We start from the raw sequence: 57,671 nt of genomic DNA, 5'->3' as shown, positions 1-57,671 counted from the left end.
CAGCCACCCCGGCGAACCCAAGATCACCGAATCCGGCGTGAATTCGGCTGGCGGCATTCCCGCCGGGCGGAACGTCGCATCGGACAGGACCGCTTTGGCCTCGTCGTAGCCCGTCACCCACCAGCCTTCGTGGCCGGAGGGAAAGCGCACGCGGTGGATCGGCCCGCTGGCGTGTAGTGCCAACATCTCGGGCGACGGCTCGATGTGATCGACGCGCCACATCGGCAGCGTTGCCAATACGTCTTGAGGCATGACAGAACTCACTCTCTGGCAATGGAAGGGCGGAAGGTGACCGGCAGGCGCTGTGCGCAGCGGATAACGTAGGAAGGAAGGGAGGCGATATCCTCCGGGGCGTCGGCAACGCGTTCGCCGCTATCGCACGCGGCGATCAGGGCCGATGCCAGGTCGGCGCCGTTATCCAGTCTGCATATTCCGATCAGCGGGTGATCCTCTGGGATTGCGCCATCCTGCAGCGCTCGCCAATGCCGCCAGTCTCTGCTGAAGCGCCGGCCGGCAAGGATCCATTTGAGCGTCTGCCGGCGGGCTGCGGCCCAGGTCACCACATTGCCGGGCAGCGCCACCTCGATCATTCCATCTCTTTGCAGAATCGAGGACGATGCATTATCCAATTGCGACTGAGCGATCGACATATCTATCACATCACAACGTCCGCTTTCCAAGCGCATACCAATAGATCCTTACAAAATAATTATTTTTATGCAAAGCTCTCGAAATATCGCAGCGCAACAGGATTACGTGCGCTAAATTCAATTCCTTCAGCCACGCCAGTACATTTTCTTTGTGCGAAAGCGCACAAAAAATATAAGCACACAAGCCTTTGTAGCTGCATAGCTTTTGCAACGGAAAGAACTCACCCCGGCAGCTTCAATTCAATGAAACGTTCGCTGACGGCACCATCATATCCAGCTGTTTCTTAGAAAAATTATCATTCGTTCAAAAAAACCAAGATACACAACCGATACAGAATAGACAAAAATATTGCGCTCCATCGCGCTTCAGCGACGCACGGCCATCGTTTAGCCAATAAAGGTTCTCCAAAATTTCGCAAAAATGCGATCTGGACTTAATCGGATTTTGTCCCTCGCCATCTCACGATGCGGCGAATGCCCAGCCCCGCTTGCGCAGGAACGGACGGCTGGGCCGACGCGCCTGCGCACAAAACGCCTCACTGCTCCGCGCGTTTCGGATCGGCGGACGCACGCCCGTGGCGCGGCGGCGATGGCGCGCGCCATGTTCGGCAGCGCACGGCCTTTGCCTGGGGGACTGACGCTGTTGGTTGCAGGCGCGCGCGGCTTCTGCCTCCTGCCTTCGCCAGGCGCCGCAGATCCCCGATCGCCGCCGCGCCCGCCGCGATGCGGGTGCGGCGATACTTACCTGCGTCTTACCCGCCGTACCAGACCAGCAGCAATGCCAGCAATGCCGGCATCCCCTGCACGAACAAGATGCGCCGGCTGACGCTCATCGCGCCGTAGATCCCGGCCACCACCACGCAGACGAGGAAGAAGGTCGCCACGTCGCGACGCTGTGCCAGCACTGCCCAGAACAGTCCCGCCGCCAGGAAACCGTTGTACAGGCCCTGGTTGGCCGCCAGCACCTTGGTCAGCTGCGCCTTGTCCGGCGCGTTGCGGAACACCTTCATGCCCAGCGGCCGCGTCCACAGGAACATCTCCAGCACCAGGATGTAGACGTGCAGCAAGGCCACCAGGCATACCAGAATCGAGGCCAGCAGGGTCATGCGCGCATCCATCGGCGAAAGAGGATGCACAGCATAACGGCTAGCGCAGCGGCCGGCACCGCGGCCGCGCGGCCTGCTGTGCGCAGACTCAACGCGTCGACGCCGTCTCCGCCGCTGCAGGCGCGGTGCTTTCGACCGCCCGCGCCAGGCGCCAGCCGATGACGCCGGAAAGCGTCGCCGCCAGCGCGGCCAACGCGGCGAAACCCGGCACGCCCATGCCCAGCCCGCGCAGGCCAATCATCGCCGAAGAGACGGCCACGTCGCCGGCACGCCACACCGCCGTGTCCACTGCGTTCTTGCCCTGGTAGCGCAGCTGCCGCGGCACCCGCGTGTACAGCGATTCGCGGGCGGGGCCGACCATGCCGTAGGTCAGCGAACGGGTGATCACCACCGGCAGCACCACCCAGGGCACGATCCACACCGCCAAGGCATAGGGATCGGGCGACAACGCGGTCGCGACCAGCGTGCCCACGCTGATCAGCGCCCATAGCGCGATCACCGCGCCGGCGCCCTTCTTCATCAGCAGCCAGCGGGTCACGGTGATCTGCACTACCACCTGCAACACGTTGGCCAGCATATCGATGTTGGCGGCGAACTGGGTACGCTCGACCGCGTCGTGGAAGGTGGCGCCGGAGTAATCGGTCATCAGCGCATAGCCGGCCGTGCCGATGCAATCGCCCAGCAGCATCAGCAACGCCATGCCGCGCATGAACGGATTGGCCAGGATCTGTTTGAGGCCGTCGAACATGCCGCCGCCGACCGCCGCCTCGTGGCCGACATCGTGGCGGCGCGCGCCATGCACCCGCGCCCAGCGCCCGAGCAGGATCACGCACGCCAGCGCCACGCCCAGCAGCGCCGCCGACACCACCAGCAGCGGCGCCACGCCGATCACCCCGACCAGCCCGCGGGTCAGCAGCGGCCCGGCCACCGCACCGGCGGTGCCGCCCAGGCCGATCAGCGGGAACAGCCGCCGCGCCTGTTCGTTGCTCCAGATATCGGCCATGAAGCTCCAGAACACCGACACCACGAACAGGTTGAACACGCTGACCCAGACGAAGAACACGATGCCCAGCGCGCGCGGACTGAGCCCGCCGTGGCCGCCGAACAGCGGCACGAAGCCGAGCAGGCACAGCGCGAAGAACACGTACACCGCCGGCACCACGATCCGCCGCGGCCAGCGCGCCGCCATCCACCCGAACAGCGGGGTCAGCAGCAAGGTGGCGACGAAGGTGGCCATGAAGAACCAGGGCAACTGGGTCGAGCCGACAGCCGCCGACAGTTGCTCGCGCACCGGCCGGATCACGTAGTACGCCGCCAGCACGCAGAAGAAATAGACGAAGGACAGCAGCACCGCGCGCAGCTCGCCGGTCTGGACGCGCTTGTTTTCCGCTTGCATCGGCCTGCCGTTCGCCGGGTGGTTGCCCGCACGGTAGCCGATGCACTGCAACATCGCCAGCGCCGCCGCCACGCGCAGAGTCACGCTCCTCGGCACGTCTGCATCCCGCGGCGCGGCCGAGCATATGCTCTATCCCCGGCGGCTAGCGTCGGCGCCACGAAACGGGGGAACCGCGGGTGTACGACTACATCATCATCGGCGCAGGCTCGGCAGGCTGCGTGCTGGCCAACCGGCTCAGCGAGGATCGCGCTTGCAAGGTGCTGCTGATCGAGGCAGGGCCGCGCGATCGCAATCCCTTCATCCACATGCCGGCGGGCCTGGCGCGGCTGACCAGCAACCGCCGCATCAACTGGAACTACCTCACCGCGCCGGAGCCGGCCTTGAACGATCGGCGCCTGTGGTGGCCGCGCGGCAAGGTGCTGGGCGGCTCCAGCTCGATCAACGCGATGTGCTACGTGCGCGGCGTGGCGGCCGACTACGACGACTGGGCCGCGCACGGCGCGGAGGGCTGGGACTGGCGCGGCGTGCTGCCGTATTTCCGCCGCAGCGAACGCAACAGCCGCGGCGGCGATGCGCTGCACGGCGGCGACGGGCCGCTGCACGTGTCCGATCTGCGCTACCACAACCCGCTGTCGGACGTGTTCATCGCTGCCGGCGAGCAGGCCGGTTTCGCCCACAACCGCGATTTCAACGGCCCGCAGCAGCAGGGCGTGGGCCTGTACCAGGTCACCCAGAAGGACGGCGCGCGCTGCTCGGCGGCGGTCGCCTACCTGGCGCCGGCGCAGGCGCGCGCCAACCTGCAGGTGATCACCGACGCGCTGGTGCTGCGCCTGCTGGTGGAGGGCGAACGCGTGGTCGGCGTGGCCTACGCGCAACGCGGCGCCGAAGTGCAGGCGCGGGCCGCACGCGAGGTGCTACTCAGCGCCGGCGCGGTGAACTCGCCGCAACTGCTGATGCTCTCGGGCATCGGCCCGGCCGACGAACTGCAGCGCCATGGCATCGACGTGCGCCTGGACCAGCCGCAGATCGGCGCCAACCTGCAGGACCATCTGGACGTGTGCACGCTGTACCGCACCCGCCCCGGCATCAGCTACGACCGCCGCAACCAGCTGAAGATCGCCTTCGACTATTTCCTGCGCGGCCACCGCGGCGCCGGCAGCAGCAACATCGCCGAGGCCGGCGGTTTCATCCGCTCGCCGCTGGCGCCGGACGCACGCGCCGACATCCAGCTGCATTTCGTGCCGGCGATGCTCGACGACCACGGCCGCAACCGGCTGCCCGGCGACGGCTTCACCCTGCACGCCTGCCACCTGCAGCCGCGCAGCCGCGGCCGCCTGTCGCTCAACGACGCCGACCCGCGCACGCCGGCGCGGATCCAGGCGAACTACCTCAGCGATCCGGACGGCTTCGACCTGCGCATGCTGGTGGAATGCGCGCGCCTGGCGCGGCGCATCCTACGGCAGCCGGCGTTCGATCCCTGGCGCGGCGCGCCGTTGCTGCCGGTACGCGACGACCTGGACGAAGCCGGCCTGATCGCCTACATCCGCGCCAAGGCCGAGACCATCTACCACCCGATCGGCACCTGCCGCATGGGCAACGACGCGCAGGCGGTGGTCGATCCGCAGCTGCGCCTGCGCGGGCTGGAAGGACTGCGCGTGGTCGATGCCTCGGTGATGCCACGCCTGGTCAGCGGCAACACCAACGGCCCGACGATGATGATCGCCGAGCGCGCCGCCGACCTGATCCGCGGCCACAGCGCGCTGCGCGACGGCTGAGGCGCGGCCGGCGCAGCCTACCCGCGCCTCACCGCGCGCGCCCCGCCAGCCACACGCCCAGCGCCGCCAGCGCGAAGCCGCACAGCTTCAGCGCGGTCAGGTGCTCGCCGAGCAGCACGTGGCCGAACACCGCGGTCACCGGCGGCATCAGGAAGAACAGGCTCGCCACCTGGGTGGCGGCGCCGCGCCGCAACAGCAGGAACAACAACGCGAAGCCGCCGATCGAATTGACCAGCACCAGCCACGCCATCGCCGCGACGACACCGCCGCTGGCCTGGAAGCGGAAGCCTTCCCACGCCGCCAGCGGCAGCAGCAGCAGCAGCGTCGCCGCCGCGTTCTGCACCGCCAGCCCGACGCGTAGGTCGAGCTGCGCGGCATGCCGCTTCTGGTACAGGGTGCCGGCGGCGATGCCGAACAGGCCGACCAGCGAGGCCAGCCAGCCGCCCCACGGGGTGGCGCCGTCGATGCGGTCGGCGGCGACCGTGGCGACGCCGGCGAAGCCCAGCGCCATGCCTAGCCACTGCGCCGCGCGCAGCCGCGCCCCGCCCCACCACGGGCTGGCCCAGGCCACCAGCAGCGGCATCGCCCCGATCACCAGCGCGGCCACGCCCGAGCCGGTGCCCAGCGCGAAGGCGGCGTAGACCCCGCCGAACTGCAGGGCCAACATCAGTACCCCGGCTACGGCGCTGCGCGCCAGTTGCGCGCGCGGCAACGCCCGCAGCCGCGCAGGACCGGCGGCGAACGCGAAGCACAGCGCGGTCAGGCCGAAGCGCCACAGCAGCGCGGTAAACGGCGCCGCGTGCGCCACCACCTGCTTGCCGGCGATGTAGCCGGTGCACCAGACCAGCACGAAGGCCAGCCCCAGCCAGGTCGCGGCGGCGGGCGCCGTGCGCGCGGGGGGGATCGGGGGCAGGGCGGGCTCGGGCATGCGCCATGATCCCGCAGCGGCGCGGCGGCGTCACCGCAGTGGCATCGCGGCAGGCCGGGGCGACGCCGCGCGCTGCGGCTTCGGCACACCGGTTGCATGGGAGTGCACAACTGCCGCGCCCTTGCGGCACGGCCATGCGGACAGCGCGTTGCCGGCCTTGCCGACCTGGCAAAATCACCAGCAGGATCAAGACGATGCCCATTCATCTTCTCCCGGTTTGTGCAATGGCGAACAGCGGCGCTAGAATCAGTTTGGGCAGCACCTCACAGGCCACACGCGCAATGAAACAGAACAGCAGGCACCGGCTCCTTCGACCGGTGGCAACCGGGTTGCTCGGGGCATTGCTGCCCTTTGCGATGTCCTCCACCGCGCAGACGCCGGCGCCCTCGCAACCGCTGCCGCCGCCGATCTACACCGAGGCCACGCGCTACACCTCGCCGACCCAGCCGCTGCCGTACCGCGCCTCGTTGCCGGACAGCAAGGTACTGCCGCTGGCCAAGGACTTCGATGTCGCCAGCCTGGAAGCGATGGCCGAGCAGCTCACCTACGGCGAGCGCGTGCCTGGCCTGGCGGTGGCGATCGTGCACAACGGCCAGGTGATCAGCGCGCGCGGCTATGGCGTCACCGACGTCAACCATCCCCAGCCGGTCAATGCGCACACCGTGTTCCGCCTGGCCTCGCTGTCCAAGGCCTTCGCCGGCACCATGGCCGGCCTGCTGGTCAACGACGGCACCCTGCGCTGGGACAGCAAGGTCACCGACTACGTGCCCGGCTTCCAGCTCAGCGACCCGGTCGCCACCCGCCAGTTGAACGTGGCCGACCTGCTCAGCCATCGCGTCGGCCTGACCTACAACGCCTACGACCGCGACGTCGAGTCCAACACCGACTACTACACGCTCAGCCACAAGCTCGCCTACGCCCCGCTCAAGTGCGCGCCCGGGGAGTGCTACGCCTACCAGAACGTGGCCTTCAGCCTGATCGGCGACGTGGTGTTCGCCGCCTCCGGCAGCTTCTACGAGCAGTCGGTGGAGCGCCGCATCTTCAAGCCGCTGGGCATGAACGACGCCAGCATGGGCCTGGCCGGGATCCAGGCCAGCCCGAGTTGGGCGCGCCCGCACGTGCGCAGCCGCAACGGCTGGGTGTCGCTGATGCCCAAGCCCACCTACTACCGGCTGGCCCCGGCGGCCGGCGTCAACGCCAGCATCAGCGACATGGCGCAGTGGCTGATCGCGCATACCGGGCACCGTCCGGACGTGCTGCCGGCGCCGCTGCTGGCGACCCTGCATGCGCCGCTGATCCTCACCCCCGGCGAGATGCGCTCGGGCTGGCGCCGCGAGCGGGTCAACTCGGCCAGCTACGCGCTGGGCTGGCGCATCTTCGATTATTCGGGACACCAGGTGGTGTTCCATGCCGGTGCGGTGCAGGGCTATCGCGGCCTGGTCGCGCTGGTGCCGGAACGCGACCTGGGCGTGGCGATCCTGTGGAACGGCGAGAGCGGCCTGCCCTCCGGCCTGCTGCCGACCATCCTGGACCGCGCGATCGGCCTGCCGGCGCAGCGCTGGCTGGACGTGGACACCGACTTCGGCAGCGACAACATGATGGCCGAGCGTCCGGATCCGAAGGACAAGAAAGGCGCCTCCGCGTCCAAGTCGGCGGCGTCGCCGCGCTGACGCAGGCGGTCTCCCGATGGATGCAGCGGAAGGCGGCGCAAGCCGCCTTTCTGCTGTCTGCTTGCTGGCTCGCGAGACCTGCGCTTCACCGCGACTAGATCTGGTGGGCTGCGCAAGACAGCAACTGCGCCTGATCCGAGGTTGGTGGAATCCAGGCGATAGGGTCGCGGCTGAAGCCGCTTGTGTCTGGAGATTGCTCTACAGTTTGAGTGGAGAGCGATGTGCGGCACGCCGACAGGCCGTAGTGTTCAAGCACGTGTAGGAGCCAGGGCGGCCGCACATCGACCTCGTTGCCTAGCCCGAACAGTTGAACGAGCGTTCGCTCGAACTTCACAAGCGTGGGCAGCGACGAGGTGGCTCTCTCCTGTCCCCCAGTCTACCTAACGCTTATGCCTCTTTGGATCGGTATCGATGTGGCCAAGGACACCTTGGCCGTCCACGTGCTTCCCCTGGACCAGTTGCTGTCCTTTCCCAATGCCGCCCAGGGCCACCAGCGCCTGTGCGACCACCTTGCCGGGCACTGCGTCGGCAACGCGCTGCTGGAGGCCACCGGCGGCTACGAACGGGCGGTGATGACGGCACTGGCCACGGCAGGGATCCCGGTGACCCGGATCAATCCGCGCCGGGCACGCGCTTTCGCCACGGCCTTGGGCACAACCGCCAAGACCGATCCGCTGGATGCGGCCTTGCTGGCGCGCATGGCTCACCTGGTGCAAGCGCCCGCGCCGGCTCCCGATCCCTTGCGTGAGCAACTGCGCATGCTGGTCCAGCGCCGCGAGCAACTGGTCCAGCAACGTGACGACGAGCGCCGTCGCTTGCATCAGGCGACCCTGGCCATGGTGCGCGCGTGCCTGATCGAGCAGATCGGCGACGTGCGCCGCCGTATCCAGCGGATGAACCAGGCGATCAAGCAGGTGCGGTGCCAGCTCGACGATGCGCTGGCGCACGCCCTGGGCACGGTCCCGGGCATCGGCGAGGTCACCACCGCCAGCCTGATGGCCTATCTGCCCGAACTGGGGACGCTGGATCGTCGCCAGATCGCGGCCCTGGTCGGCCTGGCTCCCTACAACGTGGACAGCGGGCAGCACTGCGGCAAACGCCGCATCCGCGGCGGGCGTGCCACGATCCGACGAGTGCTGTACATGGCCTGTTGGAGCGTTGTGCGCACTCAAGCCTCCTTCAAGGAGCGTTATCAACAGTTACGGGCACGCGGCAAGCCCGCCAAGGTCGCCATCACCGCATGCATGCGCGTGCTGCTTATCCGACTCAACGCCATGGCACGAGATCGCACACCATGGCGTGAGGTTATCGGATGAGAAGACAGTTGCTCCTACAGGGGAGCGACGTGCGGCTCGGCTACCCCGAAAAGCCCCTCTCCCATCAGCCTGATTAGCGCTGTGTCTCAGCTGGTGATGCTGCCTTGGTTTAGAAATGCAGGTTCTTCAGTGAGATACGGCGATGACGCTCAATCGGATCCAGTTCCAAAAGGGGCTTTCGATTCCGGCTTTTCTGAGCCGCTACGGCTCCGAGGCGCAATGTGTCGAGGCCTTGGTTCAGGCCAGGTGGCCCAATGGCTTCGTGTGTCCGCAGTGCGGACACACGCATGCCAGTGGCTTTGAGCGGGGACGCCAGCACCTGTGGCAGTGCGCGCGCTGCCGGGTACAGACCAGCTTGACCGCCGGCACGCCCATGGCAGACACCAAGCTTCCCTTGCGGGTGTGGTGGCTGGCCATCTATCTGGTGAGCCAAGCCAAGAACGGAATTGCTGCGCTGGAACTGGCTCGGCAACTGGGCGTGTGCTATCGCACTGCATGGCGGATCAAGCACAAAGTGATGTCGGCGATGGCCGATCGTGAGCAGTCACGCCGGCTCGACGGAGAGGTCCAGATCGATGATGCCTATCTGGGCGGCGAACGCGCCGGTGGTCCAGGCCAACCGCAGTGGCGCAATAAAGTGCCGTTTATTGCAGCGGTTTCCCTGCATCAAGGGCGCCCGCGCTATCTCCGCCTGGATGTGGTCTCCAGCTTCCGAAGAAGCGTCGTGCACACGTGGGCTCAGCAGGCACTGGCACCGGGCACCCATGTCGTCAGTGATGGGCTGACAGCGTTCACCGGTGTGGGCTGGGCAGGCCTGACCCACGATGCCATCGTGACCGGAAGCGGCCGCAAAGGCGTCCAGCAGCCTCGTCTGCGTTGGGTCAATACGATCCTGGGCAATCTCAAAACGGCGCTTAGCGGCACCCACCATGCGGTGGACTTCCCCAAATACGGCGCGCGCTACCTGCATGCGCATGCCTACCGCTTCAATCGCCGCTTCAACCTGGCCGCCATGGTGCCGCGCCTGGCCAGTGCCCTGGCCGGCGCGGGAAGGCTCACAGAGCAGCAACTGCGTACGACAGCTGAGACACAGCGCTAATCAGGTCCCATCAGGAGATGGGTTGGGGTGAGGGTCCGGGCGAAGCCGCGCGGCAATGAGGACGCATGGCGATGCACGTCACCTCGGCGCATAACGCTTCACTACGCACACACCCGCAACCAGCGCTACGCGCCACCTCCCTCGAAAAGGCTGCCATGGTCGCGGCGGGAGTACGCAGCCGAAGCCGAGCGGCGGCGAACACGTCGTCCGCAACAGCCAGGCAAGCGCTTGGCGAACTCGCGCGCCATCGTCGCCTGCAGCGCAGTCGGAATTCAGTGCAGATCGGGCACGCGCCAGGCGGCGATAGAGCACGATGGCAGCAACACCGCCGGCGCGGGGACTGGCCACGGCGCAGGCGACACGTCGCTGGCAGATGGGCGGCAGGTCAGCGGCAGGTCGACGCTGGCAAACAGCTCGCCGCGGCGACGGCGAGCGCACGCCCATAAAAAAGCTCCCTCCCCGCTGGGCACCGGGGAGAGAGCTCTAGGTACGGCTATCGGGATGGATCAGATCAGATCAGCGGCGCGGGCGTTGCCGGCAGCGCGACCGGAGCGGTCTTCTTCTTGCGGGCAACCGGCTTCTTCTTGGCGACGGCCTTCTTGGCGACAGCCTTCTTCGCGGTCGGCTTCTTGGCAGCCGACTTCTTCACGGCCTTCTTGGCGACGGCCTTCTTCGCGGTCTTCTTTACCGCCTTCTTCGCGGTGGCCTTCTTCGCGGTCTTCTTGGTGGCGGCCTTCTTGGCGGTCGCCTTCTTCGCCGTCTTCTTCACGGCCTTCTTCGCGGTGGTCTTCTTGGCGGTGGCCTTCTTGATGGCCTTCTTCACCTTGGCGACCTTCTTGGCGACTTTCTTGGCGACCTTCTTGACCGCCTTCTTTACCGAGACCTTCTTCGCTGCCGGCTTCTTGGCGGCAGTCTTCTTGACCGCTTTCTTAGCGGCCGGCTTCTTTTTCGCAGCTTTTTTCGTGGCCATGGGATGGCTCCTCGTCAGTGAACTATGGATTGAAAACGCCCAGTTAAAGCAAACCCGCGGCGATGGTCCGCCTGCAGGATCCGCCGGCGCGTAGTGCGGGCCGGGTCGGATACAGAAACACCCGTAGCGAAGCTCGATACGGGTGCCGTGCCAGGGGAGACGTTGCATTTCTCGGAGGGAAGCGACACCTGCTCCACCATCATCAGGTTCCTGGCGGATGTCCAAGTTGTGCTTCGCGTTTCGATGTCGATCCGATTCACTCGCTTGCGCAGCAACGTCTGCTGGGCGAAACCTAATCACGCTTTTTTTTACTGTCAACAGTTCTACGCAATTTTTTTTCAGGCGTCGCGTGCCGCGACCGCACCGATCGCCGCGATCGGCAGCCCCTGGAGCTCGACAACAGCCATTGCGAAATCCGCGGCGAAACTTCGACGCAAACAAAAACAGCGGTAATTCCCGCGCTTTTTTGCAACACACCGCCGCGACTGGCAGTTTCGCCCGCGGCCGCGCACGGCGCTGGCGGCATCCAGGCGCGTGCGTGCGAGCCTGTCCGCAAGCTGAAAAAAACTTTTCGCAGCATGCGCCGTTCCGGCATCGCACAAGAGCAAATGCGCAAAACTGCGCAAACTTTTCGCGCTGTTCGGCGCTTGCGAGCGTGCACGCGCGACGCCGCGCACTGCATCGCGGCGACGACGACGACGACGACGATGCCGTTGTAGCGTCCGCATGGCTGCGCATGGTCCTCACCGGCACATCACGCAATGCGAGCGGACGCGTCGCGTTTGCGCTCGCCGCCGCGTCCGCTGCCCAGCGCATGTTCGCCTCGATCGACCCCGCAGCACCGCGCATGCGCGCCGCGGCGAACACACCCGGCCGAACGCACCCGACGCCGCTGGCCGACGCTGACCGCAGCGCAGCGAAGGCTGCTGCGATCGGCAGACGCTTCGCCCGCGGCGCCCGACTGCGATGCACATCACCGTGACTGCCAAAAAACCGACGCGAGGTTCGCCGCGATCCGGTGCCGCTGCAGCGGCGTCGCCTTCCAGCATTTGGCGACCACGGCGTGCGCGTCGATGCGTGCGGTGCGACCGGCATCCGCCACCTGCGTGTCGCATCCGTCGCCCGCGTCGCACCCGCTCGCCGCTACGTCGGCCACTCAGAGACATGCCGAGCGCCCGAGCGCCTGATCTACAAACCTCCGCACTACCGAAAGCGCGCTCCGCTTCCCGCTGCCGCGTTCTTTTGTGCCGCGCAAACGAAAACCGGCCGCACAAGGCGGCCGGTTGGGCTGTCGCGACGAAGCGCTTCGGCTCAGTGGCCGTCTTCCTCGAGCAGCTCGGCGTAGTCGTCCGGGGTCAGCAGTTCGTTCAACTGCTCCGGGTCGGCGATCTCCAGCACGAAGATCCAGCCTTCGCCGTACGCGTCCTCGTTGATCGTCTCCGGCTTGTCGCTGAGCGCGGCATTGACCTCGACCACCTTGCCGGTGAGCGGGCTGTACACGTCCGAGGCGGCCTTCACCGACTCGACCACGGCCACGCCGTTGCCGGCCACGACGTCGTCGCCGACGTTGGGCAGCTCGACGTAGACCAGATCGCCGAGCAGGCCCTGGGCGTGCTCGGAGATGCCGACGGTGACGCGCCCGTTGCCTTCGACGCGCGCCCATTCATGGGACTTGAGGAATTTGAGGTCGCCAGGGATCTCGCTCATGGGGCTGCTCCGGAAAAGACGGTGTCGGGGATGGAGGGATAGTGTAGCGAACCGGATGCTCCGCAACGCAGCGGCCGCGCATCGCTTGCGCGAACGCCGCGGCGGCCGCCGCTCAACCAAGCACGCTCAGCCAAGCACGCCGGGCTGGACCTGGCCTTCGCGCACGAACGGGAACTTGACCACGCGCACCGGCACTTCCTTGCCGCGGATGTCCACCCGCACCGGCCCCGGTTCGCCGGCCGGCACGCGCGCGAACGCGATCGCCTTGCCCAGCGTCGGCGAGAAGGTGCCGGACAGGATCTCTCCGTCGCCCTGCGCAGTGAGCACCTTCTGCCCGTGGCGCAGCACGCCCTTGTCGTCCATCACCAGGCCGATCATCTGCCGCGGCGCGCCGTTGGCCTTCTGCGCCTCAAGCACGTCGCGGCCGATGAACGCGCGGCCCTCGTCCAGCGCCACGGTCCAGGCCAGCGCGGCTTCGTACGGCGACACGCTGTCGTCCATGTCCTGCCCGTACAGGTTCATGCCGGCCTCCAGGCGCAGCGTATCGCGCGCGCCCAGCCCGGCCGGCGCGACCCCTGCTTCCAGCAGCGCGTTCCAGAACGCCACCGCCTGCGCCTGCGGCAGCACGATCTCGAAACCGTCCTCGCCGGTGTAGCCGGTGCGCGCGACGAACAGCGCCACGCCGTCGGTCGAGGTGGCCTCGAACGCGGCGAAGCGGCCCAGCTTCTGCACCGCTGCGCGGTCGTCCTCGCGCAGCAGGCCGATCGCCTTGGCGCGCGCATTCGGGCCCTGCACCGCGATCATCGCGAAGTCCTCGCGCTCGCGCACCTCCACGCCGAACGCCTGCGCCTGCGCACCGATCCAGGCCAGGTCCTTGCTGCGCGTGGCGGCGTTGACCACCAGGCGGAAGAAGGTATCGGACATGTAATAGACGATCAGGTCGTCGATCACCCCGCCCTGCGGGTTGAGCATGCAGGTGTACAGCGCCTTGCCCGGCAGCTTCAGCTTGTCCACCGAGTTGGCCAGCAGATGGCGCAGGAACGCGCGCACCTGCGCGCCGTGCAGATCGACCACGGTCATGTGGCTGACGTCGAACATGCCGGCGTCGCGGCGCACCTGGTGATGCTCGTCGATCTGCGAACCGTAGTGGATCGGCATGTCCCAGCCGCCGAAGTCGACCATCTTGGCGCCGAGGGCGCGATGGCTGTCGTTGAGGATGGTCTTCTGGGTCATGGCGCGGGTCCGTGGCGAAAGTCGCCCATTATCGCCGCCGAGCGGCCGGATTGGAGATTCGGGATTGGGGGATTCGGGGCGGCCGCATACGATCCCGCCCGAAGGCACGCCGTTGTAGGAGCGGCTTCAGCCGCGACAGGCCTTACCGATAGATCCTGTCGCGGCTGAAGCCGCTTGTGTCTGGAGATTGCTCTACAGTTTGAGTGGAGAGCGATGTGCGGCACGCCGACAGGCCGTAGTGTTCAAGCACGTGTAGGAGCCAGGGCGGCCGCACATCGACCTCGTTGCCTAGCCCGAACAGTTGAACGAGCGTTCGCTCGAACTTCACAAGCGTGGGCAGCGACGAGGTGGCTCTCTCCTGTCCCCCAGTCTACCTAACGCTTATGCCTCTTTGGATCGGTATCGATGTGGCCAAGGACACCTTGGCCGTCCACGTGCTTCCCCTGGACCAGTTGCTGTCCTTTCCCAATACCGCCCAGGGCCACCAGCGCCTGTGCGACCACCTTGCCTGGCACTGCGTCGGCAACGCGCTGCTGGAGGCCACCGGCGGCTACGAACGGGCGGTGATGACGGCACTGGCCACGGCAGGGATCCCGGTGACCCGGATCAATCCGCGCCGGGCACGCGCTTTCGCCACGGCCTTGGGCACAACCGCCAAGACCGATCCGCTGGATGCGGCCTTGCTGGCGCGCATGGCTCACCTGGTGCAAGCGCCCGCGCCGGCTCCCGATCCCTTGCGTGAGCAACTGCGCATGCTGGTCCAGCGCCGCGAGCAACTGGTCCAGCAACGTGACGACGAGCGCCGTCGCTTGCATCAGGCGACCCTGGCCATGGTGCGCGCGTGCCTGATCGAGCAGATCGGCGACGTGCGCCGCCGTATCCAGCGGATGAACCAGGCGATCAAGCAGGTGCGGTGCCAGCTCGACGATGCGCTGGCGCACGCCCTGGGCACGGTCCCGGGCATCGGCGAGGTCACCACCGCCAGCCTGATGGCCTATCTGCCCGAACTGGGGACGCTGGATCGTCGCCAGATCGCGGCCCTGGTCGGCCTGGCTCCCTACAACGTGGACAGCGGGCAGCACTGCGGCAAACGCCGCATCCGCGGCGGGCGTGCCACGATCCGACGAGTGCTGTACATGGCCTGTTGGAGCGTTGTGCGCACTCAAGCCTCCTTCAAGGAGCGTTATCAACAGTTACGGGCACGCGGCAAGCCCGCCAAGGTCGCCATCACCGCATGCATGCGCGTGCTGCTTATCCGACTCAACGCCATGGCACGAGATCGCACACCATGGCGTGAGGTTATCGGATGAGAAGACAGTTGCTCCTACAACGGATGCATGCAGCATGCGGAGATGCCGCGCACGCACGGCAGCCTCCCAATCCCCAATCCCCAATCCCCAATCCCGGCCTCACTCCACCTGCACCAACAACGTCATCCCATCCACCCCGACGATGCGCACCGTGCTGCCGGCGGGCAGGTCGGGGCCGCCAACCACCCAGAACGCGTCGTCGACCTTGGCGCGGCCGCGGCCGGCCTGGATCGGCTGGTCCAGCATCACTACCCGGCCGATCAACTGCTCGGCGCGGCGGTTCAGCAGCGGCCGGTCGCTGACCCGGTCGCGGCCGCGGAACCAGGTGCGGTACACCTGGATCGAGACGAAGCTGAGCACCACGAACGCGCCGATCTGCAGTAGCAGCGAGATGCCCGGCAGCACCAGCACGGCGACGAACACCGCCGCGGCGGCGAAGCCCATCCACAGCATGAACGCGCCCGGCGCCAGCGCCTCGGCCGCGAACAGCAGCAAGGTCAGCGCGCCCCATGCCACCACCTCGGCGCGCATGCTTCAGACTCCGCTGCGCGGCGGCATGCCGCGCGGCACCGCCGGCGGCGCGGACTGCTGCTTGCTCAGCGCCTCGCGCGCCAGTTCGCCGATGCCGGCGATCGAGCCGATGATGCCGCTGGACTCCATCGGCATCAGCACGAACTTCTGGTTCGGCGCGGTGGCCAGTTCCTTGAACGCCTCCACATACTTCTGCGCGATGAAGTAGTTGATCGCCTGCACATCGCCCTCGGCGATCGCCTTGGACACCATGGTGGTGGCGCGCGCTTCGGCCTCGGCCAGGCGCTCGCGCGCTTCGGCGTCGCGGAACGCGGCTTCCTTGCGGCCTTCGGCCTCCAGCACCGCGGCCTGCTTCTCGCCCTCGGCGCGCAGGATCTCCGACTGCCGCGAGCCCTCCGCCTCCAGGATCTGCGCGCGCTTCTCACGTTCGGCCTTCATCTGCCGCGCCATCGAATCGATCAGGTCGCGCGGCGGCTGGATGTCGCGGATCTCGATGCGGGTGACCTTGATGCCCCACGGATTGGTCGCATGGTCGACCACGTTGAGCAGCTGCGCGTTGATCGTCTCGCGCTGGCTCAGCGATTCGTCCAGGTCCATCGAGCCGATCACGGTGCGGATGTTGGTCTGCACCAGCGCGATCGTGGCGATCTCCAGGTTCGACACTTCATAGGCGGCCTTGGCCGCGTCCAGCACCTGGAAGAACACGACTCCGTCCACCCGCACCACCGCGTTGTCCTTGGTGATCACGTCCTGGCTGGGCACGTCCAGCACCTGCTCCATCATGTTGACCTTGCGGCCCAGGCCGTAGACCACCGGAATCAGGAAGTGCAGGCCGGGCGACAGGGTATGGGTATAGCGGCCGAAGCGCTCCACCGTCCACTGGAACCCCTGCGGCACCACGCGCACGGTCTTGAACAGCACGATCACGCCCGCGACCAGGATCACCAGGGCGAGGAAATAAGTGGATGGCATCAGGTTGCTCCATTAACCAGGGGATGAATAAGCCGCGAGTATAGCGAGCGGCGGCAGGCCGCCCGCGCTACCCGCGGATGCGCCCGGGCAGCATGCGGCGCTCGCTCAGGTAGCACGGATAGAACGCACGGAACTTGACGAAGCAACGCATGCGATGGCCCTCCCAGGCAGCGCAGGCCTACAGCATACGCCGCTGCGCGGACGCCTACATTAAAAGGGACGGATGCGGCAACGCAGCGTCGGCGCGTGGGCCAGCTCTGCAAGGAACGAGCGCTTCTGCGCAGCGCCCGATCGCGCCGCTCAGGCCTGCCGTGGCGCGAACATGATCACCGCCATGCCCAGCAGGCACAGGCCGGCGCCGAGCAGGTCCCAGCGCGTGGGCCGGATCGACTGCACCGCCCACAGCCACAGCAACGCCACCGCGATGTACACACCGCCGTACGCGGCATAGACGCGGCCGCTGGCCTCCGGGTGCAGGCTCAGCAGCCATACGAACGCAGCCAGGCAGGCCGCCGCCGGCAGCAACAGCCACGCGCTGCCGCGCTCGCGCAGCCACAGGTACGGCAGGTAGCAGCCGACGATCTCGGCCAGCGCGGTCAGCACGAACAGCAGCAGCGTCTTCACGGCGCCGCGTCGCGTTCCTGGCGCTTGGCACGCTGCCAGTATGCTTCCTGCTGCTGCAGCGACAAGCCGTCCAGCGTGCCGCCGTCGTGCCGCGCCAGCTGCTCCATCGCGCGGAAACGGCGTTCGAATTTCTGGTTGGCATGGCGCAGCGCAGCGCCGACATCGACCTGGGCGTGGCGCGCGAGGTTGGCGCAGACGAACAACAGATCGCCGATCTCGTCCTGCAGCCGCGCCTGGTTGTCCTGCACCGCGCCGCGTGCGAATTCCGCGCGCACTTCCTCCAACTCTTCCTGCACCTTGTCCAGCACCGGCTCCGGCTGCGGCCAGTCGAAGCCGACCCGCGCCGCGCGCGCCTGCAGCTTCACCGCGCGCTGCCATTCCGGCAGGCCGCGCGCGATCCCGGCCAGCGCCGAATCGTCGGTCTTGCCGGCCGCGGCGCGCTCGCTGCGCTTGATCTGTTCCCAGTTCAGCGTCTGTTGCCCGGCGTCGGCGACCTGGCTGTCGCCGAACACGTGCGGATGCCGGCGCACCATCTTGTCGCAGATCGCGGTCACCACGTCGTCGAAGCCGAAGGCGCCCTGCTCGCGCGCCATCTGCGCATGGAACACCACCTGCAGCAGCAGGTCGCCGAGTTCGTCCTTCAGTTCGCCCAGGTCGTTGCGGTCGATCGCGTCGGCGACTTCGTACGCCTCTTCGATCGTGTACGCGGCGATGCTGGCGAAATCCTGTTCCAGGTCCCAGGGGCAGCCGTGCTCGCGATCGCGCAGGCGCGCCATGATCTCGAGCAGGGCGGGAAGGTCGTAGCGGGCTGCGGTCACGTGCGGGTTCCGATGCGACGGCAACGGCGCCGCCTGTCGGTTAGTTTGGCAGAGCGGCGCGCACGATGAGCGGTCGGCGGTGTGGCGAGCGGCGATACGGCGCATGCAAACGGCGATGCCGTCATCGCGCCTGGCGACCGAGTCGCGCGTTGCGGCGGCGTCAGCCGCGACGCCGCCTTGCAGGCCACCGCCGCTGCCGGCGGCAGCGTCCGCTCAGCCCAGCCAGGTCCGCCAAGGCAGCGTGGGATCGCCCAGCGCCAGGAAATCGCCGTTGAGCAGCGATGCGCGGCGGTTGTAGCGGAACGGCTTGCCGGTCGCGGCGGCGAGCAGCGTGCCGCCGGCGGCCTGCAGCACGCATTGGCCGGCGGCGGTGTCCCATTCGGAGGTCGGGCCGAAGCGCGGGTACACGTCCAGCTCGCCATCGGCGATGCGGCAGAACTTCAGCGACGAGCCCTGCGCGATCACTTCGGTCTCGCCCATGCGCAGCAGCAGCGCGTCGGTGCGCGGATCGCGGTGCGAGCGGCTGGCCGCCACCCGCAACGGCGCGCGGGCCGGCCGCCGCGTGTTCAGCGCGGTGTCGCGGAAACCGTCGCGGCGGTACGCCTGCTCGCCGCGCACCGCGTGCCAGACGCGGCCATCGACCGGCGCCTGGACCACGCCGAACACCGGCGCGCCCTGGTGGATCAGCGCGATGTTGACGCTGAACTCGCCATTGCGCTTGACGAACTCGCGGGTGCCGTCGAGCGGGTCCACCAGCCAGTAGCTGGTCCAGTGCTCGCGTACGTCCCACGGGATCTGCGCCGACTCCTCGGACAGCACCGGCAGGTCGGGGGTCAGCCGTTCCAGGCCTTCGACGATGATCCGGTGCGCGGCCAGGTCGGCCTGGGTCAGCGGACTGGCGTCGGCCTTGTGCTCGACGTCGAAGCTGGTGGCGTAGACCGCCATGATCGCCGCGGCGGCGTCGATGGCGATGGCGATGACGGTTTCGCGCAGGTCGGCGGTGATGCGGATCATCCGGCACGACCCAGCCACTCGCGGGCGATGAACAGCGCCGCCAGCGAACGCCCTTCGGAAAAATCCTCACGCAACATCAATCGATCCAGTTCAGCCAGTTTCCAGGGCACCACTTCTAGTTCCTCCGGCTCGTCGCCGGCCAGTTTTTCGGGATAGAGGTCTTGCGCGAGCACCAGCCAGGACTGGTGGCTCATATAGGTCGGTGCCAGGGTCATCGCGCGCAGCACCTGCAGCTGCCGCGCGCCGTAGCCGGCCTCTTCCTTGAGTTCGCGGTCGGCTGCCTGCAGCGGCGTCTCGCCCGCGTCGATGCGGCCCTTGACCAGGCCCAGCTCGTAGCGGTGCACGCCGGCGGCGTACTCGCGCACCAGCAGCACGGTCTGCGCGTCCAGCATCGGCACCACCACCACCGCGCCGTGGCCGGGGGATGTGAGCCGGTGGAATACGCGCCGTTCGCCGTTGCTGAACTCCAGGTCCAACTCCTCGACCTTGCGCTCGATCGCGGACTCGCCGCGCTCGCGCAAGGCATGGATGATCGGCAATGGACGGCTCACGCCGGCAGCCCGCGGCGCGTTGCAGCGTCGGCCGATAGAATGCACGGAGCGAAGAACCTGTTCATGAGCGCGAAATGCTAACAGACCTGACTGCATCACAGACTGCCGCTGCATGGCGGCAACGCGACCTGGCCGTGCTGTGGCACCCCTGCACGCAGATGCGCGAGCATCCGCACACCCTGCCGCTGCTGCCGATCGCCCGCGGCGAAGGCGCCTGGCTGATCGATCACGAAGGCAACCGCTACCTGGATGCGGTGAGCAGCTGGTGGACCAATCTGTTCGGCCACAGCGAGCCGCGCATCGCCGCGGCCATCGCCGCGCAGGCCACCCAGCTGGAACAGGTGATGCTGGCCGGCTTCAGCCACGCGCCGGCGGTGGAACTGGCCGAGCAATTGCTGGCGCTGGCGCCGCGCCAGGACGGGCGCGCGCCGCTGGCCAAGGTGTTCTACGCCGACAACGGTTCGGCCGGGGTCGAAGTGGCGCTGAAGATGGCCTTCCACTATTTCCACAACCGCGGCGAGACCCGCCGCACCCGCTTCGTCGCGCTGGAGAACGGCTACCACGGCGAAACCATCGGCGCGCTGGCGGTCGGCGACATTCCGCTGTACCGGCGGGTGTACGCGCCGCTGCTGTGCGAAGCGCTGTTCGCGCCCTCGCCCGACGCCTACCTGGCCGCGCCGGGACAGAGCGCGCGGCAGCGTGCCGATGCCGCCGCCGATGCGCTGGCCGACCTGTTCGACCGCCATCCCGGCGAGATCTGCGCGGTGATCCTGGAGCCGCGCCTGCAATGCGCCGGCGGCATGCGCATGCACGATCCAGCCTACCTGCGCCGCGCGCGCGAACTGTGCGACGCCAACGGCGCGTTCCTGATCGCCGACGAAATCGCCACCGGCTTCGGCCGCACCGGCACCCTGTTCGCCTGCGAGCAGGCCGGGGTGATGCCGGACCTGCTGTGCCTGTCCAAGGGCCTGACCGGCGGTTTCCTGCCGCTGTCGGCGGTACTGACCACGCAACACTTATATGACGCCTTCCTCGACGACAGCCGCGAGCGCGCCTTCCTGCATTCGCACAGCTACACCGGCAATCCGCTGGCCTGCGCTGCGGCGCTGGCCTGCCTGCGGATCTTCCAGCAGGACGACGTGATCGCGCGCAACCGCAGCACCGCCGAAACCCTGCGCGCGCTGTCGGCGCCGTTCAACGACCACCCGCACGTGGCCGACGTGCGCCAGGCCGGGATGGTGGTGGCGTTCGAGCTGACCCGCAATGGCGACAAGCGCACCCCGTTCGCGGCCGGCGCACGGGTCGGCCTGTGCGCGTACCGCGCCGCGCTGCAGCGTGGCGTGGTGCTGCGCCCGCTGGGCGACGTGCTGTACTGGATGCCGCCGTACTGCGTGGACGATGCGCAACTGGCGCTGCTCGCCGAGACCACCCTGGCCGCGATCGACGAAGCCGTGGCATGCGCCTGACCCGCTGCCATGTCGAGTTGCCGTTGCGCGAAGGCGAGGACCTGGTGTTGCCCGAGGACGTGGCCGGGCACCTGCTGCGCGTGCTGCGGCTGCGCGAGGGCGACCGCTGCGTGCTGTTCAACGGCGACGGCTGCGACTACGGCGCCGAACTGCTGCAGGTCGGCAAGCGCGGCGCCAGCGCGCGGATCGGCGCGGCGCAGCCGGTAGACAACGAATCGCCGCTGGCGATCACCCTGCTGCAGGGCGTGGCGCGCGGCGAGAAAATGGACCTGATCCTGCAGAAGGCGACCGAACTGGGCGTGGCCGCGATCGTGCCGGTCTGGGCCGAGCGCACCGAAGTGAAGCTGGATGCGGCGCGCACGGACAAGCGCGTGGCGCACTGGCGCAGCGTCGTGGTCGCGGCCTGCGAACAGTCCGGCCGCGCGCGCGTGCCCGGCCTGGCCGCGCCGCTGGCGCTAGCCGACGCCGCCGCTGCCGTGGCCGGCGCACAACTGAAGCTCACCCTCGATCCGCAAGGCGAACAGCGGCTGCGCACGCTGGACATCGCCGGCAACGCGGCGACGATCGCGATCGGCCCGGAAGGCGGCTGGTCGCCGCGCGACCGTGCCGCGCTGCACGCCGCCGGCTTCGCCGGACTGCGCCTGGGTCCGCGCATCCTGCGCACCGAAACCGCCGGCCTGGCCGCGATCGCCGCGTTGCAGGCGCGCTGCGGCGACCTGTGAACCGGCGTACGCAATCGCGTGGACAGCGATGCACACCGGTGCGCGCCGGCCGCACCGCCGACGCAGCGCGGAGCGTCGATGCCGCTGTAAAACAGCGCTTTTCTTAGCGTTTCTTTAACGGCGATGCGCGTTGACAACGAAGGACAGGCGCGACACAGTCGGCGCTCCTGAGCCATCGCGCGGGGTGCCTCCGGTTTGAACCGGCGCAACGAACGACACGGCCCGTCGCCGCACGGTCGCCTGTCCGCACAAGCCACGCACGCGCTGCCGCGTGCGCCATCCGCCGCTGCCGCGCCCATGTGCGGCGCGGGCACGCCGGTACGCCATGGCCGCGATGCCCACACGCCGCCTGCACCGTTCGCGTGCATGCACGCCCCGCTTCCTGTGTTCGATTCGTCCATCGCGCTGCATCCGGGCCGATGGCGTCACTTGCCCGCCGCCACGCCGGTGGGCCTTTCGCGTCCTGCGCCCCTTTCGGAGACCGCCCGCTTGAACCACATCCGCCTCGCTCCCCTGGCCTTCGCCGTCGCCGGCATTCTGGCCGTACCCGCCAGCGCGCTCGCCCAGCAAGTCCCCATGCAACAGGGCGACGCCGCCCCCACGCCGCCCGCCGCTGACGCCAACGCCCCGGCCTCGTCTGCGGTGCAGGAACTGGATGCGGTCAAGGTCACCGGCTACCGCGCCAGCCTGCAGAAATCGCTCAACATCAAGCGCAATGCCGATGCCATCGTCGATGCGATCTCGGCCGAGGACGTCGGCAAGTTTCCCGCGGCCAACGTCGCCGAATCGCTGTCGCACCTGCCCGGGGTCAGCGTCGATCGCCAGTTCGGCGAAGGCGAGAAGGTCTCGATCCTGGGCACCGATCCGGCGCTGAACCGGGTGCTGCTCAACGGCCAGAGCATCGCCTCCACCAGTTGGGGCGGCGATCCGAACAATCCGGACAGCCGCTCGTTCAACTATTCGCTGCTGGCGCCGGAGGTGATCGGCAACGCCGAGGTGTACAAGAGCCCGCAGGCCAGCATCGACGAAGGCAGTCTCGGCGGCACCGTGATCCTGCACACGCGCAAGCCGCTGGAACTGGACAAGAACCTGCTGACCGGCAGCGTCAGCTACGGGTACAACGACCGCTCCGAAGACGGCAAGCCCAACGCCGCGCTGCTGTACAACTGGAAGAACGACGCCGGCACGCTCGGCGTGCTGGGCTCGGTGATGCACTCGGAGCGCGCGCTGCGCCGCGACGGCGTGGAGATCTTCGGCTACAGCGACATCCAGGGCGCCGGCTTCCCCGACGCGGTCGCCGCCGGCAAGCAAGGGGTCTACCCCACCGCGATCAACAGCGCGCTGTTCACCCAGACGCGCAAGCGCGACGGCGTCACCGGCGCGCTGCAGTGGAAGCCGAACGACGCCTTCGAACTGACCTACACCGGCCTGTACGTCGAGGAGACCTTCGACAACATCAACCAGAGCCGTTACGCCAATTTCATCCCGGCCAATGCCACCGCGCTGGACGTGACCGATGGCGTCGCCACCTCCGGCGCCTATGGCGACAACGCCGAAACCATCCTCGATTCGTACGTGCGCAAGACCACGGTCAAGACCAGCAGCAACACCTTGCGCGGCGACTGGCACGGCGACGGCTGGAACGTCTCCGGCCAGGTCGGCGCGACCCGCTCGGCCGGCGGCGCCGATCGCATCTACGGCCTCACCTTCCGCGGCAACGGCGGCTACGACTACGCCATCGACCACCGCAACGTCGGCGTGGACTACGCGGTGCCGCCGTCGGCGCTGGATACGATGTCGGTGCTCGGCGCCACCGTGAATCGCTATCCGAACCTGGACAAGGAGCGCTACGCGCAACTGGACTTCGACCACGACGTGGACTGGGGGCCGATCACCAAGCTGCGCGCCGGGGTCAAGGCCACGCGCCACAGCACCGCGCAGGACATGTACTACGACAGCTTTCCCGCCGACCCGAACACCACGCTGGGCGCGGTCTATGGCGGCAACACGCCCGGCGGCTACCTGGACGGCCTGTCGGTCAGCGACGACATGCGCCACTGGCCGCGGCAAAGCCCGGACGCGCTGGTCGGCTACGTCGGCGGCCTGCCCGGCAGCGACACGCTCGCGCCCAGCTACGGCAGCAGTTTCGATGTGGTCGAGCGCAACCGCGCCGCTTACCTGCAGGCGGATTTTTCCGGCGACAGCTACCGCGGCAACATCGGCGTGCGCTACGTCAACACCCGCGACGCGATCGGCGGCTACCAGTACGACGGCAGCGCCTATGCGCCGGTGCGCTACAACACCTCCTACGGCGAATGGCTACCGTCGCTGAATTTCGCCTACGACCTGTCCGACGCGCTGATCCTGCGCGTGGCCGCGGCCAAGGTGATCGCGCGGCCGCGCTATGCCGACCTCACGCCCTACGTCAACGCCGACGACAACAAGCTCACCGCCAGCAGCGGCAATCCGGCGCTGGACCCGTACCGCTCCACCAACTACGGCGCCTCGCTGGAATGGTATTTCGCGCCCAACAGCGTGCTCTCCGGCGAGCTGTTCTACCGCGATATCTCCAACTACATCCTTCAGACCCTGGTGCAGCAACCGCTGCACAACAACACCTACGACCGCGAGGACATCTACGAGGTGACGCTGCCGCAGAATTCCGGCGCGGCCAAGGTCAAGGGCGTGTCGCTGAGCTACCAGCAGGAACTGGGCGGCGGCTTCGGCGTGGCGGCGAACTACACCTACTCCAAGGCCGATACCCAAGGCGACTACAACCTGCCCTACAACTCCAAGAACAGCTACAACCTCAGCCCCTACTTCGAGAACGGGCCATGGGAGGCGCGGCTGACCCTGGGCTGGCGCTCGGCCTACTTCACCCAGATCGGGCGCCTGGGCGCCAACCAGATGACCGATGGCTTCACCCAGCTCGATGCGTCGGTGTCGTATGCCATCACCGACAAGGTCAAGCTGCAGCTGGAAGGCACCAACCTGCTCGACCAGACCTACTACAGCTACGTCGGCCAGGAGAGCCAGCCCTACTATCTGTACAAGAACGGGCGCGGCTACATGCTCAGCGTGCACTTCACGCTATAACCGCGGCGATGGCGGCGGCCGCACGGGCCGCCGCTGTTGTCGCAGGCATCGGCGCTCCGCGGGCTCGTCATCGCGGCACCAGCGAGCGTCGCTGCGACGGCGCTTGCGGTCGCTACCGGCGGCTTCGCGACCGCTTCGTCTTTCTGTCGCGGCTGAAGCCGCTCCTACAGAAGCCGCACCGCTCGCTCCTGTAGGAGCGGCTTCAGCCGCGACAGGAGAACGGCAACGCCGATGATGCCCTATCGCACAGATTCCGGACGCGAGGTTTTCCAGTGTCTTTTCAGCGGCGGAGGACGATCCCCGACACGCCGCGCGGCGCGATGCCATGTTCCCATCTCACCAACGCAGCCCGCGCGCCGCGAGCACTAGCGCTGCTGCTGCAGAAACCAGTTCGCCGCGCCGATCACCCCGAGCTGGCCGTGCTCGACCAGCTTCACCGGGATCTGCTCCAACGCTGGCCGCATCGCGCCCTTGTTCAAGTAGCGCTCGACGAAGCTGCTGGCGGCCAGGAACGCGCCGATCTGCGGCAGGAAGCCGCCGGCCAGATAGATGCCACTCTGGATACCGTACAGCAGCGCCATGTCACCGACCACGCTGCCGAGCAGGCCGCAGAACGCCGACAGCGCGTCGTGCGCCAGCGGATCGTTGCCGCCCAGCGCCGCCGCGGTGACCTCGCTGGGCGCGGCATGCGCCGGCGCGGCATCGTGCAGCTCGCACAACACATTATAGAGATTGAGCAGGCCAGGACCGGACAGCAGGTGCTCCACCGGCACGTAGCTGCGCGTGCGCAACAGCCGCTGCGCGATCGCCATTTCCAGCTCGCTGCCGACCGGCAGGGCCGCGTGGCCGGCCTCGGTGGCCAGCACCACCGCGCCGCCGTTGGTCGGGATCCACACGGCCGCGCCGAGTCCGGTCCCGGGGCCGATCACCAGCGCCGGTCCGCGCTGCGCCTTGCGCGGGCCGGTCAGGTGCAGCACTTCGCTGGCGTCCATCGACGAGGCCGCATAGGCCACCGCCTCGAAATCGTTGACCAGGTGCAGCGCCTGCATGCCCAGGCGCTCGCGGATCTCCGGCGGCGACAGGGTCCATGGCAGATTGGTGGTGATCACCCTGCCGTCTTCCAGCGCATAGCCGGCGCTGGCGATCACGCCGCGGGTCGGCGCCGGGCCGGGCACGCCGGACAGGAACTCGCCGATGATCTCGGTCAGGCCCGGATAGTCGGCGCAACGGTACTTGCGGTAGTCCAGCAGCTTGACCGCCTGCACCTCGCTCCCGGCATCGCCGCGCTCGACCAGGCCGATGCGGACATGGGTACCACCGACATCGGCGGCGATGAAAGACTCGGCGCGCGGCTCAGCCGCTGCAACTGGTGTACTGCTTGCGGACACGTATTCTCCCGTTGCGCCCGACGGGGGCGCACGCCAATTGGCCTGTTGATCGATCGAGTGTCAGACCATCTTGACAACGTTGTCAAGATCAATTTCACCCGAATGTCGCTCTGCTGTCACGGCCTGCACAATAAGCGATCGCGAGGGATTCGTCGCCCCATTCCGACAGGCCACCGGCATTGCCGACGGAACGTCAGAACGGCGGGGCGAACCTGCAAAATTTCGCCGCAATGCACAAATTTTGCGACGCGGGTCTGATTGAGTGGCGGCTACCGGCCGCTGCATCGATCATCGTGAAGGCCCACTCCAGGCGCTGCCCGCATAGGAATTTCCTTTTCAGGACAAGCACCTACGCATCATACCGAACGCCTTGCCGGTTCATCTTCACGCGACGCCGTCGCAGCCGTGCCGATAATTGTCAAAATATCGTGAAACAGGTGTTGACAACGCTGTCAGCGCTATTCCAGACTCAAGTCGCACACAAGTTTTACAACCGCAAGACACGCCACGCAGCGGAAGCGGAACGGCACGCGCCGGGGACGTTCCTGGCGGCGGCCCGCAGCGGAAGACGAACAGCTCCAAACACGGCGCACACGAACGGGGAGATCCCTGCCCATGCACCGGACATCTGCAACATGCACTGCTTTGCTGGACTTGGTGTCACCCAACAGGAAACAAGGAAGGACCGGCGCCCTCGGTGCCGCCGGCGGCCACTTCCGCGTCAACGACCGGACGACGCGCACCGAAACGCGATACGCGCCCCCACCGCGAGGTGGCGCGCAGTCAACAGGCCGGGCAGCGGCCAGCACGCCGGAATATCGGTTGGCACCTCATGCCCATGTACTAACCCAGAGGTTTAGCCAATGAATAGCCGCACCACCACGTTAGCCATCAGCATCATGGCCGCGCTGTACCTGTCCGGTAATGCAATGGCGCAGGAAGCACCCGCTTCCAGCGCGCAATCCAGGAACTGGACACGATCACCGTCACCGGCTACCGCGCCTCGCTGGAGAAGAGCCAGTCGGTCAAGCGCTCGGCCAACTCCATCGTCGATGCGATCAGCGCCGAGGACATCGGCAAGTTCCCGGACACCAATGCCGCCGAGTCGCTGGCGCACCTGCCGGGCATCAGCGTGGACCGCCAGTTCGGCGAAGGCGAGAAGGTCAGCATCAACGGCACCGACCCGGCGCTGAACCGCGTGCTGCTCAACGGCCAGACCATCGCCTCCGGCGACTGGGGCGGCAACCCATCCGACACCAGCGGCCGCACCTTCAACTACACCCTGCTGTCGCCGGAAATCATCGGCCTGATGGAGGTCTACAAGACCCCGGAAGCGCGCATCGACGAAGGCTCGATCGGCGGCACCGTGATCGTGAACACCCGCAAGCCGCTGGACCTGCCGAAGAACACCATCCGCGGCTCGGTCGGCTACAACTACAACGACCGCTCCAAGGACGGCAACCCGCGCGGCTCGGCGCTGTGGAGCTGGAAGAACGACGACGAGACCTTCGGCGCGTTGATCTCCGCCACCCACGACAAGCAGGACATCTCGCGCGCCGGCATCGAATACTTCGGCTACACCACCGGGGCCAACATTCCGCGCACCGCCACCATCACCGGCGACGGCAGCGACGTGGCCACCGCCCGCGTGCCGGCCGGCATCAGCAGCGCGTTCTTCCAGCAGACCCGCGAGCGCAACGGCCTGCAGGCTGCGTTGCAGTGGAAGCCGGACGCGCAGAACGAAGTCAACCTGACAGGCATCTACATCAAGGGCAAGTACAACAACTACAGCCAGGCGCGCTATGTGTGCCCGGCATGCTCATCTCCCGCCGCCGATGGCTCGCTTGACGAAAATGGGAAGCCGGTTCAAATCAGCAACATCCGCCTGATCGACAGGGCAACCGTCCAGAATGGAGTGGTCACCTCCGCGAATTTCGCGGATAACGGACTAGCCCAACCTTATTCCCAGATGGACACCAACTACCGCGAAAGCACCGTCACCACCAAGAGCCTGAACCTGCGCCACGACTGGTCGGGCGAAAAGTGGGTGTTCACCACCCAGGTCGGCGATACCCAGGCCACCGGCGGCAAGAGCCCCGAGTACCTGATGAAGTACCTGATGCAGGACGGCGGCTACAACTACGCCTTCGACGGCTCGCACACCGCGGTGAACTATGACAACGGCGGTGCCGCCAACTGGACGCTGCCGGGCAATGCCGCCGGGCTGCCGGCAGGCTCGACGGCGGACGGCGTGATGCAGGCGGGCGGCATCTACTACCAGAAGAGCAAGGACGAAGAAAAATACTTCCAGTGGGATGCGGCGCGCGACCTGCAATGGGGCCCGTTCACCAAACTGCAGTTCGGCTACAAGTACATCAACCACAACAACGGCGTGGATGCACGCGGCAACCGCATCAACACCACCGACCCGATCTCGCTGACCCAGTTCAATCCCGGCACCACACCGAGCGGCCTTTACGACGGCCTGGGCGCCAGCGGCGATCTGACCACCTGGCCGACCGCCAACCTGAATGCCGTCCGCCGCTATCTGCTGGCGCAGCCGCAGGGCCCCTACAGCACCGCTTACGACGCCTCGTTCGATGTGAAGGAAATCACCCAGAACGCCTACACCCAACTGAACTTCGAGTCGGGCCAATGGCGCGGCAATGTCGGCGTGCGTCTGCTCGACACCACCGACAAGTCGGAATATTGGCAGAGCCAGGATAATAACGTCACGTTTTCGCCTGTTGCCGAAACCCACGAGTACCGCAAGGCGCTGCCGAGCTTCAACGTGGCCTACGACCTGGCCGACGACGCCGTGCTGCGCTTCTCGGCCGCCAAGGTCATGGCACGCCCGCGCTACGCCGACCTGGCCGGTTCGTTCACGGTCAGCAGCGGCAACGGCAACCTGACCGGCAGCGGCGGCAACCCGGACCTCAAGCCGTACGAGTCCACCAACTACGACCTGGCGGCCGAGTGGTATTTCGCCCCGTCCAGCATGCTGTCGGGCGAGGTGTTCTACCGCGACATCAGCTCCTACATCGTGAGCACCACGGTTGCCGAGCAGCGGCCGAAGACCCCGTTGAACCCGGAAGGCGTTTATCAGGTCACCACCCCGACCAACGCCTCCAACGCCAAGGTCAAGGGCGCATCGATCAACTACCAGCAGACCTTGGGCCTGGGCTTCGGGTTGCAGGCGAACTACACGTTCGCCAAATCCGATGCGAGCTCCGGCCTGAACCTGCCCTACCTGTCGCGCGACACCTACAACGTGATTCCGTATTGGGAACACGGCGACTGGACGGTGCGCGTGAACTACAGCTACCGCTCCAAGTACTTCACCCAGATCGGCCGCCTGGGATCGGAAGACTTCGCAGACAGCTACAAGCAGCTGGACTTGACCGCCTCGTATCAGATCACCGACTACATGGGCATCACCTTCGGCGCCACCAATCTGCTGGATTCCACCTATCGCTTGTACAGCGGCAGCAAGGACACCCCGACCGCGTTCTACAAGAACGGGCGTGGTTACACCGCGCAGCTCAACTTCAAGTTCTGATGTAGCACTGGCGGCGCGCCACCGACTCTCCACGGTGGCGCGCCCTTTTTTTGCCCGGCGGTTGCTTTGCGCCGGCATCGCGTTTTCTGCAGAGGAGTGCAGTTCCATGACGTCCGAGACCCGCCTGCGCGCGGACCGATCCCGCCACGCCGGAGCTGTACGCACGACTCTGGCAAGCAGCTTCTCCCTCATTCTCGCGTTGGCGGCCATGCCCGCCTGCGCCGCGGATGCGCCGTCGCCGACCGCGCCCACCGCCACCACCCTCAGCCCCGAACAGATCGACCAGCAGTGGCTGCAGGCCACCGCCAAGTACGCGCCCGAACGCGCGCGACTGGTGCGCGAAGCCGATTCCGGCGCGCGCAAGGGACCGTTCCGCCCGGACTGGACCTCGCTGAAGCACTACCGGTCGCCCAGCTGGTACGACAACGCCAAGTTCGGCATCTTCATCCACTGGGGCGTGTTCTCGGTGCCGGCCTTCGGCAACGAGTGGTACTCGCGCAACATGTACCAACCCGACGCCAAGGACAGCCAGGACTACGCGCACCACCGCGAAACCTACGGTCCGCAGTCCACCTTCGGCTACAAGGACCTGATCCCGCTGTTCACTGCGCCCAAGTTCGATCCGCAGGGCTGGGCCACGCTGTTCCGCGAGGCCGGCGCGCGCTACGTGGTGCCGGTGGCCGAACACCACGACGGCTTCGCGATGTACGACTCGCAACTGTCGGACTGGACCGCGACCAAGATGGGGCCCAAGCGCGACGTGATCGGCGAGCTGTCCAAGGCGATCCGCGCGCAGGGCATGCACTTCGGCCTGTCCTCGCACCGCGCCGAGCACAACTGGTTCTTCGACGGCGGCCGCACGTTCGACTCGGACGTCAACGATCCGCGCTACGCCGGCCTGTACGGGCCGGCGCAGATCCGCTTGCCGGGCAAGGACGATGCCGACGTCGTCAACGACTGGACGCCGGTGTCGCAGGCGTGGCTGGACGACTGGCTGGCGCGCACCACCGAGCTGATCGACCGCTATGACCCGGAGCTGATCTACTTCGACTGGTGGATCGCGCACCCGACCTTCCGCAGCACCTTGCCGACCATGCTGTCGTACTACTACAACCACGGCGCCGCGCGCGGCGACGGGGTGGTGGTGAACTACAAGCTCGGCGCGTTCCCGGAAGGCGCCGGCACGCTGGACATCGAGCGCGGCCAGCTCACCGGCATCCACCCGACCCACTGGCAGACCGACACCTCGGTCAGCAACGCGTCGTGGGGCTACGTGGAGAACGACACCTACAAGACCCCGACCTTCATCGTGCACATGCTGGTGGACGTGGTCAGCAAGAACGGCAACCTGATGCTCAACATCGGCCCGCGCGCCGACGGCTCGATCCCCGACACCGAGCGCGACATCCTGCTGTCGATCGGCAAGTGGCTGAAGACCAACGGCGAGGCGATCTACGACAGCCAGCCGTGGCGCACCTATGGCGAAGGCCCGACCGAAGTGGTCGGCGGCACCTTCCAGGACACCAAGACCAAGCCCTACACCGCCGAGGATTTCCGCTTCACCACCGGCCACGGCGCGCTGTACGCGATCGAACTGGGCTGGCCGGCCGGCGGCAAGGCGGTGATCCGCTCGCTCACGCCCGCCGACGGCGTGCGCGGCGTGACCCTGCTCGCCACCGGCAAGCAGGTGCCGTTCGAACAGCGCGCCGACGGCCTGCACCTGACCCTGCCGGCCAAGCCGGCCGGCGAACACGCCTACGTGTTCCGCATCGACCTGCCCTCCCCCACTTCCACCCGCTGACGGATATTCCCCCGATGATGAAGCGATTCGCAGGGCTGCTGCTTGCCCTGGCCATGGTCTGTCCCCCGGCCATGGCCAAGACCCCGACCGCGCTGTTCTATCTGATGAGCACGCAGAAATCGACCAACGCGTTCCTGGCCAACGTCGACAAGATCGACGTGGTGGTGCCGACCTGGTACGGCGTGGACCAGAACGGCCTGGTCAACGGCACCCCCAACGCGTACATCTACGACATCGCCAAGCGCAAGCAGCTGCGGGTGATGCCGATCCTGTCGATGACCACCGGCCGCGACGGCTTCCACAAGCTGATGCACGACGAGGATGCGAAAAAGCGCATGATCGCCTCGCTGCTGATCCACGGCAAAAAGAACGGCTACTACGGCTTCCAGTTCGATTTCGAGAACATCGCCTGGACCGACCGCGACGCCTACTCGCTGATGGTCAAGCAGACCGCCGACGCGCTGCACAAGGCCGGCCTGAAGATGTCGGTGGCGGTGGTGCCGAACGCGCCGGGCTACGCCGAGGGCGGGCCGTTCTCCAAGTGGATGTGGGAATACTGGCGCGGCGCCTACGACCTGAAGGCGCTCGGCCAGGCCGTGGACCTGGTCAGCCTGATGACCTACGACCAGCACACCCGCTGGACCACGCCCGGCCCGGTCGACGGCATGCTGTGGATGAAGAAGCACCTGGACTACGCGCTGACCCAGGTGCCGAAGGACAAGCTGTCGCTGGGCATCGCCACCTACGGCTACCGCTGGTATACCGGCAACCCGGTCAAGGCCGACGGCACCGAAGCCTCCAACATCTCCGCCGACTACATCGACGCCGACGAATCCTTCCCGCTGGCGATCGAGCAGAACGCCACCGTGCAGTGGGATGCGCAGGAGCAGGAGTCGTGGTTCTATTTCTACCGCGACGACATGCGCGAATGGGTGTTCCGCCCGGATGCGCGCAGCTTCCGCGCGCGCTACGACCTGGTCAAGGCATACGGCCTGGAAGGCTTCAGCTGCTGGGTGCTGGGCGCCGAGGATCCGAAGGTGTGGGACGAGCTGCCGACCGCATCGCGCTGATCCGTTACGCGCCGATCCACTACGATAGGCGTCCGCACAGCACGAGGTAGACCGAATGATTGCAGCAGGTGCACGCCAGCGAACGCCACACCGCCCGACGACCGCCCCGGCGGGCGCCGCGGCGGCATCCCGCACCACGTGGCTGGGGCTTGCCCTGTTCGCCCTCAGCGCCGTGCTCAGCGGCTGCAACCGCGACGCGCCCGCCGCCGCGGACACCGCCAAGCCCGCTCCGGCCCCCGCGCCGGCCCCGGCTGCAGCGAAGCCGGAGAGCACCGCGCCGTTGCCGCTGATCCCGGCACCGGCGCAGGCCAAGCGCGGCAGCGCCACGCTGACCATCGGCACCGGCAGCACGCTGTCGGTGCCGACCGACGACGAGGCAGCCATGCGCGTGGCCCGGCAACTGGCCACGCTGCTGGAAAGCACCCGCGGCCTGTCGCTGGAGGTGCGCGCCGAGACCATTCCGGCCAACGGCGCCATCCGCCTGCAGATGAACCCCAACGCCCCGGTGGAAGCGCCGGAAGGCTACGGGCTGGACGTGGACGGCAGCACCATGCTGATCCAGGCGCGCGACGAGCGCGGCCTGTTCTACGGCGCCATGAGCGCCTGGCAGCTGCTCACCCCCGACGCCGGCAAGGGCGAAGTGGACGTGCCCGAGGTCAAGATCCGCGACTGGCCGCGCTTCGGCTGGCGCGGCCTGCTGCTCGACGTGGCCCGCCACTTCCACGGCCCGGACACGGTCAAGCACGTCATCGACGCGATGGCCGAGCACAAGCTCAACGTGCTGCACCTGCACCTGACCGACGACCAGGGCTGGCGCATCGAGATCAAGCGCTATCCCAAGCTCACCGAGATCGGCGCCTGGCGTACCCCGCCCGGCGCCGGCACGCAGGGCGTGCCCGACCGCTACGGCGGTTTCTACACCCAGGACCAGATCCGCGACCTGGTCGCCTACGCCGCCGCGCGGCACATCACCATCGTGCCGGAGCTGGACATGCCCGGACACGCGCAGGCGGCGGTGGCGGCATACCCGGAACTGGTCGGCGTGACCCGGCAGCGGCCGAAGGTGTCGGTGGACTGGGGCGTCAATCCCTATCTGTTCAATACCGACGCAAAGAGCATGACCTTCATCCAGGGCGTGCTCGACGAAGTGCTGCAGCTGTTCCCCTCGCAGTACATCCACATCGGCGGCGACGAAGCGGTCAAGGACCAGTGGGAGCGGTCGCCGGCGGTGCGCGCGCAGATGCGCAAGCTCGGGGTCAAGGACGCGCACGCGATGCAGGGCTGGTTCAACCAGCAGCTGTCCGATTACCTGACCAAGCACGACCGGCGCCTGATCGGCTGGGACGAGATCCTGGAAGGCGGCCTGCCGGCCAGCGCGTCGGTGATGTCCTGGCGCGGCGTCGATGGCGCGGTGGCCGCGGCCAAGCAGGGCCACGACGTGGTGCTGGTGCCGGCCGGCTGGCTGTACCTGGACAACCTGCAGAGCGCGCGCAACGACGAGCCCAACGGCCGACTGGCGGTGCTGCCGCTGCAGAAGGTCTACGAGTTCGATCCGGTCCCGGCCGCGCTCAGCGCCGAGGAAGCCAAGCACGTGCTCGGCGCGCAGGCCGCGCTGTGGACCGAATACATCCCCTCGGCCTGGCATATCGACCATGCGCTGTTCCCGCGCCTGAGCGCGCTGGCCGAAGCGGCGTGGTCGCCGATGGCGGTGCGCGGCTGGGACGGCTTCCTGCAGCGCCTGCCGGCGCAGCTCAACCGCTATCGCGCGCTGGGCATCGACTACGGCGACGGCGCGTTCGCGCCGGACATCGCCATCCAGGGCGGCGACAACGCGGCGCTGGACAGCGGCAAGGCCAGCATCGCGCTCGGCAACCAGGCCAGGTTCGGCAGCTTCCGCTACACCACCGACGGCAGCGAGCCCAAGGCCGATTCGCCGCGCTACACCAAGCCGTTCGACGTGACCCTGCCGGTCACCGTGCGCGCGGCCACCTTCGCCGACGACGGCAGCGTGCTGGCCGCCCCGCGCACCCGCATCCTCGACCGCCCCGGCCTGCTCAGCCGCGACACCCAGGGCCTGAGTTCCTGCGCCGACGGCAGCCTGGGCCTGCGCGTGCCGCTGCTGCCGGACCTGCCGGGCAAGGACACGCCGGTGTTCAACATCGACCTGTTCGGCAGCTGCTGGCGCTACGCCGACGCGCGCCTGGACGGCATCGCCCGCATCCGCATCGATGCGGCGCGGCTGGCGCGCAACTACGGGCTGGCGCACGAGCAGGCCAAGGTCAAGCAGTACCCGGCCAAGACTGCGCACGGCGAACTGGAAGTGCGCCTGGGCGACTGCAAGGGCAAGCTGCTGGCGCGGATCCCGCTGCCGGGCGGCAAGGCGCTGGGCGAGCAGTTCTCGCTGGAAGCGCCGCTGCCCAAGCAGACCGGCACGCACGACCTGTGCCTGCGCTCGACCGCCCGCAGCAACGGCCCCTACTACGCCATCGGCGCCGTCCACCTGATCGAAACCACCGCGCAGGCGCCCCCCGCCGCCGCGCGTTGACCCTGGAGACCCACGCATGACCCAGCCGCACCGCCGTCCCCGTTCCGCGCCGCGCGCGCGCCTCCCCGCCCGGCTCGGGCTGCTCATGGCATTGGGCGTGCCGCTGCTGGGCCAGGCGGCGGTGCCGGCGACGCTGTCGCTGCAGCAGGGCTGGCAGGTGCGGCTGGCGCCGGGCGAGGCGCATGCCAAGGAGTTTCCGAAGGCCGCGCAGTGGCTGCCGGCGCAGGTGCCTGGCACGGTGCAGACCGACCTGATCGCGGCCGGGGTGGTGCCCGATCCGTTCTATCGCGACAACGAAGCCAAGATCCAATGGGCCGGGTTGAGCGACTGGCAGTACCAGACGCACTTCAAGGCCGACCCCGCGCTGCTCGCGCGCGAGCACGTGGAACTGGTGTTCGACGGCCTGGACACCTTCGCCGAGGTCTACCTCAACGGCAAGAAACTGCTCGCCGCCGACAACATGTTCCGGCAGTGGCGGGTGGACGCCAAGCCGCTGCTCAAGCGTGGCGACAACCTACTGGAAGTGCGGCTGTACTCGCCGATCAAGAAACTCCAGCCGTGGCTGGCCAAGCAGCCGTACGCGCTGCCCGGCGCCTACGACTCGGCATTCGGCGACGAGCCCGTCGCGCGGCACAGCTCCACCTACGTGCGCAAGGCGCCGTACACCTTCGGCTGGGACTGGGGCCCGCGCATCGTCACCGCCGGCATCTGGCAGGACGTGCGCGTGGACGCCTGGGACGCGCTGCGCGTGCAAGGCCTGCACATCGCCCAGCAACGCGTCGATGCGGACGCGGCGCAACTGCTCGCGCAACTGGAGGTGCAGGCCGGCCGCAGCGGCGAGGTGCAACTGGAGCTGGACGTGCTCGGCCCCGACGGCCAGCGCGTGGCGCAGCTGAGCCAGAAGGCGGTGCTCGATCCCGGCAGCAACACGCTCACCGTGCCGGTACGCATCGCCAGGCCGCAGCGCTGGTTCCCGGTCGGCTACGGCAAGCAGGATCTGTACACGTTCAAGGCGCGCCTGCGCGACGCCGCCGGCGACAGCGACGCCACCCAGCGCGTCACCGGCCTGCGCAGCGTCGAGCTGCGCCGCGACCAGGATCAGTGGGGCAAGGGCTTCGCCATCGTGGTCAACGGCATCCCGGTGTTCGCCAAGGGCGCCAACCTGATCCCGTTCGACAGCTTCCCCAGCCGGGTCGATGCCGCGCGCATGCACGGCATCCTGCAATCGGCGCGCGACGCCAACATGAACATGCTGCGCATGTGGGGCGGCGGCCACTACCAGCCGGACAGCTTCTACGAGGACGCCGACCGCCTGGGCATCATGATCTGGCAGGACTTCATGTTCGGCGGCGCGATCCCGCCCTACGACGTGGCGTTCCGCGAGAACACCCGCGCCGAGGCCGAAGCGCAGGTCAAGCGCCTGGGCGATCACCCCAGCATCGTCATCTGGTGCGGCAACAACGAAGTGCAGACCGGCTGGGAAAACTGGGGCGACCGGGTCAAGTTCAAGCAGTCGATCGATCCGGAAGAACGCAGCCGCATCGAGCGCGGCATGACCACGCTGTTCGGCACCGTGCTGCGCGAGGCGGTGCGCAAGTACGACAGCGACACCCCGTATTGGGCCACCTCGCCCGGCACCGACTTCGACGGCGCCGCCGACCAGCCCGACGACGGCGACATGCACTACTGGAAGGTCTGGGGCGGCCCGGCGCTGCCGGTCACCGAATACCTCAACGTCACCCCGCGCTTCATGTCCGAGTACGGCCTGCAGTCGTTCCCGGAGATGCGCACCATCCGCGCCTTCGCCGAACCCGGCGACCTGCAGCCGGAATCGCCGGTGATGCGCGCGCACCAGAAGTTCGACAAGGGCAACGGCAACCAGCGCCTGCTGCTGTACATCCGCCGCGCATTCGGCGAGCCCAAGGATTTCGAGAGCTTCGTCTATCTGAGCCAGCTGATGCAGGCCGAGGGCATCGCCCTGGCCGCCGAACACCTGCGCGCATCGCGGCCGCAGTCGATGGGCTCGCTGTACTGGCAGCTCAACGACGTGTGGCCCGGCGCGTCCTGGTCGAGCCTGGACTACTTCGGCCGCTGGAAGGCGCTGCACTACCACGCCAGGCGCTTCTACGCGCCGGAACTGATCGCCGCGCTGCGCAACGACACGGGCCAGACCGAGGTGACCCTGGTGTCCGACCGCACCGTGCCGCTGGCCGCGCGCTGGCGCATGCGGGTGATGGACGTGTCCGGCAAGGTGCTGAGCAAGAGCGAGAAGCCGGTGACCCTGGCGCCGCTGTCCAGCCTGCGCGTGGGCAGTTTCAGCGATGCGCAGCTGCTGCGCCGCGCCGATCCCAAGCGCAGCTTTGCGGTGTTCGAGCTGCTCGACGGCGCGCGCGTGCTGTCGCGCAATCTGGTGTTCTTCGATGCGGCCAAGCACCTGCACTTGCCCAGCCCCGACATTCGCAGCGAACTGCGTGCCGATGGCGACGGCTACACGCTGACCCTGACCAGCACCACCCTGGCGCGCGAAGTGTGGCTGGCGTTCGGCAACCTCGACGCCACCCTGTCCGACAACGCCTTCGACCTGCTGCCCGGCGAGCCGCTGCGCGTGCACGTGCGCAGCAGCGCGACGCTGGAGCAGCTGCGCGGCGCGCTGCAGGTGCGCGATCTGGCCGGCACCCTGGCCGGTGCGCCGTCCGAACCGGCAGAGGCGAAGTGATGCGGAAGACAGCACCGCTACGCGAGGACATCCGGGGAACGATGCGCGATGGCGCGCGACGCGATGCGGACAGCACACGGTCGCGGCTGAAGCCGCTCCTACAGGGGATTTTGCGGGGGGTGTACGTGCTTGGGTTGGCCACTGCGCCGCTCGCCCATGCCGACGACGCCGACGACCGCGCCGCCGCGCTGGTGGCGAAGATGACCCGCGAGGAAAAGGTCGCGCAGGCGATGAACGCCGCGCCGGCGATTCCGCGCCTGGGCGTGCCGGCCTACGAATGGTGGAACGAGGGCCTGCACGGCATCGCCCGCAACGGCTACGCCACCGTGTTCCCGCAGGCCATCGGCCTGGCCGCCACCTGGAACACCGCCCTGCTCGAGCAGGTCGGCACGGTGACCTCGACCGAAGCGCGCGCCAAGTTCAATCTCGCCGGCGCCCCCGGCAAGGACCACCCGCGCTACGCCGGGCTGACCATCTGGTCGCCGAACATCAACATCTTCCGCGACCCGCGCTGGGGCCGCGGCATGGAGACCTACGGCGAAGACCCGTATCTCACCGGGCAACTGGCGGTGGGCTTCATCCACGGCCTGCAGGGCGACGACCTCAGCCACCCGCGCACCATCGCCACGCCCAAGCACCTGGCCGTGCACAGCGGCCCGGAGCCGGGCCGCCACGGCTTCGACGTGGACGTGTCGCCGCACGACCTGGAAGCGACCTATACCCCCGCGTTCCGCGCCGCCATCGTCGAAGGCCGCGCCGCTTCGGTGATGTGCGCCTACAACGCGCTGCACGGCACCCCGGCCTGCGCCGCCGACTGGCTGCTCAACGGCCGCCTGCGCGGCGACTGGGGCTTCACCGGCTTCGTCGTCTCCGACTGCGACGCCGTGGACGACATGACCCAGTTCCATTATTTCCGCGCCGACAATGCCGGCTCGTCCGCCGCCGCGCTCAAGGCCGGCCACGACCTCAACTGCGGCTACGCCTACCGCGACCTGGGCAAGGCGATCGCGCGCGGCGAGGCCGACGAAGCGCTGCTCGACCAGTCGCTGGTGCGGCTGTTCGCCGCGCGCTACCGGCTCGGCGAACTGCAGCCGCAGCGCAAGGACCCGTACGCACGGCTGGGCGCCAAGGACGTGGACAGCGCCGCGCACCGCGCGCTGGCGCTGCAGGCCGCGCAGCAATCGCTGGTGCTGCTGCAGAACCGCAACGCCACGCTGCCGCTGAAGCCAGGCCTGCGGCTGGCGGTGATCGGCCCCAATGCCGACGCGCTGGCCGCGCTGGAAGCCAACTACCAGGGCACCTCGGCCGCGCCGGTGACGCCGCTGCTGGGCCTGCGCGAGCGCTTCGGCGCCGCGAACGTCAGTTACGCGCAAGGCGCGCCGCTCGCCGCCGGCGTGCCCGGCATGATCCCCGAGACCGCCTTGCGCAGCGACGGCAAGCCCGGCCTGCGTGGCGAGTATTTCGACAACGTCGATCTGGCCGGCACCCCGCGCACGCAACGCCAGGACCGCGTGGTCAGCTTCAACTGGGACCACGTGGCGCCGGCCAAGGGCGTGGACAAGGACCGCTACGCGGTGCGCTGGAGCGGCGAGCTGCTGCCGCCGGGGCCGGGCGACTACACCCTGGCGGTGCGCGTGGCGCGCTGCTTCGATTGCGCCGGCCACGATCCGGTGCGGCTGTACATCGACGACCAGCTGGTCGTCGCCGGCAACGCCGAGGACAAGCACGTGCCGGCCGGCATGCACAACGCCGACGGCCGCAACGTCGAGACCCTGCTGCACTTCGACGACACGCGTCCGCGCCGCATCCGCCTGGAACTGGAGCACCGCGGCCAGGACCAGGGCCTGCGCCTGGAATGGCTGGCGCCGGCCGCGCCGCAACTGGCCGAAGCCGAACGCGCGGTCGCGCAGGCCGATGCGGTGGTCGCCTTCGTCGGCCTGTCGCCGGACGTGGAAGGCGAGGAACTGCGCATCGACGTGCCCGGCTTCGACGGCGGCGACCGCAACGACCTGGCCCTGCCCGCGGCGCAACAGACGCTGCTGGAACGCGCCAAGGCCAGCGGCAAGCCGCTCGTGGTGGTGCTGATGAGCGGCAGCGCGGTGGCGCTGAACTGGGCCAAGCAGCATGCCGACGCGATCGTCGCGGCGTGGTATCCGGGGCAGTCCGGCGGCACCGCGATCGCGCAGGTGCTGGCCGGCGACGTCAACCCGGGCGGCCGCCTGCCGGTGACCTTCTACCGCTCCACCAAGGACCTGCCGGCCTACGTCAGCTACGACATGAAGGGCCGCACCTACCGCTACTTCAAGGGCGAGCCGCTGTTCGCGTTCGGCAGCGGGCTGAGCTACACCCGCTTTACCTACGCCGCGCCGCAACTGTCGGCCACGACGCTGCAGGCCGGCGCGCACCTGCAGGTGCGCACGCAGGTTCGCAACAGCGGCACGCGCGCTGGCGACGAAGTGGTGCAGGTGTACCTGGAATACCCACAACGCGCGCAGTCGCCGCTGCGCAGCCTGGTCGGCTTCCAGCGGGTGACGCTGCAGCCGGGCGAAGCGCGCGACGTGGGTTTCGAGCTGACGCCGCGGCAGCTGAGCGATGTCGATCGCGCCGGCCATCGCGCGGTGCAGCCCGGCGCCTACCGCGTGTTCGTCGGCGGCGGCCAGCCCGGCACCGGGGCGCCCGGCGACGCGGCCGCGTTTTCGATCCAGGGCAGCGCGCCCATTCCGCGGTGACCAGCGAATGCGCCGCACCATCGCTTCCTGTAGGAGCGGCTTCAGCCGCGACCGGGCCTTACCGGTAACGCCCGGTCGCGGCTGAAGCCTCCCCTACAGAAACAACGCATAGACCGCCTCGCGCCGCCACGCACACCGACAGACCAGGAGTTCCACATGCCCTCCCGCCGCGATGTCCTCCAGTTGCTCGGCAACGCCGCCGGCGCCGGCCTGCTCGCCAGCGCCGTGCCCGGCTTCGCCGCGAGCGGCGCATCCGCGACCGGCTTGCCCAGCAAGCGCCCACCGCCGGCGCAACGGCGCTTCGTCAGCGCCGCAGTGGAAAAACACCTGCGCACGGTCAAGGCCGGCATCGGCGATCCGCACCTGGCCTGGCTGTTCGAGAACTGCTATCCGAACACGCTCGACACCACCGTGGAAGCCGGCACCCGCAACGGCAAGCCGGACACCTTCGTCATCACCGGCGACATCGAGGCGATGTGGCTGCGCGACTCCTCTGCACAGGTGCATCCATACATCCCGCTGGCCAAACGCGATCCCGCACTGCGGCGCATGTTCCATGGCCTGATCCAGCGCCAGGCCGCCTGCATCCAGCTCGATCCCTACGCCAACGCGTTCCTGCCCGACGGCAAGAGCCAACGCCTGAAATGGTCGGTGGCCGACATCACCGAGATGAAGCCCGGCGTCGGCGAGCGCAAGTGGGAAGTGGATTCGCTGTGCTACCCGATCCGGCTGGCGCACGCCTACTGGCGCGCCAGCGGCGACGCCGCGCCGTTCGACGACGACTGGCGCGCGGCGATGCACGTGGTGGTCAAAACCTTCCGCGAACAACAGCGCCTGCACGGCCGCGGCCCCTACACGTTCCAGCGCCCCTCGCCGCTGGCCACCGAGACCTTGGTGCTGGAGGGCTACGGCCAGCCAACCAGGCCCAACGGCATGATCCACTCGATGTTCCGCCCGTCCGACGATGCCTGCGTATATCCGCTGTTCGTGCCGGCCAACCTGTTCGCGGTGACGGCGCTGCGCCAGCTGGCGACGATGAGCGAAGCGCTGCACCACGACGCCGCCTTCGCCGGCGACTGCCGCGCGCTGGCCGACCAGGTCGAAACCGCCACACACACATTCGGGCAGATGCGCGACGCCGACGGCCAGCCGTTCTGGGCCTACGAAGTGGACGGCTACGGCAACCAGCTATTCATCGACGACGCCAACGCGCCGGGCCTGCTGAGCCTGGCCTACCTGGGCTGCTGCGACCGCCGCGACCCGCGGTTCCTGCGCACCCGCCAACTGGCGTGGAGCGAGCGCAACCCGTACTTCTTCAAGGGCCGCGCCGCCGAAGGCGTCGGCGGCCCGCACGCCGGGCTGCGCATGATCTGGCCGATGTCGATCATGCAATACGCACTGGCCAGCGACGACGACGCGCAGATCCGCCAATGCCTGGCCTGGCTGAAAAACACCGACGCCGGCAGCGGCTTCATGCACGAAGCCTTCGACCAGGACGATCCGAATAAATTCACCCGCGACTGGTTCGCCTGGGCCAACACCTTGTTCGGCGAACTGATCATCGACCTGCACCAGCGCAAACCGCATCTGCTGCAAGCCTGACCACCCCACCACCCCCTGTAGGAGCGGCTTCAGCCGCGACCGTGGCGTTACCGGTAACACCGGGTCGCGGCTGAAGCCGCTTGTGTCTGGAGATTGCTCTACAGTTTGAGTGGAGAGCGATGTGCGGCACGCCGACAGGCCGTAGTGTTCAAGCACGTGTAGGAGCCAGGGCGGCCGCACATCGACCTCGTTGCCTAGCCCGAACAGTTGAACGAGCGTTCGCTCGAACTTCACAAGCGTGGGCAGCGACGAGGTGGCTCTCTCCTGTCCCCCAGTCTACCTAACGCTTATGCCTCTTTGGATCGGTATCGATGTGGCCAAGGACACCTTGGCCGTCCACGTGCTTCCCCTGGACCAGTTGCTGTCCTTTCCCAATACCGCCCAGGGCCACCAGCGCCTGTGCGACCACCTTGCCGGGCACTGCGTCGGCAACGCGCTGCTGGAGGCCACCGGCGGCTACGAACGGGCGGTGATGACGGCACTGGCCACGGCAGGGATCCCGGTGACCCGGATCAATCCGCGCCGGGCACGCGCTTTCGCCACGGCCTTGGGCACAACCGCCAAGACCGATCCGCTGGATGCGGCCTTGCTGGCGCGCATGGCTCACCTGGTGCAAGCGCCCGCGCCGGCTCCCGATCCCTTGCGTGAGCAACTGCGCATGCTGGTCCAGCGCCGCGAGCAACTGGTCCAGCAACGTGACGACGAGCGCCGTCGCTTGCATCAGGCGACCCTGGCCATGGTGCGCGCGTGCCTGATCGAGCAGATCGGCGACGTGCGCCGCCGTATCCAGCGGATGAACCAGGCGATCAAGCAGGTGCGGTGCCAGCTCGACGATGCGCTGGCGCACGCCCTGGGCACGGTCCCGGGCATCGGCGAGGTCACCACCGCCAGCCTGATGGCCTATCTGCCCGAACTGGGGACGCTGGATCGTCGCCAGATCGCGGCCCTGGTCGGCCTGGCTCCCTACAACGTGGACAGCGGGCAGCACTGCGGCAAACGCCGCATCCGCGGCGGGCGTGCCACGATCCGACGAGTGCTGTACATGGCCTGTTGGAGCGTTGTGCGCACTCAAGCCTCCTTCAAGGAGCGTTATCAACAGTTACGGGCACGCGGCAAGCCCGCCAAGGTCGCCATCACCGCATGCATGCGCGTGCTGCTTATCCGACTCAACGCCATGGCACGAGATCGCACACCATGGCGTGAGGTTATCGGATGAGAAGACAGTTGCTCCTACACAAACACCATCCCGTCTCCGCTGCACACCCAAGGACAGCACCATGGCCACACGACGCGGTTTCCTGCAGGGCGCCATCGCCCTGGCCCTGTTCGGCAGCAGCGGCATCGCCCGCCTGGCGCAAGCGCGCGCCGGCAACTACGCGCTGCCCGCCGACGCGCGCGCCAAGGCCGAGTTCACCCGCCATGTCGACGTGTTCATCGGCACCGGCGGCCACGGCCACACCTTCCCCGGCGCCACGCTGCCGTTCGGCATGGTGCAGCTGAGCCCGGACACCTACAACGCCGTGTGGGACTCGTGTTCCGGCTATCACGAATCCGACGGCTCGATCATGGGCTTCTCGCACACCCACCTGTCCGGCACCGGCATCGGCGACATGCTCGATTTCCTGGTCGTCCCCGCCACGGGCGAGGTCAAGCTGGTCCCCGGCACCCTGGAAAATCCGGATACCGGCTACCGCTCGCGCTACGACCACGCCGACGAAGCCGCCTCGCCCGGCTACTACCGCGTGCGCCTGAAAGACAGCGGCGTGCACGCCGAGCTGACCGCCACCGCGCGCGCCGGCCTGCACCGCTACCACTTCCCCAAGGGCAAGCCGGCACACCTGCTGCTGGACCTGTGCCACGGCATGCAGGACAAACCGGGGGTCGCGACCCGGGTCAGCGACGCGCACCTGCGCATCGTCGATGCGCGCACCCTGACTGGCGGGCGCCGCGTGTACCAATGGGCGACCGGCCGCTACCTCTACTTCGCCATGCGCCTGTCGCGGCCATTCGCCACGGCCCAACTCTACTCCGAAGACAAACCGCTGGCCGCTGACGCGCACCAGGCTGATGGCACCCACCTGAAGGTGGCGCTGCACTATCCCGATGCGGCCGACGCACCACTGCTGGTCAAGGTCGGCATCTCCGCGGTCAGCGCCGACAACGCCCTGGCCAACCTCGACGCCGAACTGCCCGACTTCGATTTCGCGCGCGTGCACGCCGCCGCGGTGGCCGCGTGGGAGAAGGAACTGGCGCGGGTGCGCATCGACAGCGACGACGACGCGCAACGCCGCATTTTCTACACCGGCCTGTACCACAGCCTGCTCGCGCCCACCCTGTTCAGCGACACCGATGGCCGCTACCGCGGCATGGATTTGAAGGTGCACCAGGCGCCCGCCGGCTACCACAACTACAGCACCTACTCGCTGTGGGACACCTACCGCGCCCTGCACCCCTTGCTGACCCTGGTGCAGCCCGAACGCGTGCCCGACCTGGCGCAATGCCTGGTGCGCGGCGCCAACGAATGCCCGGACGGCGTCGGCATCTGGCCGCTGCAAGGCGTGGAAACCGGCTGCATGATCGGCTACCACTCTGCCGTGGTGCTGGCCGAAGCGCACGCCAAGGGCTTCACCGGCATCGACTACACCGCCGCCTGGCCGGCCTACCGCAAGCGCGCCATGGACGACACCACGCACGGCCTGGACGAATACCGCAAGCGCGGCTACATCCCCAGCGACACGGTGGACGAAGCGGTCAGCCGCACCCTCGAATACGCCTACGACGACTGGGCGGTGGCGCACCTGGCGCAGGCCGCCGGCGCCGCCAAAGAGGCAAGCGCCTTGCGCGAACGCTCGCGCAACTACCGCAACGTGTTCAACCGCAAAAGCGGCTTCGTGCAGCCGCGGCTGAGCAACGGCGACTGGGCCGCCCCGTTCGATCCGCGCGCCATGGGCCACATGGCGAAGTGGCACGACTTCACCGAATCCAACGCCTGGCAGGCCACCTTCCTCAACCAGCACGACCTGTACGGCTACATGGACCTGTTCGGCGGCCGCGACGGCTTCCTCGCCAAGCTCGACGAACTGTTCGCCACCAGCTCCGACCTGCCGGCCGGCGCCCCGCCGGACATCGACGGCATGGTCGGCCAGTACGCGCACGGCAACGAACCCAGCCACCACGTCGCCTACCTGTTCGCCTACGCCGGGCAACCGTACAAGACCCAGGCGATGGTCCGGCGGCTGCTGCGCGAGCAATACCACGACGCGCGCAACGGCCTGTCCGGCAACGAGGACTGCGGGCAGATGAGCGCCTGGTTCGTGCTCAGCGCCCTGGGCTTCTACGCCGTGGACCCGGTCAGCGCCACCTACGTGCTCGGCAGCCCGCTGTTCAAGCGCGCCGACGTCGATGTCGGCCACGGCCGCACCCTCAGCATCGTCGCCCACGACAACAGCGCCGCCAACGTCTACATCCAGCGCGCCCGCTGGAACGGCAAACCCTACACCCGCAGCTGGCTGCGCCACGCCGACCTCGCCGCCGGCGGCACCCTGGAACTGGAGATGGGCCCGAAACCCAACCCCGAGTTCGGCGCGGCCAAAGCAGATTTGCCGCCCTCTTTCGAGTGATAAGCACTACTCCCTGTAGGAGCGGCTTCAGCCGCGACCGAAACGCACCGATAACGCCCGGTCGCGGCTGAAGCCGCTCCTACAAAAACCCCAACTCACCACCGCCAGAGATCCCCACATGCTGCGCCACTCCCTGTCCGCCCTTGCCCTGTCGCTCCTGCTCTCCCTCCCGGCATCCGCACAGCCGACGCACGCAGCCACCTCCTGGCCCGCCGTCGCCACCCAGGGCGACCACTTCACCCGCGACGGCAAGCCCTACCAGATCATCTCCGGCGCCATCCACTTCCAGCGCATCCCGCGCGCCTACTGGAAGGACCGCCTGCAGAAAGCGCGCGCCATGGGCCTGAACACCGTGGAGACCTACGTGTTCTGGAACCTGGTCGAACCGCGCCAGGGCCAGTTCGACTTCAGCGGCAACAACGACCTGGCCGCCTTCATCGACGCAGCCGCCGCACAAGGCCTCAACGTCATCCTGCGCCCCGGCCCCTACGTCTGCGCCGAATGGGAAGCCGGCGGCTACCCGGCCTGGCTGTTCGCCGAACCGGGCCTGCGCGTGCGCAGCCAGGACCCGCGCTTCCTCGCCGCCAGCCAGGCCTACCTCGACGCCGTCGCCGCGCAGGTCAAGCCCAAGCTCAACCGCAACGGCGGCCCCGTCATCGCCGTGCAGGTCGAGAACGAATACGGCTCCTACGACAACGACCACGTCTACATGCAGGCCAACCGCGCCATGTTCGTCAAGGCCGGCTTCGACAAGGCCCTGCTGTTCACCGCCGACGGCGCCGACGTGCTGGCCAACGGCACCCTGCCCGACACCCTGGCCGTGGTGAACTTCGGCCCCGGCGACGCCGAAAAAGCATTCCAGAGCCTGGCCAAATTCCGCCCCGGCCAACCGCAGATGGTGGGCGAATACTGGGCCGGCTGGTTCGACCAGTGGGGCGACAAACACGCCAACACCGACGCCAAAAAACAAGCCAGCGAATTCGAATGGATCCTGCGCCAGGGCCATTCGGCGAACATCTACATGTTCGTCGGCGGCACCAGCTTCGGCTTCATGAACGGCGCCAACTTCCAGAAGAACGCCAGCGACCACTACGCCCCGCAGACCACCAGCTACGACTACGACGCCGTACTCGACGAAGCCGGCCGCCCCACCCCCAAATTCGCCCTGTTCCGCGACGCCATCGCCCGCGTCACCGGCGTACAGCCCCCCGCCCTGCCCAAGCCCATCCGCTTCGCCGAACTACCGGCCACCCCGCTGCGCGAATCGGCCTCGCTCTGGGACAACCTGCCCGCGCCGGCCGCCACCACCGACACCCCGCAACCGATGGAGCGCTACGGCCAGGCCTACGGCTACATCCTCTACCGCACCACCGTCACCGGCCCGCGCAAGGGCAGCCTGTACCTGGGCGACGTGCGCGACTACGCCCGCGTCTATGTCGATCGCAGCCTCGCCGGCAGCGCCGAGCGCCGCTTGCAGCAGGTGGCCGTGGACGTGGACATCCCGGCCGGCCCCCACACCGTGGACGTGCTGGTGGAAAACGGCGGCCGCATCAACTACGGCGCGCACCTGCCCGACGGCCGCGCCGGCCTGGTCGATCCCGTGCTGCTCAACGGCAAGCCGCTGACCGGCTGGCAGACCTTCTCCCTGCCGATGGACGACCCGAGCAAGCTCACCGGCTGGACCACCGCCAAGGTCGACGGCCCCGCCTTCCACCGCGGCACCGTCAAGATCGGCACGCCCACCGACACCTTCCTGGACATGCAAGCCTTCGGCAAAGGCGTCGCCTGGGCCAACGGCCACAACCTGGGGCGGCATTGGAACATCGGGCCGCAGCGGGCGCTGTATGTCCCGGCGCCGTTCCAGCGTAAAGGCGAGAACAGTGTGATCGTGTTCGATCTGGATAGCGCGGCGGAGGCGAGCGTGCGTGGGGTGAAGGGGCAGGTTTGGAGTGCGCCGGGTAACTGAGTTATCTGCGGAACGCGCCGTCCGGTACGTCTGGATGGCGCGGCATCAAACAACTTGTCTACCAATTAAGGCCGCCGGCGGTTCCGCCGAGCGGCCTTTAACTTGTGACGGCTGTCGACAAGTGGTAGCGTCGGCCGTATGCGGGGATGCACTGGGAATAGCGGCGGGGTTACACATAGGGATTATGCAAGAGAGCGAAAGATCGGAGCTAGAATACATACCAATCCAACAGCCAGTGGTATCTGTGCGCTAAACAAATTTTTATACGCTTTTTTTGAATAAATAGCAGTTAGCCATTAGGGGAATGGTACATGGCAACCAGAACACTGAAAAGCCATGCGATCGCGACATCTCTGATGCGTCTGCAGGAGCTACTCAACGATCCTGCGCTGCAGTCGCCAGACGTAGCATCCGACGAGCAGGCTCAGTTCAATCGCGACAAGCTTCAGAACATTACGAAGAGCCTGCGCTCACTCGTCAATCAGAGTACGACAACGCTGGTGTCGGAGACTGCGCTCAACCAGATGAATGCGAATCTGCAAGCCCCCATCTCTGAGCTCACGGCCTTCGTCACTAATCGCAACATGGGCCATCTCGCTAATGCAGTAGCGCAAGTCGATCAGAACGTTCTGAAATACACATGGGCGTTCACCCCTAAGGTCAATCCGCTATCAAAGGCTGATATTGGCGAACTCATAGATTCTCTTCAAGAGCGTTCGCGCCAGACAATTGAGCAACTAAACAGCCAGCGAGAACTCCTCGAAGCTCGTGTCTCCGAAGTCAATCAGTCCCTTCTCCAACAAGAAGCAAGGCTGACGGAGATGAAAGAAGCCCAAGCACTGTCGAAAGCCGAGATGGCCGCATCGTTAGCAAATCTCGAGATAGTTTTCAACAAGGCGGAGTTGCAGCGGGATAGCTCTTTCGCAGAGCTCGTGAAGGAAGCTAAGAGCGAACTTGAGCAGGCCCAAAAGGACTTTACTGAAACCTCGCAAGGCTTCATGACGGCACTGGAACAACACAAGCATGAGGCGGAAAGAATCGTACAGGCAGTAGGAGACACGGGTGTAACCGGAAACTATCGCATTATTGCAAACCAGGAGTCTACTCAAGCCAATCGGTGGAGATGGATAACGGTTGGGTTATTCGCGTGCGGGCTTTGCATGGCCGTCGCAACATTCTATAAGTTTTATCACGAGCCAGTGAATGCGACCAATACCCTCGCAATCGCCGTTCGCTTGCTTTATGCGCTAGCGATCGCAGCTCCTGCCTTCTATACCGCGCGAGAGTCAGCCAGACACCGAACCAATGCAGATCGAGCACGTCAGACGGAGCTTGAGCTCGCATCCCTGGGGCCATTCATCGAGCTGATGGAAGATCGAGACAAGGAAGAAATCAGGAAGTCCCTCATTCCCACCTACTTTGGCCGTCAGGTGGACGCGCATGAAATCAAGCCGTTGCCAGATGTCAGCGTGAAGCCTAAGGGGTAACAAGTTAAACCGACACCACTTCACTGAAAAACGGGGCCAGAGTAAATATCTAATTCAAACGCATATTTCCTCCGGTCCCGTTTTCAACTGCGCAACAACAGGGAAAATATATGAACCACTCAATTAAAAATTCCGAGTTAACGTTTGTTGAAAATGAGTTCGGCACTGTGACAAACAAGCGTGTCATGTATTACCGCAATAAAGGCTGGCTAAGTGGCGGGTCGCGCGAAGATATACCACTTCAACATGTAACCTCAGTCCGTCTCGATATATCACGAAGTATCATCGCCGGCCTATTTTTTCTATTATTGGGCTTTGTCATGCTTGGCGCTGAGGGCGGCTTTAAGTTTATAGGATTTTCCCTTCTAGCCTTGGCGTTTGTATTGCTTTGGGGTTCACCTCTCGTAGTAGTGAACACTGCAGGTCGTGACCTCAACGCCGCCAAAGGTTGGCCGTGGCAGCGCAAGAACGCAGCGGAATTCGTAGAGGCTTTGCGTACTCAGCTGTTCAACCGGAGCGAAACCTGACAACCGAACAACGGGGCAAGATTAAATATCTAATTCAAACGCATATTTCCTCCGGCCCCGCTTTCTATTAGTCGACTTAATTCAGGCTTTAGCGCTCACAGGTGAGGTTATCGATGGCTCGCAAGTCCGGAGGCGGCTCTCTCCTCATTCTGTTGGTCGGCATCGGCTGGGTCATGTCCAAGTGCGGCGGTCCTGCCAGCAACAACACACCTGATCGCGCGCCGCTATCATCATCTCTAGCTATTGCAACTCCTGCTGTCTCATCGACAGAGACGATGTTTGTAAATGCCGCCGTACTCAACCAACGCTCAAGTCCTGATGGATCTGTCGTAGGTAAGGCCTCAGGTGGAGATTCTGTGAACGTCTACGAAAGGCGAGGCAACTGGGCAAGGGTCTCCCCTGACAATTCGGCACAATTGTGGGTGTCCCGCTCTCATCTTTGCTCTGGGGCAGGATGTTACAACCCAACATTACCACGCACTCGGAGCAGCGCGCCGCCAAAGCCGTCGCGATCTAACTACAGTGACGGTACATGTCCTTGCTCTGGTAATCGTGTTTGCATCGGCCCGCGCGGTGGCCGCTATTGCATTACGTCTGGTGGCAACAAGAGGTACGGCGTGTGAGCGCTACACTCGATTCAAGCCGAACCCGCTTCGCGGGTCGGCTCAATTCACGCGTTAGCTGCCACAAGAATCACCGACGCTAGATAACGGAGTCTAGATAACGGGGTCAGTTTCACCTACAAAGCGCATCTTCACGCTACAGCTCCAAACCAGTTGACATTCCTCAAAACCAGTAGCACCATTCCCTCCAAGGAGCGTAGAAACTCCTCTCATAGCGGCACCCACCTCCGTCAAACCGGTGGGTTTTTTGTGCCTGTCCGCAGGCACACTCCGACGCGCTGTCTGCGTCGGGAGGGCGGCGAATACAACACCCTTCGGGGAAATAAGCCCGCCGGCTATGAGCGGTTTCTAACCTCCCGACATCCCGTCGCCGTTCGGCGCGGGTTCCTGTCTGACAAGGAGGCTGTGCCATGCGTCAACCGTCATCCCGTCGTGCCCCTGCCCGCCCCACGGCTGCCCGCAAACGTGCAACGCGCCAGCCGCAACCCAGTCCCCCACCCGAGCCCAAGCGGGCCTGGTGCCTGCGGTACATCGAGCAACCGCTCACGCCGATGATGCCGGTGGAAGCGGCCGCCGCCGCCATCGCCGCCGAGCTGGCCCGCCCGCCACGCGCGCCGCGCCGCCCGCGCGCGCCCACGCAGTGCACAGTGGGCTATGGCTACTACCCCGCCAGCCACCAGCACGTGCCGATGTTGCGTTTCCGCGGCCGTTGGCTGGAACAGCTGGGCTTCGCCATCGGCCAGACGCTGCGCGTGCAGGTGCGCGACGGCGAACTGGTGGTGAGCGTGGCCCGCGAAGACTAACGCGGCCATCGCCCCATACTGGAGGATCGCTCAGATGGCGTGCAACCGCTTCGTCTTCGGCATCACGCTCGACCAGGCCGATGCGCTCGACGGCCTGATCCGCACCATCGCCGCACATGGCGACATCCTCGCCGCCGGCACGGCGCCCTATCTGGATCCACGCACGCTCCCCGCGCTGGGAGAGGCCATCTACACCGCCGCCCGCGCGGCGCGCGGCATCCTGGACCAGGTGGGCGCGCAAGCGCTCAAGGACATGAGCGCCCGGTAGAGGCGCTACACAAGCTGCTGACCGGGACGCCGGCGAACGTCACGCAAATCCGGAAGCGCACGGCCGGCTGACCTCGCGCCTGCGCCAGCCCACACCGCCCAAGGCCGGGATTCCGGTCTTGGGCCTGCTGCCATCTGCGCGCCTGCTGCCAGGCGCTTGGCCGCCGCCAGCACCGCGCCTAGTCCAAGAGCCGGCCAGCGATCGGCATGGAGCGCTCCGCGGCGCGCCGCTCCCCTGTGGCGTACTTCACACACAGCAGGTCCAGCATCCCCCCACCCTGCGGCGCGCTCAAGCGGCGCTCGCGGATGCAGGCACCGCCTTGCGCAAGCGCGCACGGATTGCGCGGCCTATCGCCCCGTATCCGGCGTGCAGACAATGCGTCGGGCGATACTCCAAGGTGGCGCGCACCGTAGACGATTTTTTTGTCCAGATGTTCGCGGCCGGCGCCGTGTGGCTGTTCTGGCTAGACTACTAACTGAATAATAAAGGGGAGTGAAAGCGCATGACCTCTGGGAATCATCAAAAAGGCAGTCCTGCTCGTCTGCACGTGGCCGGGCGGCTATCGCATTTTAGGGCCATGAAGACAAGCACGGCGTTTCTTGTCTTCGCTCTGGCTGCATGTCAGCAGGCAATGCCCATTGCTGTGTCTGCGGCCTCATCGCAGAAACCCAGCGGACAAACCGCTTCAGCGTCTACTTCTGGCCCCGAAGATTTTAAACTTTCGGTATCACCAGGTGAAAGTGGGACATATCGAATACATGTTGCGAATACTGACGGCAGAGAAGTTCAAGTGATTGACGGGCCGGAGGGCACCCCTCCCTACGATACCGCATCCCTTCTAAAACTCGAAGATTTTACGGGAGATGGAAATCCAGACATCCTCGCACGCGGTCTATCGGCAGGCGCTAGCGCACTGATGAGCGAGTCAATCTATGTGTATGACGCCAAATCAGGCCGATTTCTCGACGCCGAACTTTTCAAAAATGATGGTGAGGTTACGAAGACAGACCCAGGATGCATAGCGGTTGAGCATCGCAATCCCGATAACATGACTTATTCAAAAGACCAGTATTGCTGGCAAGGCAAGTGGATCTTTAAAGGAAGCAAGCAATAATGCCATTCGACCAGGAACGCTATGAGCAGCTTCGCGCGCAATTGGTGGATCGCAATGAAGCCAACGTAGAGAATGTTGGCAACAAAGGGGCCAGAGGAAATATGCGTTTGACATTGATATTTCCTCTGGCCCCTTTGTTACCGGTGGGAAGGTCGCTACAAGGCGTGCCTAGTCGACAGCGAGGACTCTGTGCTGCGCTGCTACCGCTATATCGAGCTAAACCCCGTGCGTGTAGCAATCATGGACAATCCGGCGCGCTATCGCTGGTCCAGTTGCCAGTCAAATCTCGGCCTGCGTACGCATTCGGCCCTGCATCGACATCCTGCCTTCCTGGCACTTGGCGCCGATGCACTCCAATGCAGCCACGCCTACCGCAGCCCACTGCACGAAACCCTGGCCCCGGAGGAGGTGGACGCCATCCGCGCCTAACTGCAACAGCAATGCGCGCTCGGCACCAACACTTTCCAGGCCATGGTCCAAGCAAAGACCCAGCGCTTGGCAGGCATCAGGCCCGCATACCGCCCGCGCAAAGCAGCCAACTCAAACGGCAAGTGAACCTGACCCTGAGGTTTCTCAAACCCATGGCAGTAACGTTGATTTGAATCCATACGCGACATAGCGCAACTTTCGCACATACGCTCGAGTATCCACGGGCATGTAATGCACGTGTGACATACGACCTAAAGGCATGCATGCCTCATCACAATTCCACACCACGATATCCAGAGACGCGTCGAACTTGCACTACCGTCTCTTGCGCATCATCACACCGTTAGCGCACTGTGGTCGTGTCGCACCGTTGCGCTACGAACATACTGGTGCAGTGGCGCGCTTTCGTTTCACTTCATCGTGTTGGTTTACCCGGCGGATTCAACTCCGATTCGCAACGCTGTTGAGGACCTCCTCGGAGAAGACTTCGAGGGGCGTTTTGAATCCGAGTATCTTGCGCGGACGATTGTAGAGTCGCTGTTCGATCCATCGCAGGTGCGCATCGGTGATGGTGCTGAAATCGATGTGTCGTGGCAAGTACTGGCGCGTCAATCCGTTGGCATTTTCGTTGCTGCCTCGCTGCCATGCGCAGTACGGATCTGCAAAATAGAAGTCGCTCTGCAAGCAGGCGGCAATGAGCCGATGATCGGCGAATTCCTTGCCGTTGTCGGCGGTGAGGGTGTGCACCGTGTGGCCTAGGCCGCCCAGGCGCTGGACGATGGCGTTGCGCACGTTCTCGGCGGTGCCGTCAGGCGAGTAAGCCAGCAGATGCAGGCGACTGCGGCGTTCGGTCATGCTGACCACCACGGCCTTTCCGTGTGAGGCCCGGAGGGTATCCAGCTCCCAGTCGCCGATGCGGCTTCGCTGCTCCACCACGCTGGGGCGCTGTGTCCAGCTGCGCCGATGTGTCAGCTGTCCGCGGCCATCGCGCACGCCCCGCCGACGGCGCTTGCGGCGGCGCTTGCGTAGATGCGTGAACAACTGGCCACCGCGCTTGTGGTCAGCGTAGATGTGCCGATAGATCCATTCGTGACTGGCCAGGCCGGTGCGACCGGCAATCTGTTCCGGGCTGAAGTCCTCGCTCAGCAGGACCTCGATCTGTGCGATGCGCTCAGCGTCGATGCGTGGACGCCGGCTGGCCTGCGTGCGCCGATGCTCGCTGATGCGCTGTGCGTGATCTGGCAGATAGTGCCGAGCGTGCTGATTGCGGCGCAGTTCGCGGCTGATCGTGCTGGGCGCGCGCTCCAACGCATCGGCGATGGCCCGCATCGACATCCCGGTTTCATATAACGCATGCAAACGGTATCGTTCGGCCTGGTCCAGGCGGCTGGATGACATGGGCAACTCCACTTGGCGGTGAAGTCGCTCAAGTCAGGTCGCCGGGCCACTTCACAACCGTTGGTGTTGCGAATCGGAGTTGAAGCCGCCCCCCCATAAGAGAAAATTTGATGAACAGACGTTTTCTAGCAGTGACGATGTTTCTGGGCTTGAGTTGCACTACCACGTCCATGGCATTGGCCGCTGAGCAATGGATATCGTTTTCGAACCAGCAGAAGACCAGGATCACGTCAACACAACGGCTTACGCCAATCACGATCGACGAGTCGCAAGCCTACGCTGATGCAGCGGCAGGTGGGCTTTGGTTGCCGCTGCCTGACGGCCGACGCGTCTACGCTAAAACGGTCTCGCAAAGCACCCAGGACAACCAAAATTGGACCTTTGTCGGCACAGTCGCCACCGATAAGCAAAGCGTAGTGATCACCTTCGGCCGCAACGCAGTCTTCGGCTCCATTCCGGTCGGCAATAACACATCGGCTCGTATCGTCACCCAGGCCGGCAAGCTGTATGTCGCCGAGCGCTTGCCAAGAAACATCGTCCGTGACCGCCTAAACGGCAACGACAGGACCATCGAATCTGATTACCTGATTCCCCCCAAGCAACCTGTCAGCGAGCACGATGTACAACATAGTCTGGCACTGGCAAAGCAGGCTGCCAGCGCGACGACTCCGCCGGTGGTCGATGTGCTCGTCGGCTATACCCCTGGCCTGGTCAGCGAGCTAGGCTCGGTGGATGCGGTCAACACCCGCATCAATTATCTGGTCGCCGTCACCAACCAGGCGTATTTGGATAGCCAAGTCAATGGAAGACTGCGCCTTGTAGGTACCCAGCAAGTCAATTACACGGACTTCAGCACCGATGACGCTGCGCTGAAGGATATGACCGCCGCTTCCGGTACGTCGCCCTTGGCAGCACTGCACAGCACGCGCGAAACCGTGGGTGCCGATCTTGTCGCCTTGCTACGCCCGCTCCGGAAAGAACAAGCCGCTTGCGGCATTGCATGGCTGAACGGCGGCGGCCTGCAATCGTACACCGTGAATATGTCGGCATATGGCTATGCCACGATCGGCGACGGTTTCAACGAAGAAGATACCAGTTACTGCGAGGACACTGATTTCGCGCATGAGATTGGCCACAACCTGGGACTGGCCCACGACAAAGCCGATACCTCCGAGCCTGGTGCGTTTACTTATGCTTACGGGTGGCGGCAGACATTGGATGAAGGCAGTTTCAATACGATCATGGCGTATCCCGCCGACGATCAAGTGAGGGCCCCCTACTTCGCCAATCCGCGCATCACGCTGTGCAATGACAACCCGTGCGGCGATGTCAACGAAGCCGACCAGACCAGAGCATTGAATATCACTATGTCCATCGCCGCCGGCTTCAGGCAGACCAAGCAATGAGCCAGGCGTAAAGCACGCCTGCTGCGGGAGCAGTGGCTGCACATGGCTTGCTCCCGCAGGCCATGTGCCGTCCCGGCGTCTGCCTAAGGGATAACTGGGCCAGGTTCAAAGCGCATCTTCGCGCTACAGCCCAAACCAGTTGGCATCCCCCAAAACCAGTAGCACCATTCCCACCAAGGAGCCTAGAAACTCCTCAGAGAGCGGCACCCACCTCCGTCAAACCGGTGGGTTCTTTGTGCCTGGCCGCAGGCACGCTCCGACGCGATGCCCGCGTCGGGAGGGCGGCTAATACAACACCCGCAATGGGAATACGCCCGCCGGCTCTCTGCGGTTTCTAGCCCCCCGACATCCCGTCACCATTCGGCGCCGATTTTTGTCTGCCAAGGAGGCTGTGCCATGCGTCAACCCTCATCCCGCCCTGCCACGTCCCGCAAGCGCGCGCCTCACACGCATCGCCACTGCCCGCAGTGGACGATCGTCGAATCGATGCTCATCCACATGCTGACGCCCGAGCAGATCGCGGCCGCCGATGCCGCCGATCTTGCCCACGCATCGCGCGCGCCCCGCCGTTCACGCCCGCCGCAGAAATGCACCGTCGGTTGCGGCCACTGCGCGAACGGCACGCCCACGCCCTCGCTGCGTCTGGGCGGCCGCTGGTGGGAGAGGCCATCTACACCGCCGCCCGCGCGGCGCGCAGCATCTGGACCAGGTAGGCGCGCAAGCGCTCAAAGCCATGAGCGCCCGGTAGGCGGGAAAACCTCAGGGCCGGAAACCTTAGCGCCAGAGGAAATATCTATTTCAAGCAGATATTTTCTCCGGTCCGATTGCCGCCTCTCCCTTTATGAGCTACAGCGGGATTTAACGCCCGGATTGATGGGATATGCATCTAATTTGGCAACATCCTTGGAGTGCAGGGTAGACACTTGCCTTTCCGCGGATTGACAAAAATTCGCCAGCGCACAAAAGTGAGGTGGTAAACAACGCGGCCAGACCGGATTGAGCGTCGACGACGCAGCGCTTTATTAGCGCTGCTTTGCTAACCAGCAACCCGGCACCGTCCGTTACAATTATTCTTCCGACCCGCCCTATCTCTTGATTTTTTCTTCTTATTATATCACGAGGAGTAATGATAATGTCCATGCACATGCACATGCACATGCGTCGATATGCTGCCTGCGTTGCGTTGCTTGGGGGTTGCGTCTCGCTGGCGCAGGCCGCGCCGACCTGCAGCAACCCGTTGGGCGAGTGGAAGAACCAGCTGGGTTCCACACTCAACATCACGGCGGTGCAGCCCTCCGGGCAGCTCTCGGGCACTTACATCTCGCCTTCCGGCACCACCGGGTCGCCCTATCCGCTGATTGGCTGGTTTGCCAACCCTATCCCCGGCTCCACGGCGTCGAGCAAACTGCCGGCAATCACCTTTTCGGTGCAGTGGGGCAACTACGGCAGCATGACCGCCTGGACCGGAACGTGCGATGCGTCCGGCGGCGTGCCGACCATCACCACGGTCTGGCACTTGGTGCGCACCGCTTCCCAGTATTCATGGGACCACATGTTGACCAACAGCGATGTTTTCGTACCCAAATGACAGGCTGACGACGCCCGATGGGGATGGGAGTTCGAGACATTCCACGTTCAGGCCTGGAAGCTGTGGCAACGTCGAGAG

General features: G+C 66.3%; 46 protein-coding genes and 1 pseudogene (2 of these 47 cut by a window edge). 27 read left to right on the top strand and 20 right to left on the bottom strand.

Annotated elements, in window-relative coordinates:
* The 4 genes from KHF85_RS05945 to KHF85_RS05930 form a co-directional block, all read right to left on the bottom strand.
* Positions 1-252, bottom strand: the beginning of a protein-coding gene (locus KHF85_RS05945; protein WP_284568877.1) for a cytochrome P450. It extends 951 nt beyond the left edge of the window; the window shows 252 of its 1,203 coding nt (coding positions 1-252); the start codon lies at positions 250-252; its stop codon lies off the left edge, out of view.
* A gap of 8 nt (positions 253-260) precedes the next feature.
* The gene (locus tag KHF85_RS05940) at positions 261-686 is read right to left on the bottom strand and encodes a hypothetical protein (RefSeq protein ID WP_284568876.1); all 426 of its coding nucleotides are present in this window, start codon (positions 684-686) and stop codon (positions 261-263) included.
* Positions 687-1,402: 716 nt separating this feature from the next.
* A complete protein-coding gene (locus KHF85_RS05935) occupies positions 1,403-1,756 on the bottom strand; it encodes a DUF1304 domain-containing protein (protein ID WP_284568875.1) in 354 nt (117 codons plus the stop codon).
* An 88-nt stretch (positions 1,757-1,844) separates the two neighbouring features.
* Positions 1,845-3,236: an NTP/NDP exchange transporter gene (locus tag KHF85_RS05930; protein WP_284568874.1), complete on the bottom strand. Its 1,392-nt coding sequence runs from the start codon at positions 3,234-3,236 to the stop codon at positions 1,845-1,847.
* Positions 3,237-3,328: 92 nt separating this feature from the next.
* Between KHF85_RS05930 and KHF85_RS05925 the strand changes: the two genes are divergently transcribed.
* Positions 3,329-4,927, top strand: a complete 1,599-nt coding sequence (locus tag KHF85_RS05925; protein ID WP_284568873.1) for a GMC family oxidoreductase — start codon at positions 3,329-3,331, stop codon at positions 4,925-4,927.
* Between the two features lie 28 nt (positions 4,928-4,955).
* On the opposite strand, the gene KHF85_RS05920 is transcribed toward KHF85_RS05925, so the two are convergent.
* Positions 4,956-5,855 (bottom strand): DMT family transporter, encoded by a 900-nt coding sequence (locus KHF85_RS05920; protein ID WP_284568872.1) that lies wholly within the window; start codon positions 5,853-5,855, stop codon positions 4,956-4,958.
* Between the two features lie 317 nt (positions 5,856-6,172).
* Here KHF85_RS05920 and KHF85_RS05915 point away from each other — a divergent pair, with 317 nt between their 5' ends.
* The 3 genes from KHF85_RS05915 to KHF85_RS05905 all read left to right on the top strand — a co-directional run bounded on the left by KHF85_RS05915 (position 6,173) and on the right by KHF85_RS05905 (position 9,940).
* Positions 6,173-7,525 carry a serine hydrolase domain-containing protein gene (locus KHF85_RS05915; protein WP_175402531.1) on the top strand — a complete coding sequence of 451 codons (1,353 nt, stop codon included), beginning with the start codon at positions 6,173-6,175 and terminating at the stop codon, positions 7,523-7,525.
* Between the two features lie 389 nt (positions 7,526-7,914).
* The gene (locus KHF85_RS05910) at positions 7,915-8,841 is read left to right on the top strand and encodes an IS110 family RNA-guided transposase (protein WP_284568871.1); all 927 of its coding nucleotides are present in this window, start codon (positions 7,915-7,917) and stop codon (positions 8,839-8,841) included.
* Between the two features lie 142 nt (positions 8,842-8,983).
* Positions 8,984-9,940 (top strand): IS1595 family transposase, encoded by a 957-nt coding sequence (locus KHF85_RS05905; protein ID WP_284566649.1) that lies wholly within the window; start codon positions 8,984-8,986, stop codon positions 9,938-9,940.
* A 511-nt stretch (positions 9,941-10,451) separates the two neighbouring features.
* Here KHF85_RS05905 and KHF85_RS05900 read toward each other — a convergent pair.
* Together KHF85_RS05900 and KHF85_RS05895 are read right to left on the bottom strand one after the other, a co-directional pair.
* Positions 10,452-10,910, bottom strand: a complete 459-nt coding sequence (locus KHF85_RS05900; protein ID WP_284568870.1) for a histone H1-like repetitive region-containing protein — start codon at positions 10,908-10,910, stop codon at positions 10,452-10,454.
* A 338-nt stretch (positions 10,911-11,248) separates the two neighbouring features.
* Positions 11,249-11,638 carry a hypothetical protein gene (locus KHF85_RS05895; protein WP_284568869.1) on the bottom strand — a complete coding sequence of 130 codons (390 nt, stop codon included), beginning with the start codon at positions 11,636-11,638 and terminating at the stop codon, positions 11,249-11,251.
* 8 nt (positions 11,639-11,646) lie between these two features.
* Between KHF85_RS05895 and KHF85_RS05890 the strand changes: the two genes are divergently transcribed.
* Positions 11,647-11,892: a hypothetical protein gene (locus KHF85_RS05890; protein WP_284568868.1), complete on the top strand. Its 246-nt coding sequence runs from the start codon at positions 11,647-11,649 to the stop codon at positions 11,890-11,892.
* On the opposite strand, the gene KHF85_RS05885 is transcribed toward KHF85_RS05890, so the two are convergent.
* The 3 genes from KHF85_RS05885 to gcvT all read right to left on the bottom strand — a co-directional run bounded on the left by KHF85_RS05885 (position 11,884) and on the right by gcvT (position 13,850).
* Complete coding sequence (locus KHF85_RS05885; RefSeq protein ID WP_284568867.1) at positions 11,884-12,066, bottom strand: hypothetical protein; 183 nt, start codon at positions 12,064-12,066, stop codon at positions 11,884-11,886. The two genes, KHF85_RS05890 and KHF85_RS05885, sit on opposite strands and share 9 nt — an antisense overlap.
* A gap of 155 nt (positions 12,067-12,221) precedes the next feature.
* Positions 12,222-12,617, bottom strand: a complete 396-nt coding sequence (gene gcvH / locus KHF85_RS05880; protein ID WP_053838778.1) for a glycine cleavage system protein GcvH — start codon at positions 12,615-12,617, stop codon at positions 12,222-12,224.
* Positions 12,618-12,743: 126 nt separating this feature from the next.
* Entirely contained in the window at positions 12,744-13,850 is a 1,107-nt protein-coding gene (gene gcvT, locus KHF85_RS05875; RefSeq protein ID WP_284568866.1) for a glycine cleavage system aminomethyltransferase GcvT, read from the bottom strand.
* A 383-nt stretch (positions 13,851-14,233) separates the two neighbouring features.
* On the opposite strand from gcvT, the gene KHF85_RS05870 reads away from it, so the two are divergent.
* A complete protein-coding gene (locus tag KHF85_RS05870; protein ID WP_284566622.1) occupies positions 14,234-15,160 on the top strand; it encodes an IS110 family RNA-guided transposase in 927 nt (308 codons plus the stop codon).
* 99 nt (positions 15,161-15,259) lie between these two features.
* Here KHF85_RS05870 and KHF85_RS05865 read toward each other — a convergent pair whose 3' ends face one another.
* From KHF85_RS05865 to nudE, 6 genes are all read right to left on the bottom strand, one after another.
* Entirely contained in the window at positions 15,260-15,691 is a 432-nt protein-coding gene (locus KHF85_RS05865; RefSeq protein ID WP_284568865.1) for an NfeD family protein, read from the bottom strand.
* A 3-nt stretch (positions 15,692-15,694) separates the two neighbouring features.
* Positions 15,695-16,663: an SPFH domain-containing protein gene (locus KHF85_RS05860; protein ID WP_003472760.1), complete on the bottom strand. Its 969-nt coding sequence runs from the start codon at positions 16,661-16,663 to the stop codon at positions 15,695-15,697.
* A 300-nt stretch (positions 16,664-16,963) separates the two neighbouring features.
* Complete coding sequence (locus KHF85_RS05855; protein ID WP_284568864.1) at positions 16,964-17,287, bottom strand: YnfA family protein; 324 nt, start codon at positions 17,285-17,287, stop codon at positions 16,964-16,966.
* Positions 17,284-18,129: a nucleoside triphosphate pyrophosphohydrolase gene (gene mazG, locus KHF85_RS05850; RefSeq protein WP_409976693.1), complete on the bottom strand. Its 846-nt coding sequence runs from the start codon at positions 18,127-18,129 to the stop codon at positions 17,284-17,286. Before mazG ends, KHF85_RS05855 begins: the two co-directional genes overlap by 4 nt.
* A 189-nt stretch (positions 18,130-18,318) precedes the next feature.
* On the bottom strand, positions 18,319-19,119 hold the full coding sequence (gene cysQ / locus KHF85_RS05845) for a 3'(2'),5'-bisphosphate nucleotidase CysQ (RefSeq protein ID WP_284568863.1): 801 nt from the start codon (positions 19,117-19,119) through the stop codon (positions 18,319-18,321).
* Positions 19,116-19,670 (bottom strand): ADP compounds hydrolase NudE, encoded by a 555-nt coding sequence (gene nudE / locus KHF85_RS05840; protein WP_064539587.1) that lies wholly within the window; start codon positions 19,668-19,670, stop codon positions 19,116-19,118. The genes cysQ and nudE overlap by 4 nt, the downstream gene beginning before the upstream one ends.
* Before the next feature lie 74 nt (positions 19,671-19,744).
* Between nudE and bioA the strand changes: the two genes are divergently transcribed.
* From bioA to KHF85_RS05825, 3 genes are all read left to right on the top strand, one after another.
* Positions 19,745-21,136: an adenosylmethionine--8-amino-7-oxononanoate transaminase gene (gene bioA / locus KHF85_RS05835; RefSeq protein WP_284568862.1), complete on the top strand. Its 1,392-nt coding sequence runs from the start codon at positions 19,745-19,747 to the stop codon at positions 21,134-21,136.
* On the top strand, positions 21,127-21,858 hold the full coding sequence (locus tag KHF85_RS05830; RefSeq protein WP_284568861.1) for a 16S rRNA (uracil(1498)-N(3))-methyltransferase: 732 nt from the start codon (positions 21,127-21,129) through the stop codon (positions 21,856-21,858). The genes bioA and KHF85_RS05830 overlap by 10 nt, the downstream gene beginning before the upstream one ends.
* A gap of 489 nt (positions 21,859-22,347) precedes the next feature.
* Entirely contained in the window at positions 22,348-24,954 is a 2,607-nt protein-coding gene (locus KHF85_RS05825; protein WP_409976664.1) for a TonB-dependent receptor, read from the top strand.
* Positions 24,955-25,319: 365 nt separating this feature from the next.
* On the opposite strand, the gene KHF85_RS05820 is transcribed toward KHF85_RS05825, so the two are convergent.
* On the bottom strand, positions 25,320-26,342 hold the full coding sequence (locus KHF85_RS05820; protein ID WP_284568860.1) for a glucokinase family protein: 1,023 nt from the start codon (positions 26,340-26,342) through the stop codon (positions 25,320-25,322).
* A gap of 863 nt (positions 26,343-27,205) precedes the next feature.
* On the opposite strand from KHF85_RS05820, the pseudogene KHF85_RS05815 reads away from it, so the two are divergent.
* The 16 genes and pseudogenes from KHF85_RS05815 (at position 27,206) to KHF85_RS05745 (ending at position 52,772) form a co-directional block, all read left to right on the top strand.
* Positions 27,206-29,901: pseudogene (locus KHF85_RS05815) on the top strand (TonB-dependent receptor).
* 106 nt (positions 29,902-30,007) lie between these two features.
* The gene (locus KHF85_RS05810; RefSeq protein ID WP_284568859.1) at positions 30,008-31,702 is read left to right on the top strand and encodes an alpha-L-fucosidase; all 1,695 of its coding nucleotides are present in this window, start codon (positions 30,008-30,010) and stop codon (positions 31,700-31,702) included.
* Positions 31,703-31,716: 14 nt separating this feature from the next.
* Positions 31,717-32,772, top strand: a complete 1,056-nt coding sequence (locus KHF85_RS05805; RefSeq protein ID WP_284568858.1) for a glycosyl hydrolase family 18 protein — start codon at positions 31,717-31,719, stop codon at positions 32,770-32,772.
* A gap of 55 nt (positions 32,773-32,827) precedes the next feature.
* Complete coding sequence (locus KHF85_RS05800; protein WP_284568857.1) at positions 32,828-35,317, top strand: family 20 glycosylhydrolase; 2,490 nt, start codon at positions 32,828-32,830, stop codon at positions 35,315-35,317.
* Positions 35,318-35,333: 16 nt separating this feature from the next.
* Entirely contained in the window at positions 35,334-38,033 is a 2,700-nt protein-coding gene (locus KHF85_RS05795) for a beta-mannosidase (protein ID WP_284568856.1), read from the top strand.
* A gap of 41 nt (positions 38,034-38,074) precedes the next feature.
* Positions 38,075-40,762, top strand: coding sequence for a glycoside hydrolase family 3 C-terminal domain-containing protein (locus tag KHF85_RS05790; protein WP_284569481.1), 2,688 nt, complete (start codon positions 38,075-38,077; stop codon positions 40,760-40,762).
* Between the two features lie 156 nt (positions 40,763-40,918).
* Positions 40,919-42,364, top strand: coding sequence for a glycoside hydrolase family 125 protein (locus KHF85_RS05785; protein WP_284568855.1), 1,446 nt, complete (start codon positions 40,919-40,921; stop codon positions 42,362-42,364).
* A gap of 289 nt (positions 42,365-42,653) precedes the next feature.
* Positions 42,654-43,580: an IS110 family RNA-guided transposase gene (locus KHF85_RS05780; protein WP_284566813.1), complete on the top strand. Its 927-nt coding sequence runs from the start codon at positions 42,654-42,656 to the stop codon at positions 43,578-43,580.
* A 61-nt stretch (positions 43,581-43,641) separates the two neighbouring features.
* Complete coding sequence (locus KHF85_RS05775) at positions 43,642-45,984, top strand: GH92 family glycosyl hydrolase (protein ID WP_284568854.1); 2,343 nt, start codon at positions 43,642-43,644, stop codon at positions 45,982-45,984.
* A gap of 118 nt (positions 45,985-46,102) precedes the next feature.
* The gene (locus KHF85_RS05770; protein WP_284568853.1) at positions 46,103-47,950 is read left to right on the top strand and encodes a glycoside hydrolase family 35 protein; all 1,848 of its coding nucleotides are present in this window, start codon (positions 46,103-46,105) and stop codon (positions 47,948-47,950) included.
* 311 nt (positions 47,951-48,261) lie between these two features.
* On the top strand, positions 48,262-49,437 hold the full coding sequence (locus tag KHF85_RS05765) for a hypothetical protein (RefSeq protein WP_284568852.1): 1,176 nt from the start codon (positions 48,262-48,264) through the stop codon (positions 49,435-49,437).
* Positions 49,438-49,547: 110 nt separating this feature from the next.
* Positions 49,548-49,964, top strand: a complete 417-nt coding sequence (locus KHF85_RS05760) for a hypothetical protein (protein ID WP_284568851.1) — start codon at positions 49,548-49,550, stop codon at positions 49,962-49,964.
* A 113-nt stretch (positions 49,965-50,077) separates the two neighbouring features.
* On the top strand, positions 50,078-50,587 hold the full coding sequence (locus KHF85_RS20595) for an SH3 domain-containing protein (RefSeq protein ID WP_409976663.1): 510 nt from the start codon (positions 50,078-50,080) through the stop codon (positions 50,585-50,587).
* Between the two features lie 551 nt (positions 50,588-51,138).
* Positions 51,139-51,390 (top strand): SymE family type I addiction module toxin, encoded by a 252-nt coding sequence (locus KHF85_RS20715; protein WP_003471169.1) that lies wholly within the window; start codon positions 51,139-51,141, stop codon positions 51,388-51,390.
* 34 nt (positions 51,391-51,424) lie between these two features.
* Positions 51,425-51,658: a hypothetical protein gene (locus KHF85_RS05750; RefSeq protein WP_053842182.1), complete on the top strand. Its 234-nt coding sequence runs from the start codon at positions 51,425-51,427 to the stop codon at positions 51,656-51,658.
* 577 nt (positions 51,659-52,235) lie between these two features.
* On the top strand, positions 52,236-52,772 hold the full coding sequence (locus KHF85_RS05745; protein ID WP_284568849.1) for a hypothetical protein: 537 nt from the start codon (positions 52,236-52,238) through the stop codon (positions 52,770-52,772).
* A gap of 870 nt (positions 52,773-53,642) precedes the next feature.
* Here the strand turns inward: KHF85_RS05745 and KHF85_RS05740 are convergent.
* Positions 53,643-54,599, bottom strand: coding sequence for an IS30 family transposase (locus KHF85_RS05740; RefSeq protein ID WP_009597007.1), 957 nt, complete (start codon positions 54,597-54,599; stop codon positions 53,643-53,645).
* Positions 54,600-54,709: 110 nt separating this feature from the next.
* On the opposite strand from KHF85_RS05740, the gene KHF85_RS05735 reads away from it, so the two are divergent.
* Positions 54,710-56,005 (top strand): reprolysin-like metallopeptidase, encoded by a 1,296-nt coding sequence (locus KHF85_RS05735; RefSeq protein ID WP_284568848.1) that lies wholly within the window; start codon positions 54,710-54,712, stop codon positions 56,003-56,005.
* 443 nt (positions 56,006-56,448) lie between these two features.
* Here the strand turns inward: KHF85_RS05735 and KHF85_RS05730 are convergent, their stop codons facing one another.
* On the bottom strand, positions 56,449-56,634 hold the full coding sequence (locus tag KHF85_RS05730; protein WP_284568847.1) for a hypothetical protein: 186 nt from the start codon (positions 56,632-56,634) through the stop codon (positions 56,449-56,451).
* 509 nt (positions 56,635-57,143) lie between these two features.
* On the opposite strand from KHF85_RS05730, the gene KHF85_RS05725 reads away from it, so the two are divergent.
* Positions 57,144-57,593 (top strand): avidin/streptavidin family protein, encoded by a 450-nt coding sequence (locus KHF85_RS05725; protein WP_409976692.1) that lies wholly within the window; start codon positions 57,144-57,146, stop codon positions 57,591-57,593.
* Here KHF85_RS05725 and KHF85_RS05720 read toward each other — a convergent pair.
* Positions 57,546-57,671: the 3' portion of a hypothetical protein gene (locus KHF85_RS05720; RefSeq protein ID WP_284568846.1), read on the bottom strand. The gene runs 336 nt beyond the window's last position; 126 of the gene's 462 nt are visible here — the last part of the coding sequence; its start codon lies off the right edge, out of view — the gene reads right to left on this strand; it ends in the stop codon at positions 57,546-57,548. The genes KHF85_RS05725 and KHF85_RS05720 overlap by 48 nt on opposite strands.

The organism is Xanthomonas graminis pv. graminis (genome assembly GCF_030168915.1).
In the GTDB taxonomy this organism is placed as follows: Bacteria; Pseudomonadota; Gammaproteobacteria; order Xanthomonadales; family Xanthomonadaceae; genus Xanthomonas_A; species Xanthomonas_A translucens.
Note: the sequence above shows the minus strand (reverse complement) of the source record. Positions and strands in the feature narration are given on the sequence as shown.

Bases quoted from the DNA above. Each gene is read 5' to 3' on its own strand.
- gcvT (WP_284568866.1), bottom strand. From the start codon at position 13,850: ATGACCCAGAAGACCATCCTCAACGACAGCCATCGCGCCCTCGGCGCC.
- KHF85_RS05940 (WP_284568876.1), bottom strand. From the start codon at position 686: ATGCGCTTGGAAAGCGGACGTTGTGATGTGATAGATATGTCGATCGCT.
- gcvH (WP_053838778.1), bottom strand. From the start codon at position 12,617: ATGAGCGAGATCCCTGGCGACCTCAAATTCCTCAAGTCCCATGAATGG.
- KHF85_RS05810 (WP_284568859.1), top strand. From the start codon at position 30,008: ATGACGTCCGAGACCCGCCTGCGCGCGGACCGATCCCGCCACGCCGGA.
- KHF85_RS05865 (WP_284568865.1), bottom strand. From the start codon at position 15,691: ATGCGCGCCGAGGTGGTGGCATGGGGCGCGCTGACCTTGCTGCTGTTC.
- KHF85_RS05900 (WP_284568870.1), bottom strand. From the start codon at position 10,910: ATGGCCACGAAAAAAGCTGCGAAAAAGAAGCCGGCCGCTAAGAAAGCG.
- KHF85_RS05765 (WP_284568852.1), top strand. From the start codon at position 48,262: ATGGCAACCAGAACACTGAAAAGCCATGCGATCGCGACATCTCTGATG.
- KHF85_RS05795 (WP_284568856.1), top strand. From the start codon at position 35,334: ATGACCCAGCCGCACCGCCGTCCCCGTTCCGCGCCGCGCGCGCGCCTC.
- KHF85_RS05905 (WP_284566649.1), top strand. From the start codon at position 8,984: ATGACGCTCAATCGGATCCAGTTCCAAAAGGGGCTTTCGATTCCGGCT.
- KHF85_RS05920 (WP_284568872.1), bottom strand. From the start codon at position 5,855: ATGCCCGAGCCCGCCCTGCCCCCGATCCCCCCCGCGCGCACGGCGCCC.
- KHF85_RS05890 (WP_284568868.1), top strand. From the start codon at position 11,647: ATGGTCCTCACCGGCACATCACGCAATGCGAGCGGACGCGTCGCGTTT.
- KHF85_RS05740 (WP_009597007.1), bottom strand. From the start codon at position 54,599: ATGTCATCCAGCCGCCTGGACCAGGCCGAACGATACCGTTTGCATGCG.
- KHF85_RS20595 (WP_409976663.1), top strand. From the start codon at position 50,078: ATGGCTCGCAAGTCCGGAGGCGGCTCTCTCCTCATTCTGTTGGTCGGC.
- KHF85_RS20715 (WP_003471169.1), top strand. From the start codon at position 51,139: ATGATGCCGGTGGAAGCGGCCGCCGCCGCCATCGCCGCCGAGCTGGCC.
- KHF85_RS05750 (WP_053842182.1), top strand. From the start codon at position 51,425: ATGGCGTGCAACCGCTTCGTCTTCGGCATCACGCTCGACCAGGCCGAT.
- KHF85_RS05775 (WP_284568854.1), top strand. From the start codon at position 43,642: ATGGCCACACGACGCGGTTTCCTGCAGGGCGCCATCGCCCTGGCCCTG.
- KHF85_RS05760 (WP_284568851.1), top strand. From the start codon at position 49,548: ATGAACCACTCAATTAAAAATTCCGAGTTAACGTTTGTTGAAAATGAG.
- KHF85_RS05790 (WP_284569481.1), top strand. From the start codon at position 38,075: ATGCGCGATGGCGCGCGACGCGATGCGGACAGCACACGGTCGCGGCTG.
- KHF85_RS05910 (WP_284568871.1), top strand. From the start codon at position 7,915: ATGCCTCTTTGGATCGGTATCGATGTGGCCAAGGACACCTTGGCCGTC.
- KHF85_RS05785 (WP_284568855.1), top strand. From the start codon at position 40,919: ATGCCCTCCCGCCGCGATGTCCTCCAGTTGCTCGGCAACGCCGCCGGC.
- KHF85_RS05830 (WP_284568861.1), top strand. From the start codon at position 21,127: ATGCGCCTGACCCGCTGCCATGTCGAGTTGCCGTTGCGCGAAGGCGAG.
- KHF85_RS05895 (WP_284568869.1), bottom strand. From the start codon at position 11,638: ATGCGGACGCTACAACGGCATCGTCGTCGTCGTCGTCGTCGCCGCGAT.
- KHF85_RS05800 (WP_284568857.1), top strand. From the start codon at position 32,828: ATGATTGCAGCAGGTGCACGCCAGCGAACGCCACACCGCCCGACGACC.
- KHF85_RS05860 (WP_003472760.1), bottom strand. From the start codon at position 16,663: ATGCCATCCACTTATTTCCTCGCCCTGGTGATCCTGGTCGCGGGCGTG.
- bioA (WP_284568862.1), top strand. From the start codon at position 19,745: ATGCTAACAGACCTGACTGCATCACAGACTGCCGCTGCATGGCGGCAA.
- KHF85_RS05745 (WP_284568849.1), top strand. From the start codon at position 52,236: ATGAAGACAAGCACGGCGTTTCTTGTCTTCGCTCTGGCTGCATGTCAG.
- KHF85_RS05935 (WP_284568875.1), bottom strand. From the start codon at position 1,756: ATGACCCTGCTGGCCTCGATTCTGGTATGCCTGGTGGCCTTGCTGCAC.
- KHF85_RS05870 (WP_284566622.1), top strand. From the start codon at position 14,234: ATGCCTCTTTGGATCGGTATCGATGTGGCCAAGGACACCTTGGCCGTC.
- KHF85_RS05780 (WP_284566813.1), top strand. From the start codon at position 42,654: ATGCCTCTTTGGATCGGTATCGATGTGGCCAAGGACACCTTGGCCGTC.
- KHF85_RS05735 (WP_284568848.1), top strand. From the start codon at position 54,710: ATGAACAGACGTTTTCTAGCAGTGACGATGTTTCTGGGCTTGAGTTGC.
- KHF85_RS05770 (WP_284568853.1), top strand. From the start codon at position 46,103: ATGCTGCGCCACTCCCTGTCCGCCCTTGCCCTGTCGCTCCTGCTCTCC.
- KHF85_RS05725 (WP_409976692.1), top strand. From the start codon at position 57,144: ATGCACATGCACATGCACATGCGTCGATATGCTGCCTGCGTTGCGTTG.
- KHF85_RS05805 (WP_284568858.1), top strand. From the start codon at position 31,717: ATGATGAAGCGATTCGCAGGGCTGCTGCTTGCCCTGGCCATGGTCTGT.
- cysQ (WP_284568863.1), bottom strand. From the start codon at position 19,119: ATGATCCGCATCACCGCCGACCTGCGCGAAACCGTCATCGCCATCGCC.